Source organism: Clostridium psychrophilum, assembly GCF_018861705.1.
GTDB lineage: Bacteria > Bacillota > Clostridia > Clostridiales > Clostridiaceae > Clostridium_AD > Clostridium_AD psychrophilum.
On the sequence record NZ_JAHLEC010000002.1, the window covers coordinates 1 to 57,671 of the forward strand.

The 57,671-nt window shown below is 30.9% G+C and carries 42 protein-coding genes, 1 tRNA gene and 1 other annotated feature (1 of these 44 running past the window's edge); of the genes, 30 read left to right on the forward strand and 13 right to left on the reverse strand.

The annotated features are described in order from the left end of the window. On the reverse strand, positions 1 to 333 hold a 333-nt coding region (locus KPL38_RS00950), incomplete at its 3' end, for a helix-turn-helix domain-containing protein (RefSeq protein WP_216285679.1). A 474-nt stretch (positions 334 to 807) separates the two neighbouring features. On the opposite strand from KPL38_RS00950, the gene KPL38_RS00955 reads away from it, so the two are divergent. The 3 genes from KPL38_RS00955 to KPL38_RS00965 all read left to right on the forward strand — a co-directional run bounded on the left by KPL38_RS00955 (position 808) and on the right by KPL38_RS00965 (position 4,419). After that, positions 808 to 1,050 carry a helix-turn-helix domain-containing protein gene (locus KPL38_RS00955; RefSeq protein WP_216285681.1) on the forward strand — a complete coding sequence of 81 codons (243 nt, stop codon included), beginning with the start codon at positions 808 to 810 and terminating at the stop codon, positions 1,048 to 1,050. 521 nt (positions 1,051 to 1,571) lie between these two features. Continuing rightward, a complete protein-coding gene (locus tag KPL38_RS00960) occupies positions 1,572 to 3,251 on the forward strand; it encodes a ribonuclease J (RefSeq protein ID WP_246577751.1) in 1,680 nt (559 codons plus the stop codon). A gap of 232 nt (positions 3,252 to 3,483) precedes the next feature. After that, the gene (locus KPL38_RS00965; protein WP_312884130.1) at positions 3,484 to 4,419 is read left to right on the forward strand and encodes a metal ABC transporter substrate-binding protein; all 936 of its coding nucleotides are present in this window, start codon (positions 3,484 to 3,486) and stop codon (positions 4,417 to 4,419) included. 90 nt (positions 4,420 to 4,509) lie between these two features. On the opposite strand, the gene KPL38_RS00970 is transcribed toward KPL38_RS00965, so the two are convergent. The 4 genes from KPL38_RS00970 to KPL38_RS00985 form a co-directional block, all read right to left on the reverse strand. After that, positions 4,510 to 4,773, reverse strand: coding sequence for an HPr family phosphocarrier protein (locus tag KPL38_RS00970; RefSeq protein ID WP_216285683.1), 264 nt, complete (start codon positions 4,771 to 4,773; stop codon positions 4,510 to 4,512). A gap of 171 nt (positions 4,774 to 4,944) precedes the next feature. After that, positions 4,945 to 5,814, reverse strand: a complete 870-nt coding sequence (locus KPL38_RS00975; protein ID WP_216285685.1) for an SDR family oxidoreductase — start codon at positions 5,812 to 5,814, stop codon at positions 4,945 to 4,947. 245 nt (positions 5,815 to 6,059) lie between these two features. Next, the gene (locus tag KPL38_RS00980) at positions 6,060 to 6,881 is read right to left on the reverse strand and encodes a [formate-C-acetyltransferase]-activating enzyme (RefSeq protein WP_216285687.1); all 822 of its coding nucleotides are present in this window, start codon (positions 6,879 to 6,881) and stop codon (positions 6,060 to 6,062) included. Positions 6,882 to 6,892: 11 nt separating this feature from the next. Further along, complete coding sequence (locus tag KPL38_RS00985) at positions 6,893 to 9,193, reverse strand: formate C-acetyltransferase (protein ID WP_246577753.1); 2,301 nt, start codon at positions 9,191 to 9,193, stop codon at positions 6,893 to 6,895. Between the two features lie 277 nt (positions 9,194 to 9,470). Between KPL38_RS00985 and KPL38_RS00990 the strand changes: the two genes are divergently transcribed. The 4 genes from KPL38_RS00990 to KPL38_RS01005 all read left to right on the forward strand — a co-directional run bounded on the left by KPL38_RS00990 (position 9,471) and on the right by KPL38_RS01005 (position 13,687). Beyond that, positions 9,471 to 9,941 (forward strand): heme-degrading domain-containing protein, encoded by a 471-nt coding sequence (locus KPL38_RS00990; protein ID WP_216285689.1) that lies wholly within the window; start codon positions 9,471 to 9,473, stop codon positions 9,939 to 9,941. Positions 9,942 to 9,986: 45 nt separating this feature from the next. Beyond that, positions 9,987 to 10,748, forward strand: a complete 762-nt coding sequence (locus KPL38_RS00995) for a DeoR/GlpR family DNA-binding transcription regulator (RefSeq protein ID WP_216285691.1) — start codon at positions 9,987 to 9,989, stop codon at positions 10,746 to 10,748. Between the two features lie 64 nt (positions 10,749 to 10,812). After that, complete coding sequence (locus tag KPL38_RS01000) at positions 10,813 to 11,850, forward strand: Gfo/Idh/MocA family protein (RefSeq protein ID WP_216285693.1); 1,038 nt, start codon at positions 10,813 to 10,815, stop codon at positions 11,848 to 11,850. 175 nt (positions 11,851 to 12,025) lie between these two features. Next, positions 12,026 to 13,687: a glutamine--tRNA ligase/YqeY domain fusion protein gene (locus tag KPL38_RS01005; RefSeq protein WP_216285695.1), complete on the forward strand. Its 1,662-nt coding sequence runs from the start codon at positions 12,026 to 12,028 to the stop codon at positions 13,685 to 13,687. Positions 13,688 to 13,739: 52 nt separating this feature from the next. On the opposite strand, the gene thrS is transcribed toward KPL38_RS01005, so the two are convergent. After that, positions 13,740 to 15,677: a threonine--tRNA ligase gene (gene thrS / locus KPL38_RS01010; RefSeq protein ID WP_216285697.1), complete on the reverse strand. Its 1,938-nt coding sequence runs from the start codon at positions 15,675 to 15,677 to the stop codon at positions 13,740 to 13,742. A gap of 112 nt (positions 15,678 to 15,789) precedes the next feature. Then, positions 15,790 to 15,992: a binding site (T-box leader), on the reverse strand. A gap of 483 nt (positions 15,993 to 16,475) precedes the next feature. Here thrS and KPL38_RS01015 point away from each other — a divergent pair. Then, positions 16,476 to 18,590 carry a sensor domain-containing protein gene (locus tag KPL38_RS01015; RefSeq protein WP_216285699.1) on the forward strand — a complete coding sequence of 705 codons (2,115 nt, stop codon included), beginning with the start codon at positions 16,476 to 16,478 and terminating at the stop codon, positions 18,588 to 18,590. A 174-nt stretch (positions 18,591 to 18,764) separates the two neighbouring features. On the opposite strand, the gene KPL38_RS01020 is transcribed toward KPL38_RS01015, so the two are convergent. After that, positions 18,765 to 18,974 (reverse strand): DUF1450 domain-containing protein, encoded by a 210-nt coding sequence (locus KPL38_RS01020; protein WP_216285702.1) that lies wholly within the window; start codon positions 18,972 to 18,974, stop codon positions 18,765 to 18,767. A 180-nt stretch (positions 18,975 to 19,154) separates the two neighbouring features. Here KPL38_RS01020 and KPL38_RS01025 point away from each other — a divergent pair, with 180 nt between their 5' ends. From KPL38_RS01025 to KPL38_RS01060, 8 genes are all read left to right on the forward strand, one after another. Further along, positions 19,155 to 19,835 carry a response regulator transcription factor gene (locus KPL38_RS01025; RefSeq protein WP_216285704.1) on the forward strand — a complete coding sequence of 227 codons (681 nt, stop codon included), beginning with the start codon at positions 19,155 to 19,157 and terminating at the stop codon, positions 19,833 to 19,835. A 3-nt stretch (positions 19,836 to 19,838) separates the two neighbouring features. After that, positions 19,839 to 21,206, forward strand: a complete 1,368-nt coding sequence (locus KPL38_RS01030) for a sensor histidine kinase (RefSeq protein WP_216285706.1) — start codon at positions 19,839 to 19,841, stop codon at positions 21,204 to 21,206. A gap of 151 nt (positions 21,207 to 21,357) precedes the next feature. Next, the gene (locus KPL38_RS01035; RefSeq protein ID WP_216285707.1) at positions 21,358 to 22,041 is read left to right on the forward strand and encodes an MgtC/SapB family protein; all 684 of its coding nucleotides are present in this window, start codon (positions 21,358 to 21,360) and stop codon (positions 22,039 to 22,041) included. Between the two features lie 301 nt (positions 22,042 to 22,342). Beyond that, the gene (locus tag KPL38_RS01040; protein ID WP_216285709.1) at positions 22,343 to 22,813 is read left to right on the forward strand and encodes a hypothetical protein; all 471 of its coding nucleotides are present in this window, start codon (positions 22,343 to 22,345) and stop codon (positions 22,811 to 22,813) included. 604 nt (positions 22,814 to 23,417) lie between these two features. Then, positions 23,418 to 23,585: a hypothetical protein gene (locus KPL38_RS01045; protein WP_216285712.1), complete on the forward strand. Its 168-nt coding sequence runs from the start codon at positions 23,418 to 23,420 to the stop codon at positions 23,583 to 23,585. Between the two features lie 373 nt (positions 23,586 to 23,958). Further along, a complete protein-coding gene (locus KPL38_RS01050) occupies positions 23,959 to 24,150 on the forward strand; it encodes a hypothetical protein (RefSeq protein ID WP_216285714.1) in 192 nt (63 codons plus the stop codon). 257 nt (positions 24,151 to 24,407) lie between these two features. Beyond that, positions 24,408 to 25,157: a hypothetical protein gene (locus tag KPL38_RS01055; RefSeq protein ID WP_216285716.1), complete on the forward strand. Its 750-nt coding sequence runs from the start codon at positions 24,408 to 24,410 to the stop codon at positions 25,155 to 25,157. A 342-nt stretch (positions 25,158 to 25,499) separates the two neighbouring features. Beyond that, entirely contained in the window at positions 25,500 to 25,688 is a 189-nt protein-coding gene (locus tag KPL38_RS01060) for an alpha/beta-type small acid-soluble spore protein (protein ID WP_216285718.1), read from the forward strand. Positions 25,689 to 25,794: 106 nt separating this feature from the next. Here the strand turns inward: KPL38_RS01060 and KPL38_RS01065 are convergent, their stop codons facing one another. Further along, on the reverse strand, positions 25,795 to 27,081 hold the full coding sequence (locus KPL38_RS01065; protein WP_216285725.1) for an Ig-like domain-containing protein: 1,287 nt from the start codon (positions 27,079 to 27,081) through the stop codon (positions 25,795 to 25,797). A gap of 396 nt (positions 27,082 to 27,477) precedes the next feature. Between KPL38_RS01065 and KPL38_RS01070 the strand changes: the two genes are divergently transcribed. Next, positions 27,478 to 27,666: an alpha/beta-type small acid-soluble spore protein gene (locus KPL38_RS01070; RefSeq protein WP_216285718.1), complete on the forward strand. Its 189-nt coding sequence runs from the start codon at positions 27,478 to 27,480 to the stop codon at positions 27,664 to 27,666. Between the two features lie 80 nt (positions 27,667 to 27,746). On the opposite strand, the gene KPL38_RS01075 is transcribed toward KPL38_RS01070, so the two are convergent. Further along, complete coding sequence (locus KPL38_RS01075; protein ID WP_216285727.1) at positions 27,747 to 28,658, reverse strand: transposase; 912 nt, start codon at positions 28,656 to 28,658, stop codon at positions 27,747 to 27,749. Positions 28,659 to 29,015: 357 nt separating this feature from the next. Continuing rightward, on the reverse strand, positions 29,016 to 29,798 hold the full coding sequence (locus tag KPL38_RS01080) for an urease accessory protein UreH domain-containing protein (RefSeq protein WP_216285729.1): 783 nt from the start codon (positions 29,796 to 29,798) through the stop codon (positions 29,016 to 29,018). Between the two features lie 301 nt (positions 29,799 to 30,099). On the opposite strand from KPL38_RS01080, the gene KPL38_RS01085 reads away from it, so the two are divergent. Continuing rightward, positions 30,100 to 31,053, forward strand: coding sequence for a serine hydrolase (locus KPL38_RS01085; protein WP_216285731.1), 954 nt, complete (start codon positions 30,100 to 30,102; stop codon positions 31,051 to 31,053). 349 nt (positions 31,054 to 31,402) lie between these two features. Here KPL38_RS01085 and KPL38_RS01090 read toward each other — a convergent pair whose 3' ends face one another. Then, positions 31,403 to 33,010 (reverse strand): IS1182 family transposase, encoded by a 1,608-nt coding sequence (locus KPL38_RS01090; protein ID WP_216285733.1) that lies wholly within the window; start codon positions 33,008 to 33,010, stop codon positions 31,403 to 31,405. Positions 33,011 to 33,434: 424 nt separating this feature from the next. On the opposite strand from KPL38_RS01090, the gene KPL38_RS01095 reads away from it, so the two are divergent. The 8 genes from KPL38_RS01095 (at position 33,435) to KPL38_RS01130 (ending at position 42,385) form a co-directional block, all read left to right on the forward strand. Beyond that, positions 33,435 to 35,159: a phospho-sugar mutase gene (locus KPL38_RS01095; RefSeq protein WP_216285735.1), complete on the forward strand. Its 1,725-nt coding sequence runs from the start codon at positions 33,435 to 33,437 to the stop codon at positions 35,157 to 35,159. 259 nt (positions 35,160 to 35,418) lie between these two features. Beyond that, positions 35,419 to 35,509, forward strand: a tRNA-Leu gene (locus KPL38_RS01100). A gap of 560 nt (positions 35,510 to 36,069) precedes the next feature. Then, entirely contained in the window at positions 36,070 to 37,977 is a 1,908-nt protein-coding gene (locus KPL38_RS01105) for an acyl-CoA dehydrogenase family protein (RefSeq protein WP_216285737.1), read from the forward strand. Positions 37,978 to 38,031: 54 nt separating this feature from the next. After that, positions 38,032 to 39,231: an FprA family A-type flavoprotein gene (locus KPL38_RS01110; protein ID WP_216285745.1), complete on the forward strand. Its 1,200-nt coding sequence runs from the start codon at positions 38,032 to 38,034 to the stop codon at positions 39,229 to 39,231. A 431-nt stretch (positions 39,232 to 39,662) separates the two neighbouring features. Further along, positions 39,663 to 40,076, forward strand: a complete 414-nt coding sequence (locus KPL38_RS01115) for an RrF2 family transcriptional regulator (protein WP_216285747.1) — start codon at positions 39,663 to 39,665, stop codon at positions 40,074 to 40,076. A 271-nt stretch (positions 40,077 to 40,347) separates the two neighbouring features. Beyond that, positions 40,348 to 41,064 carry a CoA transferase subunit A gene (locus tag KPL38_RS01120; RefSeq protein ID WP_216285749.1) on the forward strand — a complete coding sequence of 239 codons (717 nt, stop codon included), beginning with the start codon at positions 40,348 to 40,350 and terminating at the stop codon, positions 41,062 to 41,064. A 19-nt stretch (positions 41,065 to 41,083) separates the two neighbouring features. Next, on the forward strand, positions 41,084 to 41,743 hold the full coding sequence (locus KPL38_RS01125; protein ID WP_216285751.1) for a 3-oxoacid CoA-transferase subunit B: 660 nt from the start codon (positions 41,084 to 41,086) through the stop codon (positions 41,741 to 41,743). 156 nt (positions 41,744 to 41,899) lie between these two features. Continuing rightward, entirely contained in the window at positions 41,900 to 42,385 is a 486-nt protein-coding gene (locus KPL38_RS01130) for an acyl-CoA thioesterase (RefSeq protein WP_216285753.1), read from the forward strand. Positions 42,386 to 42,468: 83 nt separating this feature from the next. On the opposite strand, the gene KPL38_RS01135 is transcribed toward KPL38_RS01130, so the two are convergent. Together KPL38_RS01135 and KPL38_RS01140 are read right to left on the reverse strand one after the other, a co-directional pair. Beyond that, positions 42,469 to 45,192 (reverse strand): UPF0182 family protein, encoded by a 2,724-nt coding sequence (locus tag KPL38_RS01135; RefSeq protein ID WP_216285755.1) that lies wholly within the window; start codon positions 45,190 to 45,192, stop codon positions 42,469 to 42,471. Positions 45,193 to 45,419: 227 nt separating this feature from the next. After that, the gene (locus KPL38_RS01140) at positions 45,420 to 45,689 is read right to left on the reverse strand and encodes a late competence development ComFB family protein (RefSeq protein WP_216285757.1); all 270 of its coding nucleotides are present in this window, start codon (positions 45,687 to 45,689) and stop codon (positions 45,420 to 45,422) included. 374 nt (positions 45,690 to 46,063) lie between these two features. On the opposite strand from KPL38_RS01140, the gene addB reads away from it, so the two are divergent. The 4 genes from addB to KPL38_RS01160 form a co-directional block, all read left to right on the forward strand. Beyond that, positions 46,064 to 49,822, forward strand: a complete 3,759-nt coding sequence (gene addB, locus KPL38_RS01145; protein ID WP_216285759.1) for a helicase-exonuclease AddAB subunit AddB — start codon at positions 46,064 to 46,066, stop codon at positions 49,820 to 49,822. After that, the gene (gene addA / locus KPL38_RS01150) at positions 49,819 to 53,949 is read left to right on the forward strand and encodes a helicase-exonuclease AddAB subunit AddA (protein WP_216285761.1); all 4,131 of its coding nucleotides are present in this window, start codon (positions 49,819 to 49,821) and stop codon (positions 53,947 to 53,949) included. Before addB ends, addA begins: the two co-directional genes overlap by 4 nt. Before the next feature lie 284 nt (positions 53,950 to 54,233). Beyond that, positions 54,234 to 55,493, forward strand: coding sequence for an exonuclease SbcCD subunit D (locus KPL38_RS01155; RefSeq protein WP_216285763.1), 1,260 nt, complete (start codon positions 54,234 to 54,236; stop codon positions 55,491 to 55,493). Further along, positions 55,474 to 57,671, forward strand: the 5' portion of a protein-coding gene (locus KPL38_RS01160; RefSeq protein WP_216285765.1) for an AAA family ATPase. Its footprint extends 1,402 nt past the window's final position; 2,198 of the gene's 3,600 nt are visible here — the first part of the coding sequence; it begins with the start codon at positions 55,474 to 55,476; its stop codon lies beyond the right edge, outside the window. The genes KPL38_RS01155 and KPL38_RS01160 overlap by 20 nt, the downstream gene beginning before the upstream one ends.

Consider the following 57,671-nt stretch of genomic DNA (forward strand, 5'->3'; position numbering starts at 1 on the left):
AACATAAGGTGGTTTTGATGTTAATGGGCATATATATTTTTTGTAATTAGAACAAATATCAGTGCATCTTGAGCAAAAGCGACAATAACGGTTTCGACAGCTTGGACTATCACAAATATAGGAGTATTTACAATCAAAACGATGAATACAGTTGTTAAATGTTTTGCCATAGGCGCCTGTCTTTTTTAAAGCAATATGATGTCTAATTTCTTTAGAAATAGAAGTACAGTCATGACAAAGTTCTTTAGCAATTGCTTTAAATGAAAAAGAATCCCTGATCATGTGTTCAATTACAAATCTTTCACTAAGATTAAAATGTTTGGATTTTGGCATAATGAACCCTCCCTATGATTAGGCAAGGATTGTTGTCCTGGTATATCTAATATTATTATAATAATTTGTAAAGGTAAAATCTACCTTTTAATTTGTAAGACTAACTTCCACTGTTTTATGTATTGGGGTGGAATTTACTTTTGCAATTGAGGTGAGAAATTATTTCTCAACCTTTTTTATAGTATAAATGAATATAATCAAATATAATATGGTATAATTATATTTGATTAGTATAAAACAAATCTTCCATATTGTATTTATTAGGAAATTATATAAAACTTGAACTATAAACAATATTATAAATAAGAATAAGGCACTGTACATATAGTAAACTTCAAAATTATAAGTTCATTAGGCACTAATTTAATAAGAAAATATATAATAAAATATATAATAAAAAAGAAAGTGATGTTTATTTTAAAGACAGCACTTTGAAATATAAGTTATCAAAAATATTAAAAGAAAGGAGAAGTCATGATTGAGGACAATAAGGAAAACGGCAAGATAGAAAATGTTGAAAAAATTGAAAATATTAATGATGATGAAATAATGACTATAGGTGAAATTGCGGCATATCTCAAAATAAGTGAGCAAATTATTATTAATTTAGTAAAAAATGGAGAGATAGCTTCCTTTAAAATCGGTGGGCATTATAGAGTTAAGAAGAGGGACATAGGTGATTTTATCGAATCATTGAGGCAAGGAAAACGAGTATAAAAGAGGTAGGTTAGCTGAGTTTCAATATAATTATCTTAACGAATTTTTAAAATCATTAAATTTATATAAATAACTAAACATGGGTAAAAAACTATTAATGAATAAAATTCAAAAGATATAATGAAATTATTAAGACGAACGACTCTCTCTAAAGAATTAAATGAAATAAAACAAAAATGTTATTAATCTAAAATAAAAAAATATAGAAGTAAAAAAATATAGAAACAAAAATATAAAAAAAAGGTAGGTGAAAATCCTGATTTATGGTTAGTTAATAGGAGAAAACACTTGGAATAGTAAGTTTATATTAAAGTTAGTAAAGCTTTATTTTTAATATAAACGAACTGTTAATGAAGCAGTACTATTATAATATAACAGAATGTTAGTATTATAAAACTGCGAGTATAACAGAACAAAACTGATCTAAGCAGTTGGACCTTGTAATACAACCATTATGTTTAGTCGACAGAACGAAAATATTGGATAGATAAAATGTCAAATATTTAGGAATCAGGGAGATATTGAATAATTACAAGAGTAAAGGTAAAAATAAAATTAGAGTTATTCCACTAGGTGGACTTGGAGAAATCGGAAAAAATATTACTGCAATAGAATACAAGGATGAAATAATAGTTATAGATTGTGGAATTAGTTTTCCAGATGAAGATATGTATGGTGTAGATTTAGTTATTCCCGATGTAACTTATCTTATAGAGAATAAAGATAAGGTAAAAGGAATTTTCTTAACTCATGGTCATGAAGATCATATAGGGGCATTGCCATATGTTTTGAAACAAATCAATATACCAGTTTATGGAACAATGTTGACACTTGGACTAGTAGAGAATAAATTGCAAGAACATGGAATATTAGCAGATTGTACTCTAAATGTAGTAAAAGCTGGAGACATTGTAAAGTTAGACAAAATCAGTGTAGAGTTTATAAGAGTTAGTCATAGTATAGCGGATTCTTGTGCACTTTGTATTCATACTCCTATTGGTAGAATTATACACACAGGAGATTTTAAAATAGATTATACTCCAATTGATGGAGAAGTTATTGATGTAGAAAGATTTGCAAAATTAGGTGGTCAAGGAGTATTACTACTAATGTGTGATAGTACTAACGTAGAGCGACCTGGGTTTAATATATCTGAGAAGAGGGTTGGACAAACCTTAAATAAACTATTTTTCCAAGTTCCAGGTAGAATTATAGTGGCTTCTTTTGCATCGAATATCCATAGATTACAACAAATTGCCAATGCAGCAATTTTAAATGGAAGAAAAGTAGCCTTCAGTGGAAGAAGTATGGAAAAAATATCTGAAATAGCAATTAAACTAGGATATTTGCATATACCAGAAGAAGATATAATTACTGTTGCTGATCTTCATAATTATCCTGATGATAAGGTGACAATAGTAACTACAGGGAGTCAAGGAGAGCCACTTGCTGCATTAACAAGAATGGCATCAGGTACTCATAGAAGCATTCAAATAGAAAAAGGTGATTTGATTATTTTATCTGCATCACCAATCCCAGGAAATGAAAAGGCAATATACAATGTTATTAATGAACTTTTCAAAAAGGGAGCTAATGTAATATATAATACTACAGATGAAATTCATGTTTCTGGTCATGCATGTCAAGAGGAATTAAAATTAATGCATACACTAGTTCGTCCTAAATATTTCATGCCAGTGCATGGTGAATTTAGACATCTTAAACAACATGCGTTACTTGCAGAAAAATTAGGAATGAGTCCTGATAATATTTTTATAGCAGAAACTGGACAGATATTAGAAGTATCACCAAGTGAATGTAGAATAGCAGGAAGAGTTCAAACAGGAGCTATAATGGTAGATGGTCTTGGTGTAGGAGATGTTGGAAACATTGTACTTCGTGATAGAAAGCATCTAGCTGAAGAAGGCATTCTTACGGTTGTAGTTACTATAGAAAGAGAAACTTTTAGCATAGCTGCAGGACCAGACATAATAACTAGAGGTTTTGTATATATGAAGGAATCTAATGAACTTATTAATGAAGCTAGGGACATTGTTAGAAAAGAGTTAGAAAAATGTTTAGATAATAAAATTAAAGAATGGGCTGTAATAAAGTCAAGCATTAGAAATGCTTTAGGTCAATTCTTATATATAAAAACTAAAAGAAGACCTATAATTATACCAATAATAATGGAAATTTAGTAAAAGATACTTTAATATAGATTTTATACTAAGAATGTTAAGGGGTTGCCTCTTTAGATGATTTGTTAATCATTTTGAGGTAGCTCCTTATTTTTGGATTACATATGAGGCTAAAGGATTTAATTATAGTAGCGAAGATAATAATAAATAGAGTATTGACAAGTTAATGATATATGAGTATATTATAATAGTAAATGCAAATGGTTTGCAACAATTATTGAGGAGTGAAAAAATATTGAAAAAAATTATTATTATCATGATTTCAACATGCATTATAGCTACACTAGTTGGATGTTCACAATCTACGAGTGGTGCAAAAGAGCAAGGAGTTAATAGCAAAACTCAAAATGATCAGTCGAAACTAAAAGTTGTAGTGTCTTTTAATCCATTAAAAGAATTTGCCGAGGCAATCGGGAAAGACAAAATACAAGTAACAACGGTTGTTCCAGAAGGTGTTGAACCGCATGATTTCGATTTAACAATAAAGGATATGAAAAACATAGGTAGTGCAGATTTATTTGTCTATTCTGGATTTGGAATGGAACCTTGGGTAGATAAGACTTTAACGTCTATAGATAATAAAGACTTAATGGTAGTCAATTCATCAAAGGGAATAACTCCATTAAAAAACTCAGCAGGAGAAGTTCAGCAGGAAGGGCAATATGATCCACATATATGGCTTAGTTTGAAAGATGCAAAGATACAAACTAAAAACATAAAAGATGCATTGGTTAAAGCAGACAAGAAAAATGAAAAATTTTATGAGAAAAATTATTTGGATTTTTCTACTCAACTTGATAATCTTTATAACGAATATAAGACGAAATTTAAGGGAGTACAAAACAAGAACTTTGTTACCGGGCATGCTGCATTCGGATATATGTGCAGAGATTTTGGATTAAAACAAAATAGTGTAGAAAGTGTATTTGGAGGAGGAGAGCCTACCCCTCAAACACTAAAACAATTAGTAGATTTATGTAAAAAAGATAAAATAAAGGTTATATTTATGGAACAACTTGCTAGTCCAAGAGTATCTGAAACTCTTGCGCAATCCGTAGGAGCTAAGGTTCAAAAGATATATACAATAGAAAGTAGCGAGGGAAACAAGACATATTTAGAGAGTATGAAAGAAAATCTTTCAAATATTTATAGTAGTTTAAACCAATAGACTAGTTAATTAATAAAACATAAAAATAAAGCAGTATATGATTTACGAATAAATCATATACTGCTTTATTTTTATGCTTTTAAATTATTCTTATTTTTCACCGAATTTGTTTTCTACAAGGACTGTTAAAGCATCCATAGCTTCACTTTCGTCAGTTCCTTCTGTAACAATTTTAATTTCTTCGCCTTTTTTTAAACCTAAACTCATTATGTTAATTATAGATTTTGCATTTGCAACGGCACTACCATGTACAATGCTAACATTAGATTTAAATTTGCTTGCAGTTTTTACGAAAATAGAAGCTGGTCTTGCGTGTAATCCCTGTTCATTTAATATTGTAACTGTCTTTTCCATTAATGTAACCTCCTAAAATTTAGCTGTTCACTTATTACTTATAATTTTCTGATAGTTTTAAAATATCTAGAAAATTTCTGCTTTCGTCAGAATTGATTGATAAATTTGTAAATGTTTTCTAAAAATCGTAAATTTACAGTGCAATACTATTATAACATATATATTCTTTTTTTATTGTAATTTTAAGTTGAATTCTTTAATACATTTTTTGATTCCATCTGATGATTCTGAAAAATTCAAACCATAATTTCTAATTTTATCAGTACATAACCTTATATCTCTAGTATGAATTTTATATTTTTCTAAATCTTTTTCTAATAATTCCTCTGTTTTATCTTCAAGGCCAATCTCTTTGATAATTAAAGAGCATATATTATAGCGGTTTAAGCTGTTATGACTTCCAATATGATATGTGCCATAAGGAATTTCGAATATCATTGGGAACTGGTCTATAACCTCATGTACATAAGTTAGACCTCTATATTCATTAGGAGTAGCCTTTATCTTTTTGCCTTTTAAAATATCGGTTAATGTACCCCAAAGTATATTAGGTGACATACCGCAATTGCGCTCAGGCATACCAAAGAGCCAAGTGAATCTTACAATCCAAAGTTCATCTAATATTTCTTTTAGTAATCCTTCAGCTTCAAGTTTGTTTTTACCATACACTGTATCTGGACAAGGAGTAATATCTTCTGTATATGGGCCACCGTTAGTATTACCATTAAATACTTGTTCAGAACTAATAAATATCATTTTAGAATGCATTTTTTTGCAAGCTTTAGCAACGTTTACGGCTCCTGTAACATTAATCTTATATGCAATTTCTGGATTCTCATTGCAAAAATCAGTACTTGCTTTAGCCGCAGCATGGATAACGTAGTCTGGATTAAAATTTTTGATAGTTTCATTTACTTGCGTTTCATTAGTAACGTCAAGCATGGAAGTATTAGCCGAGAGAATTTCATAAGTATTTTGATATCTTTGAGCAAATCTTGTACAAAAGAAGCCATTTCCACCTGTTAATAATATTTTTTCCATTTTAACACCCCACCTTAAATTTTATAAGACTCTAATTATGAAAATTAGCTTAATAACACTATATTAGTAATTTCAAGTTATTACAAGTTTATTGCAAGTTATAAATATTAAATTATCTCCTGGGTCGATGCAACATCTTCATAGAAAATGCGACAGCTTTGAAGAACAGCAACAGCGACCAAGAAGATGAACAGCTTCGAAGAAGAGCAACGGCGACCCAGAAGAACAGCTTCTATGAAGATGAATTATCCGTTAAGGATTACTTTTAAACCATTTTTTTTCATTTCACTCGCTATCTTTTCTATAACTTCTGGAGTCGAAATTTCAATATCTATAAGTTTATAATCCTTGTTTAATACTTTATATTTATTGCTTCCATATTGATGAAAAGGTAGCAGGTGAATTTCTGTAAGGTTTAAACTTTTAACAAAGATAATTATATCTTTTATATTACTAGCGTCCATAGTATAACCTGGTATTAAAGGCACTCTAGGTATAACTCTTTTATGCAAACTTACCAAGGTTTTAATATTATTTTTTATTAGATCAATATCTGCTCCAAGTATTAATTTAGACTTCGTTTTATCCATTATTTTAAGATCAAATAAGATTAAATCTAAGTAATCTGACATTTCAACAAGGTTTTGTGTATCTCCTTGGCCGCTAGTTTCGATTGCTGTATTTATACCTAAGCTTTTTAATTTCATAAGTAGTTCTTTTGCAAAAAGGCTTTGAGATAATACCTCTCCACCAGACAATGTTACTCCGCCACTTGATGTACGGTAGAAAACCATGTCCTTTTGAACAACGCGTACAACTTCTTCTACACTCATGTATTTACCGAATTCAGTAATTGCACCAGTTGGACATTCATCTACGTCAAAGGCGCAGTGATCACAATGGATACATTTACTAGCAATTTTCACCTTTTGAGGATCAAAGCTTATAGCTTCAGGGTTGCAGCACCATGGGCATTTCAGTGGGCAACCCTTAAAAAACACAATCGTTCGAATACCTGATCCATCATGCAAAGAATATCTTTGGATATTTAGTATTAATGCTAACACATAATCACTTCCTATAAATTATGTTCAGTTCGTCTTATGATATCATCTTGGATTTCGCGGCTTAGTTCTATAAAAAAGGCACTATAACCTACTACTCTTATAACTAGTCCCTTATAATCATTAGGTCTAGCTTGAGCACTTTTTAGAGTAGCTGCGGAAACCACGTTGAATTGTATATGTTGTATTTTTAACTTCATAAAAGCAAATAGAAAATCACATAGTTTATGAATTCCACCCTCACCCTCTAGAGTTTTAGGACTAAATTTAACATTTAATAGACTTCCATTTGTTGTTAAGTAGTTATCTAACTTACTTACGCTTTTAAGCACCGCTGTAGGACCAAGCATATCACGGCCAACCATAGGAGACAATCCCCCGTCTGCAAGCTGCTGGCCAGATTTTCTCCCGTCAGGAGTAGCACCGACTGATTTGCCAAGGGGAATATGAGCTGATACTGTATAAGACCCAGGGACAAAGGTTCTACCTCTAGGAGTTACATGCTTTTCAACGGATTTCGCGTAATATCTAAGAATATCTGAACTAAGGCTATCTACCTCATCATTATCATTTCCGTATTTATCATATTTATTAATTAAGCGAAGTCTAAGTTTTTCATTTTCAATACCTTCAAAGTTACATTTCAAAGCTTTTATTAGCTCATTAAAAGAAATCCTTTTTTCTTCAAATACAATCTTTTTTAGAGCATATAGGGAATCGCTTAGATTTGCTATACCAATACCTTGTACACCTGAAAAATTATACTTTGCACCACCATAGGTTATATCTTTTCCATTTTGCATGCAATTATCAATAAAACATGAAAGTAGTGGAACAGGCGCAAATTTTTTATGACCTATATCAACAATATTGCAGCCTTTTACCATTAGATTCACATATTTATCAATTTTATTTTTTATAGCATTGATTATTTCAATAAAGGTAATATTTTCTTTATATTGATTTTCTATAAGTGTGAGCTCCATTATTTTCAACAAATTAAAAAGTGCTATATCATGTAAACCATAAGTTTTTCCAGGTAGTGAAAGTTCAACGCAACCAACTACAGAATAGTTTCTTGCATCTTCTAAACTAACACCTCTGTTTAAAAATCCTGGAACTATTACTTCATCATTAAATATCTGAGGGATACCTGTACCAATCCTAATTGTTTCAACAGTTTTCTTTAAAAAATCTGGCTGTATAAGCTCATTTACACGTACACCCAAGTTTGGTTGGGGAAGACGTATGTCTTGATAGGCATCTAGTGCAACATAAGATAAAGGATTAACTGCAGATCTACCATTGCCAGTGAGCCCTCCAAGGGTTATAGTATAACCAGTTGGAAATCCGGCAAAGTATTTAGCACTATCACTACTTCTAACTAAAACCACATCATTGGTTTTAATCCATAAACAAGTTAGAATTTCTTTTAGATGATCACTTGTTACCCCTAAGGTTAAGTCATTTTGATAAAATGGATACATATATTTATCAAAACCACCTAAAGACAAGGAACTAGCATTTGATTCATACTGCAATATAACACATAAAAACCACAATAACTGGCATGCTTCGTAGAATGTTTTTGGTTTTTCACTAGAGATTTTTGTAGATATTTTAGAAATTTCTAAAAGCTCAGCCCTACGTTTTTTGTTTTGCTCTTTTTCTGCATTTAGCTTTGCCAGAGAGGCATATCTTAAAATATGTAACCTAGAAGCTTTAAGAACAATGGAGGAAGCTTTATAGAAATCATTATTAGGAGATTTTTCTGATAATTTTAATGTATCGCGAATTATCTTATCAAGACCGACATTTAATAGTTTCTCAAAATTTGGGATTATATGTCCTTGACCTTTATCAGTTTGATTAATTTTAAAAATATCTAAATCTATTGGAGCATGAACCTCAGGGGTAAGCCTTTTATTTATGAAATCTTTTAAAGATTTACCTGCCCAATAAGGATAAAGAACATCTTTATAGATTTTTTTATCTTCGTTAGATATAAAAAACTGGTCTTGTGGCCTGCTAGCGATTGTATCAAGTTCATCATTAATCCAGTAGGGATCCATTTCAGGAGAAATAATTCCACTTCTAGGTTTTATTGTTCTATTTCCGATTATAAGTTCTTCATCTCTTATAGATATTTGAACATTATTAAGTATGTGCGATGTTGCCTTTGCCCGCCTAATAATTGTGGAAGTACCTTCAGTTTCTTTATAGCTTTCTGTGTATAATAGGGCACGTTCAAGAGATATTTCTCTTTTGTTTTCAAAAAGCTCATCTTTAAGTGTTTGAATTCTATCGATAATCAAATTTAATACCCCCTCGTAAAAATAATGAATTATATATTTTATAAAACGGCGTAAACTATTTATAGTTTGTGTTTGAAATTTATTGTTTATTATTATTGTTTATTGTTTGTCCTTATTGTATAATTAAATTAAGAAAAATTCAATACTAATTATAGAAAATATTTAGAATATTATTAGTAATAAAATTTTTGAGGGTAAGGTTTATAACCTCTATGGATGTAGGGTAAATATATTATAGAAAAAAGAAACTTAAAATAATTGTGAAAGGAGAGATATTATGGAAGATTACGAAAAAATGCTTGAAGATATAAAAAAACAGGAGGAAATGATACAATTCACTGAATTTACAAATGAAACAGCACTGCAAATAGGAATGCTACTAATTGAAAAAGCAAAAAAAGAAAAATTATCAATGACTATTGATATTACAAGAAGTGGTCATCAATTATTTCATTATGCATTTGCTGGAACATCACCAGATAATGATCAATGGATTATAAGAAAAAACAGAGTGGTTAATAGATTCCATACCAGTTCTTTGTACATAGGTACAAAATTAAAACTTTCAAAAAATACAATTGAAGAAAAGTATCATATTTCATCCCAGGAGTATAGTCCCTATGGAGGTGCATTCCCAATAATCATTAAAAATGTTGGTGTGGTAGGCACTATTTCTTCTTCCGGATTAAAACAAATAACAGAACATAATTTAATTGTTGAGGTTTTAAAACAATTTTTAAACAAATAAGTGGCTTTATGAAAAAAATATAATGCACGGTAAGGTGGAGATACATTGTTTGTAGAGGAAAGAATAGAAAAAATAATTCAGCTGCTAAATGAAAATCAAAAGGTAGTTGTAAAGGAATTAAGCAAAAGGTTTGATGTGACGGAAGATTGTATAAGAAAAGATTTGAAAAATTTAGAAAGGCAAGGAATTATCAAAAGAACTTATGGAGGCGGAGTATTAAGTAGACAGTTCGCCCCACAAAATGATATTTTATATAGAAAAAAAATTGATGTAGAAGATAAAATCATAATTGCCGAGAAGGCTTATAAACTCATAAAAGAAAGCGAAACAATTTTTTTAGATATTTCATCCATAAATATATTGATTGCAGAGAAGATTGCAAAGGGCAATAAAAAGCTCACAGTTATAACTAATATGATTGATATTATTAGAACTTTTTCTAAATGTGACAATGTAGATGTGATAGGGACTGGTGGAGCGTTTAATAAAGATGTAAATGGGTTCGTAGGTTCTACTGCAATAGAGAGTATATTGAAGCACAAAGTAAATAGAGCCTTTGTAGGTAGCTGTGGAGTTAATATGTTTGATAAAAGTCTTACAACTTATAATGTGGAAGATGGAAATACGAAAAAAGCTATTATTAGTTCAGGAAAAAAAGTCTATCTAGTTATAGAAAATAAGAAATTTTATTATGATGCAACATATAAGTTTGCAGATATTTATGATATAGATGCAATTATTGTAGATAAAAAACCAGATGAGAAAATATGTGGGGAATTAGAAAAAGCGGATATAGAAATTATTTAAAATAATTACATTTAACTTTACAGGTAGGGTATAATATTCAATATGAAAAGTGAGGTATTAAATTATGAAAAAGATAAATTTTGCAATGATAGGATATGGTGCAATAGCGAAAACTCATGCACTAGCAGTTTATGATGCAAGTATTAGGTTTTCACTTCCATATGAGTTAAATTTAAAATATATTGTAACTAGAAAACCCATAAACATTCCTATAAATGGGGCTATAAATGTTACTGACATTGAAGAAGTTCTTAATGATAAAGATATTGATTTTGTAGATATATGCACTCCAAACGATGCGCATTTTGATATAGTAAAAAAAGCAGTTAAATATGGAAAAGCAATTTATTGTGAAAAACCATTATCATCAAGTTTGCAAGATGCAGTAGAAATGGCAAGGCTTGTTAAGGATAATAATGTAGTTAATTCTGTAGCTTTAGTTTATAGATTTATGCCATCACTTACGCTATTAAAAAGAGAACTTGAAAAGGGGACCATAGGAGAAATTATAGATTTTAAAGTGAGAACATATCACGACAGTTATTTAAATGAAAATAAAAAAGATACCTGGAGAACAGGAAAAAATTCTGGTGGCGGGGCACTACTTGATTTAGGTGTTCATTTGATTGACATGATACAATTCACTATGGGTGAAATAGAAAAAGTAGAGTCGAAAACTAGGATCTTCTTTAAGGAAAGAGCAAAAGTTGATGAAATAGCAAACTGTGATTTTACATTAAAGGATGGAACTCTTGGAAGCCTTGAGGTTTCAAGAATATTTACTGAAAGAAATCAAACAGATGATTATGTAGTTTATGGAAGTCATGGTAGTATAAAAATAGACTTTAATAATCCTTATGAGATTGAGATATATAAATATGAAAGCAATTCAACAGAAATTAAAAATGTAGCATCAGGAGACGATTTGTTAAAATATTACGCTGATAAAAGAAACTCATTAGGTTATTTCCAAAATTGTCACACAGCATCCTTTATAAATTTTGCTAATAAGATTTATAATAATGATTTTTGTGGTATAGATGCTAATTTTGATGAAGCATTAAAATGCCAGAAAATAATAGAAAAGGTGTATGTGAAATAAGTATTTATGGTAAAACTATCTATAGAATTTATGAAATATAATAAGATATTATGTACAATTATAGTTTAATAGCACGATACGTTGAAAACTCTAGGAAAAAATGTGTTTTTGTGATATATTTATTAGAATATAGGTTAAAATTACAAATAAGAAGATTAAAAGGAAGGTTACAATAATGGAAAATAAAACCACTTCATCAAATTTCATAAGAAACATTGTTTTAGAGGATATAGAGAGCGGAAAACACAAAACAATAATCACTCGGTTCCCACCAGAACCAAATGGATATTTACATATTGGTCATGCAAAATCAATTGTTCTAAATTTTGAATTAGCAGATCAATTTAATGGTAAGACAAACTTACGTTTTGATGATACTAATCCAGCAAAAGAAGATGCAGAATATGTTAATTCTATAAAAGAAGATGTAGAATGGCTTGGATATAAATGGGATAATCTATTCTTTGCTTCAAATTACTTTGATGAGATGTATAAGCGTGCTGTATTATTAATAAAAAAAGGCAAAGCTTATATTTGTGATTTAACAGCTGAAGAGATGAAGGAATACAGAGGTACTTTAAGAGAGCCAGGTAAAGATAGTCCATACATAAACAGAACTGTGGAAGAAAACTTAGATTTATTTGATCGTATGAGAAAAGGTGAATTTAAAGATGGATCAAAGGTTGCAAGGGCAAGAATAGATATGAGTTCTCCCAATATTAATATGAGAGATCCAATAATTTACCGTATATCTCATGCAATTCATCATAATACTGGAGATAAATGGTGCATATATCCTATGTATGATTTTGCTCATCCTATAGAAGATGCAATTGAGGGAATAACACATTCAATTTGCACATTAGAATTTGAAGATCATCGTCCACTATATAATTGGGTTATAGACAATTGTGAAATGGAAAACAAACCACAACAGATTGAATTTGCAAGACTTAACATTACAAACACAGTAATGAGCAAAAGAAATCTTAAGCAATTAGTGGATGAGAAGATAGTAGACGGTTGGGATGATCCAAGAATTCCAACTATAGCAGGACTTAGACGTCGTGGTTATACAGCAGAGTCTATACGTAATTTTTGTAGAGAAATCGGAGTTGCAAAGGTGAGCAGTACCGTAGATGGCAGGTTACTCGAACACTTTATAAGAGAAGATTTAAGTCTTAAAACACCTAGAACTATGGCAATTTTAAAACCATTAAAAGTAGTTATTACAAATTATCCAGAATCTCAAGTTGAAATGCTTACAATTGAGAACAATCAAGATGTTCCAGAAATGGGAACTCGTCAAGTGTCCTTCTCAAGAGAAATATATATAGAGCAAGAAGATTTTATGGAAAATCCAGTGAGAAAGTACTTTAGATTGTTTGTAGGTAACGAAGTAAGACTTAAGGGTGCATACTTCATAAAATGTAATGATATAGTTAAAGGTTCAGATGGAAATGTATGTGAATTGCATTGTACTTATGATCCAGAGACTAAGAGCGGTAGTGGATTTACAGGAAGAAAAGTTAAAGGGACAATTCATTTTGTAGATGCAGTAAATGCTCTGCCTGCGGAATTTAGATTATATGAACCTTTAATACTCGACGAGAAATCGGAGGATGGAAAAACATTCTTAGATCAGATAAATCCAGATTCAATGGAAATACTACAAGGGTTTGTAGAACCAAACATGAAAGGTTCAAAACCTGGTGATAGATTTCAATTCTTTAGACATGGGTATTTTAATGTAGATTCTAAATACACAACTGATGACAAAATGGTGTTTAATAGAATAGTATCTTTAAAAAGTTCTTTTAAAATACAGAAAAAATAACACAATAATAAAAATCCAGTACAAGGTTTTATCTTGTACTGGATTTTTATTATTATAATATTCTAGTTTCGACTTCTTCTTTAATTCTTGAAATAAAGGAGTCTAGTGAAGTAGCACCTTCATCTCCATTTTTACGGCTTCTGACAGAAACTTCATTTAAATCTGCCTCTTTCTCACCAACTATTAGTAGGAAAGGAACTCTTTCGTTACGACCTTCACGGATTTTATATCCAATTTTTTCAGCTCTAAAGTCCGCAGAAGTTCTAATTCTTAATTTCTTAAGTTTTGCTACTACTTTTTCTGCATAATCATGATACTTCTCAGAAATAGGTAACACTTTAACTTGTATTGGTGCAAGCCAAGTTGGGAAAGCACCAGCATATTTTTCAATAAGTAGTGCAAGTGTTCTCTCGTAACAACCGATAGATGTTCTATGGATAACATATGGACGTTTCTTAACACCATCTTTATCAATATAACTCATGTCAAATCTATCTGGTAGTTGGAAATCAATTTGCACTGTAATTATAGTATCTTCTTTTCCATAAACATTTTTAAATTGTAAATCAAGTTTAGGGCCGTAGAAAGCGGCTTCACCGATAACTTCTTTATAGTCTATTTTAAGATCATCTAGTATAACTTTCATCTTAGATTCAGTTAATGCCCAAGCTTCAGGGTTATCAATATATTTTTCTTTATTGTTTGGATCCCACTTTGAGAATCTATAAGTAACATCATTTTCAATTCCAAGTGTTTTCATCATATAATTAATTAAATCTACAACACCTTTAAATTCATCTTCTAATTGATCTGGTCTAACAACTAAATGACCCTCAGATATTGTAAATTGACGAACTCTAGTAAGTCCATGCATTTCACCGGAAGATTCATTTCTAAATAATGTTGAAGTTTCTGCATATCTAATTGGAAGATCACGATAACTTTTCTGATCTGCATTGTAAATTGTAAATTGGAATGGGCATGTCATAGGACGAAGTGCCATAACATCTTCACCTTTAGTTTCATCACCAAGAACAAACATTCCATCTTTATAATGATCCCAATGACCAGATACCTTATATAATTCGCTTTTAGCCATTAAAGGAGTTTTAGTTATAACATAACCTCTTTGTTCTTCTTCATCTTCAACAAAACGTTGTAGTAATTGGATTACTCTTGCACCATTAGGCATAAGTAGAGGTAAACCCTGTCCGATCATATCTGATGTAGTAAAGAATTTGAGCTCACGTCCAAGTTTGTTGTGATCTCTTTTTTTAGCATCTGCCATCTTTTCTAGATGTTCATCTAAATCAGATTTTTTTGTAAAGGCAGTACCATATATACGGCTAAGCATTTTATTCTTTTCATTACCTCTCCAATAAGCTCCAGCAACTTGTGTAAGTTTAAAAGCTTTTATATACTTTGTAGACATTAAGTGTGGGCCAGCACAAAGATCTGTAAATTCACCATGTTTGTAGAATGACAATTTTTCATCAATTGGTAGATCTTCTATTAATTGAACTTTAAAATTTTCATCTTTTCCTCCCATAAAAGCTATAGCTTCAGCTCTTGGAAGTTCGAATCGTTCAATTGGTAAATTTTCTTTAACAATTTTTTTCATTTCATCTTCAATTAAATTAATTTCCTCTGCAGAAAAAGAATTTTGTTTATCAAAATCATAGTAGAATCCACCATCTATAGCAGGTCCAATAGCAAGTTTTGTGCTTGGAAATAATCTTTTCACTGCTTGTGCCAATATATGAGTAGCTGTATGTCTAAAGGCTTTTTTACCTTCATCATCATTAAAAGTTAATATACTAACTTCACAGTCTTCATTTACAACAAAACGTAAATCTACAGTTTCACCATTTACTGTTCCTGCACAAGCAACTCTTGCAAGGCCCTCGCTGATATCTTTTGCAATTTCAATTACAGTTATTCCAGGTTCATATGATTTAATAGAACCATCTTTTAGTTTAATACTTATCATGTATATTACCCCTTTCTTATAGCTTGGGTGTATAAGGTAACCATAAAAATTTAATTTATAGTTACCTTATATTTTTAGAAACAAAAAAACCCCGTCCCAATTCTAACTATAGAATTGGGACGGGATTATAATTTCCCGCGGTTCCACCCAAATTGTTTAATAAATAAACCACTTAATAATGATAACGGAATTACCGGACTCGATTGAAGTCACTCAGAGGTAGTCTTCAGAGACGATCATTTAAGAATACTTCCAGCTAATGTATCCATTCTCTGTAAATGTGTCGTGGCTTACTTTTCTCTTCGTAGTATTGTATTATGTATTTATATTAATTATACCATTTGGAATAGAAATGTCAAGAGAGTAAACTGAATAATCTTGCAATAAAGAACAAATTAAAATATGTGGAATATAATAACAAATAAATAATATAATTATAAAATATTATAATTATAATGTTATTTAATCAGTAAAAGTGGCGATAATATATTGTAAATAACATTGTATTTTAGTAGGACTTTTTCTTATTTCTATGCATCTTTTATGCAGTTTTTATGAATATTAAAAATTAATTATAAAAATCTGCATTTTATTATAATAAAGTATTAATAATTAATAAAATTAACCGATAATATATAATGGCTCGATTATAAAAAATATTGCGATTATAAAACATAAGATAAGTTACTAAAAATTATTCCTTGAAATAAAGGATTAAATGCAAGAAAATATTATTGGATTGGATTGGATTGGATTGGATTGGATTACTTTGTGGGAGTAATAGGAGGACATAACTAAATGAATGTAGATGGTATAAGAAAGATTTCGCTTAATAAAGTAAAAAATAAAAATGATGGTTCTAATATTGAATTTTTATCTTATTATGAGAGGATTAAAACAATGCCAATAAAAATAACAATTGCATACTTCTTAATTGGTGGAATTTTGACTTTGTTTTTTAATAAGATTTTAGATAACTTTATAGAAAGTAATTTTTTAATGAATTATATACAATCTATTGAAGAATTGAGTTATATTATTATAACATCCATAGCAATATATTTTTTAATAAGTAAGTTTACCAAGAAAAGCAAGAATTCTTTTAATAAATTTAAAAATGATTATGAAAAAATTCAAGTAGATTTTGATAAACTATTAGATGCTAAAGATGAGTTAAGGATGCAATATGAAGAATTAACTAAAAAGCAATTAACAACTCAAACGAGTGAGGAAAGATATAAGCTAGCGATAGAATGTACAAATGATACTATATGGGAAATAGATCTTGGAACAAATGAGTTTTTTTCTACAGACAAATTTAACGATATCACGGGTTATGATAAAAACATTATAAAAACACTTGCTGATTTAATTAAGTATATTGCGCCTGAGGATAGAGAGGTTGCAGAAGATGAGTTTATGAACCATATTATGGGCAAAAGTTTGTATTACCGAAGTACAGTTAAGCTTAAGTACAATGGGATAGCGGACAAATGGATTTTAATTAGAGGAAAATGTTTAAGAGATAGTAAGGGTATTGCAACTAAAATTTCAGGATCTATGACAGATGTATCCAATCAAAAAAATTCTGAAGAAACAATAAACAAATTACAATACTATGATATGTTAACAGATTTACCTAATAGAAAGCTATTTATGAACACATTAGAGAATGAAATTAATAAGGCAATGGATAATAAATTTAAACTTGCAGTATTATTTATAGATATAGATAATTTTAAAGAGATTAATGATACTTCAGGGCATGATTATGGGGATAAATTGTTAAAGAAAGTAGCAACGTTATTTAATAAATTTATTAAAGAGGGTAATTTTGTATCAAGAGTAGGTGGAGATGAATTTTTTGTTCTAATGAGTAATATTGAGGATTATGAACAGATAAGTATTCTTTGTGATAGGTTACAAAGTTTATTAAACTGTGAAATAAATATGGATGATACACATGTATATACTTCAGCAAGTATTGGAATCACTGTATTTCCTGATGACGGGGATAAAACAAATATACTACTAAAAAATGCAGATACTGCAATGTATAGTGCAAAATATAATGGCAAGTGTAAATATTCATTTTTTAATAGGACGATGAGTGATGTAGTAGTAAGACATGTTGAGATAGAAAAAGGGTTAAGAAATGCTATAAAAAACAATGAACTTGAAATATATTATCAGCCTCAAATTGATATAATAAATAATAAAATAAAGGGGTTCGAAGCACTATTAAGATGGAATAGTGCAGAGCTTGGAAGAATAGGTCCAGATGAATTCATACCGGTTGCCGAGCAAAGTGGATTATTAATTCCTATGGGTGATTGGATTATAGAAACAGTGTGCATTCAAAATAATATTTGGAAAAACAAAGGATATCTATATGATACTATTGCAATAAACTTATCTTCAATTCAATTAGAAAATCATAAATTTGAAAAAACATTAAAAAAACTTATAGTGGAGACAAAGATTAATCCTAAATACGTGGAACTTGAAATTACAGAAAGCATTTTGATGAAGGATTTTGATAATAATATTAAATTGCTTACAGATATTAGAGATTTAGGAGTAAACATTGCGTTAGATGATTTTGGAACAGGATATTCTTCTCTTAGTTATTTAAAACAGTTGCCTATAAATACATTAAAAATAGACAAGTCGTTTATTGACAACATTGTTACAAATGATAGAGAGAAAGCAATTGTCGATGGGATAATACAACTTGCACAAAAAATTGATTTAGAGGTAATTGCAGAAGGTGCAGAAAGCAAAGAGCAAATAAGGTTGCTGCATCAAATGGGATGTAATCAAATACAAGGTTATTATTTTAGCAAACCCCTTCCAGCAAACGAAATTGAAGAAAAGTTCTTAAAAACTAATTGGATCGAGTCATATAATTAGAAAGTCATTATGCATCTCTTTCAGAGTTGTTACAGTTACCCAGGAGATGATTTAATAAAAAAAGCACACCATATAATGGATTTATCAACTAGTCTCAGTTGTATTCATTAATTGGTGTGCTATTTTTAAATGAAAAATCTTCACAAGAACTACATAAGTTTTTGATATATTTTATTATAATTTATTAATTATTATATTATATAAATCTTTTTCATTATTGCCAACTAATATTTCTTTATCGATCTTTGCTATAGGCTGATCTTTACATTTATGGCATTTGCCAATACACTTTTTTATTGATATATTTATATCTGGGTGAGTTTCGGTTATCATAGTACTGACGACTTCTGTCCATTTATTTTTTTTGCACAATTTAACTTTCATATTATCAGCTCCTTTATATATCTGTATATTATACTCAATAATTATAGAATATAACATGGAGCAGTGTTTAAATAGAAAAAAATCAAAATAAGGTGGGGACGGTTAAGAACTTTTAAGCTTATGCACAATAAGCGGGGGACGGTTAAGAACTATTGAGATTAAAAATGAGGAGGTTTAAACGTGGATAATATATTAATTATTGAGGATGAAGAAAAAGTCTCGGAGATTCAAAAAGCATATCTTCAAAAGGCAGGTTATAGTGTTAATTGCACTACAAAAGGATTGGATGGGATAAGATTGTTTGAGAAAATTAATTTTAGCCTAGTGATATTAGATCTAATGTTGCCTGATATATCTGGTGAAGAGGTTTGCAGTGTGTTAAGAAAAATTTCAGAGGTGCATATATTCATGCTTACAGCAAAAAGTAGTTTAGAAGATAGGATAGAAGGATTAAATCTTGGTGCAGATGAATACTTGGTGAAACCATTTAGTCCACGGGAACTGACTGCAAGAGTAAATGCATTATTTAGAAGAATCAATGTAAATAAGTCTGAAACAAAAGTTTACAATAACGGAGACTTGGAAATTAATTATGACAAAAGGATAGTTAAGGTAAAAGGTTTAGAAATATATCTTACGCCAAATGAATTTGACATATTGCATGTACTCTCATCCAATTCAGGGAAGGTATTTACAAGGGAGCAACTCATTGAAAGAATTATGGGAATTGATTTTGAGGGGTTTGATAGAACAATAGATGTGCATATTAAAAACATACGTAAAAAGATAGAAGAAGATAGCAGAAATCCTAAATATATAGTAACCGTAACTAGAATGGGTTATAAATTTGGTGGTGAGTAAAAGATGCAAAGCATAAGAAAAAGATTAAGCATTATTTTAATATGTACATCTATATTGGCTCTTTTCTTGTCTACACTTTTTGTGAACATAGCGGTATCAAGAACATTTGACAAATATCTAGTTGAAATACAAAATAAAAGAGACACTAAAATAGTAAGTTATTTAGAAAATGTATATGAGAAAAATGGCAAGTGGTCAAAGACATCAGGAATTGAAATTATGCATGAAGCATATATGAGTAATTATTGTCTTACTCTTAAGGATAAAAATAAAAAGGTTGTTTGGGGAATGAATTCAAAGGATATAGTTAACAATACTAATATTCATATGCAGGGGAGTAATAAAGGGGTATATACTACAACCACGCTTGTAATAAAATCTAAAAATAAAATTGTAGGGTATATAGATATAGGTCAATATGGTCCAGTATTATTAACTAATGAAGATATAAATTTCAAAACATCAATAAATGAAAGCATTATTTTGAGTATAGTATTATCAATTTTAATAACAATATTGGTTAGTTTATTTATTTCAAAGCAATTTTCTAATCCTCTTACAAAAGTATCAAAGATTTCAGTCCATCTTTCCAATGGTAATTATCATGAAAGGTCTAAGGATAAGAGTAGTATTATAGAACTTGAAAATTTAAGGGTTAGTATAAATACACTTGGAGAAAAACTTCAGCATCAAGAGGAACTTAGAAAAAGGTTGATATCAGATATATCACATGAAGTTAGAACACCATTAAATATTCTTCAAAATAATTTTGAAGCCATGATTGATGGTATTTTCCCGGTAGATAATGAAAGGTTGACGTTTCTTAATGAAGAAGTTATTAGATTTGGAAAGCTTATAGATAATTTGAATGCTTTAAAAGAGATTGAAGGTGAAAAAATAGTATTAAATATTGAAGAAATTTCTTTAAAGAATAATGTTCGCTTAGTTGCAAAGGAGTTTGAATTAATCTCTAAAAATAAGAGCATTAATATGACATTAGAGTGTACTAGTTCTAAGAACTATAATATTTTAGGAGACAAAGACAAAATAAAACAGGTAATCATTAATTTGCTTTCAAATGCAGTCAAATTTACACCTGCTGGAGGAAAAATCAATATTAATCTGAAAGAATCTGCGGATAAAGTAATATTAACAGTGCAAGATACGGGAATTGGAATTAAGGAAGAAGATTTACCTTATATTTTTGAAAGACTTTATAGAGGAGATAAAAGCAGGCATGAAATAGAGGGCTCAGGAATAGGCCTAACTATTGTACGAAATATATTAACCATACATAAGGCGGATATAAAAGTAGAAAGTAAAGACAACGAGGGGTGCCTTGTAACTGTGACATTTAACAGAGCTCCGTAATTGTATTTAAAAAACTTACCTTAACTAAATGGTTTAGGTAGGTTTTTCTGTTTAATAATTTTAAAAAGCAATTATTATTAATTAAAATTATGTGTTGCCATATTGTAATAATTATTCTAAAATATTAATAACGAACTAAGGAGATGGAGTTATGTTTAGCAATTATGGTATGCAACAATCAGAGCTTTTATTGCGTCTTTTGATTGCTGCAATATTGGGAATAGCTATTGGTTATGAGAGAGAAAATAGGATGAAAGAAGCCGGTATTCGTACACATTTTATTGTGGCTACTGGTGCATCACTTATGATGATTGTTTCAAAATATGGTTTTCAAGATCAAATTGGATGGGCTAATATGAGTCTTGATCCATCACGTATAGCAGCACAGGTTGTAACAGGTGTTGGGTTTCTTGGAGCTGGTATAATTTTCACACAGAGAAAATCTATAATAGGGCTTACAACAGCCGCAGGAATTTGGGCTACGGCAGGGATAGGACTAGCTATAGGAGCGGGTCTTTATCTTGTTGGGTTTGCAGCTACAATTACCATTATACTTGGCCAAATCATATTACATAGTAAAATAAAAGTGTTAGCTTCACCCAAAACGGAAATTCTAACTCTAAAAATTTTGGATGAACCAGGGGCAATACATACTATAGAAAAAATATTTGAAGAGAGAGATATTAATATTCTTAATTTTAAGACAGAAAGTAGTAAAGAGCTAGTACCAGTAATTGATATGAAAATTTCAATAAGAGTATCTGAATCATTTAGTACTACTAAATTACTTTGCATATTACAAGATAATCCAATAGTAGTGTCTGTAGAATTTTAAAATCAAACATTATAAGAAAGTTTTGGTATTACATTTAACAAATTTAAATTTTAGATGCTATAAATAGGTGTTGCTGGAGAAGTTTTTATATTTGTATGGTTTTGAGAACCATTATTAATATTTTCAATATAATAGTAATGTAGAGCGGTTTTAAGAAATGACTATAGATGAACATGAATTTTTTAAGGTTTATGTAGATAATCATTTATTAGTTTATAATGTTACATGACAGAATTTAATTAAAACCATCACTATAGATATTTTTATATGATAACTTATATAATTTTAAGGAGGATATCTTATGTTTATAGCTCATCCAGGTAATTTCAATCAAAATTTAATACGTAATGCTGTTCCAAAGTATTCTAATTATCCAATTATGCCTATTATGCCAAGTCTTGAAATGGACGAGGTTCCAAAACAAAAGCCCATGGACAAAACTAGTGATTCTACTAAACCATTAAAATCTACTGTTAAGCCACTAGATACAACCATTAAAAACAATCAGAATCCTGAAATGGCAGCTGGTTCACCTATAGTAGACAATAAGTTATATAATCAAGGCTGGTTAACGACGCAAATAGGTAAATATATAAGTATAGATTTTTTATTGGGTAGCATGTACATTGATCGCCAAGGCATTTTACAAGAAGTTGGGATTAGTTACATCATAATTAAAGAAAGTGGCACAAATGACCTAGTGATGTGTGACATATACTCTATTAAATTTGTAACAGTTTTTGGGGATCAATCCAGTAAATGTAGAGCATAATAAGGCATATTTTTTATACCTATATTTATTTAAAAAATTGTTCCCAATGTTAACATAACCAAAGAGAATAAATGGAAAATTTAATAAATATTCATTTATGATTTTTATAAAATAATTTTAAGCTTATTTGAAGATTGGTAATGGAAATATCTATGTAGTGATAAAAGATGTCTTACATTTAAGTTGTATAAGTAGTATGATATAAAGAGCATAGGCGTAATACTTTGATAATAAGCTTATTGCTGAGTTTATTGGTAATATTAATAAAATATATTCATTTTACTTAATTAGTACATTATATAGTTTATGAAAAAATAACACTACTAAATTTTCAACTATATTATATATAAAATGGGTAAACTATATAATATGCTGAATACAATATAAATACAGTTTAATTTATATTGTAAATACTTTTGATATATTACTTTATTTACTTACAATTTATAAAAAGTAGTAATAAAGCTTTAAAAACTTGACTATTCACGAAAAAAATGTTATTTTGATAAATTAAGAGGACAATTAGATCGTGATGAAGATTAAGAAAGTTAGCAAACTAAAGTGGAGTAAAATGTCTTAAAACAATAGAGGAGAATAGTTAAGTATGAGTAATGACAAAAACGAGCTTTCACCGGAAGCATTGGAGAAAATGGCCAAAGATGAAAAATTTGAGAAAAATCAGGCACTAAAAAAAGCAATACAGGAGACACATGATAAAGAATATAAAGAAGCCGAAGCGTTACGTAATGAAAAGGCACTTAAAAAAGAATAAGACAATGGACACCATTAAAACTAGCATTTGATAGTGGCTTTTATTATGAAATATATTAAGAATAAAGTTGATAACAGTAGTTAATTCTACTGTTTTTTTTAGCTCATAAAATGCAGCAAAATTTGTATTAGATAAAAAACAATTAAGTATACAAAGCTATATTCGCTTTAAAAACTTTATTAAAGAAGGAATGAACTTTTTTTAAAGATCATATAAATAAAAATGATATAGGTTAAATCTTAGGTAATAAGTTAGAAAAAACGAAGCAGGGTAGTGCTAACTAGTATTGCTATCAATCGTTACTGAATAATACATAATCAAAGAGTATAATATAACTATAGTAAAAAAATTAGAAATTAAAGGGTGGTATATTATGGAGTCTCAAACACTTTTAGATAAAAAAGGAAAAGATGAAATAAGTAGTTTGTTTAAGTGGATAAAGAAATCAAATAAGAATATTAAACCATCTAAGCTTACACAACATGGTCATTGTAACAATTACGCTACTCAATGCTGTTTAAACTGTGACAAGTGCTGGGGAGGAAGATATAAGAACCTAGAATAGAATAAAAGTATTTTAGGCAATAATTTAAAAATGGAAGATAAATGTTAGGTTTTTAATATTAACGACATTTCAAAAGGAAAGTCTCCCATTTCTATAGGTGGGAGGATAACAATTGAGAATTGTTATCTACTCCAGAGGTCTACAAAGAGGTAAATTTCCTTCTGAAGTCGTCGCAGCTCAATAGAGGAAATGATTCATCTTCTATGAAGAGGTTACAGCTCCGTAGGAGATGATTTAATAGAAAGAGGGTAATAAACATGAAACAGTTTCTTATTACTATTCCAGCAGGTAAAAGACTTATTGCAAGAGCGGTGGTAGCCTTAGGGCAAATTAAAGAGGCATTGAAAAGTCACACGATTGTAATTGTTTCTGGAACTACAAATGGTTATATCGCTGAGGAATTACTTGCTATGATCAGTCAAACTGACGATTTTTCGAAAGAAATGTTTTTTAGAGGAATAAATGTAGGCCTAGGTATAATGCCACAAAAGGGCAAATATTCAGGCACAGATGTAGTAATTGAAAAAGGAAAATGGATTAAAGAAAAAACAATATTTAATGTAGCACAAAGTCTTGGGAAAGGAGATATTATCTTAAAAGGCGCGAATGCCATTGATTCTGAAAGAAAGGTTGCTGGTATACAGATTGCTAATCCAACTATTGGTACCAGTGGACCAATTCTTCAAGCTGTTATTGGAAGGAGAGCCCAGCTTATAATTCCTGTGGGACTTGAAAAGCGAGTATTTGCTAGTATAAGTGAAATTGCAGCAAAGCTTAACGAACCATCTAGTACAGGATTAAGAATGTTACCAGTAAGTGGGACTATTATAACAGAGTTAGAAGCTATTAAAATACTTACAGGGTCATCAGCAGAACTTGTGGCAGCTGGAGGTGTATGTGGAGCAGAAGGAAGTTACTGGATTTCAGTAACCGGGAAACAAGAACAGGTTGACTCAGCATCAGAAATTATCAACTCCATTGCGAATGAACCACCATTTTCAGGCTAAATATTATTTGTAAGGTTATAGACACATGCATTGTTGCTTATGATTAAATTAAATTCAACAAAAACTTATTAAGAATGTAATTAAAATTAATTAGTATTAGGTTAAATGGACAAGTTGATGAGGATATTTTTGAATAGCTAAAATTTGGAAATAACATGTTGTAAATGAAAAAATAGTGATAGTAAGAGTCTTGTAGATGGTTTTCTGCAGGGCTTTTACTAATTCATACCATTTTTATTTAATTATATTAATAAGGCCACTAATTACTAGGAGTATTGTTTATAATAATGCACATCATAATATTAGAAATGAAAATCATTATCAAATAAGGAGGTGAATTATATGTCAAGAAATAGAGTATTGGTTCCTGAGGCTAAGGCTGGGTTAAATAAATTTAAAATGGAAGCTGCTAAAGAAGTAGGAGTAAATCTTACAGAAGGTTACAATGGAGATTTGACTTCAAGAGAGAATGGTTCAGTAGGCGGACAAATGGTAAAGAAAATGGTCGAGTCTTACGAAAAGAACTTGTAAAAATTAATATTAGTTAAAATACTCTCATTAAAGTAGTCAGTTATCTACTTTAGGGGAGTGTATTTGTGCATAGAAAAACTAAATATACAGCAGAAAAACATGAAATTTATTTATATTCATAAATTCTATTTGTTGCAACATATCCAATGATAAAATGATGTACATTGTTATCTAAAACCATTGTTATTCCTTCACTTTCACCTTTTTCATAAATGTATTGAGTATCAATTTTTATTCCGTTATAATCGAATGTCGTAATTTTATTGTTTGTGTATAGATAAATGTGATTACCATCAGATTCAAGACCTTGTGGCACTCCTTGATTGGGCTCAGTAAATGTTTTTACAACTTGCATGTTAGCTAGATTTATAATAGTAAATCTGGGATTTCCCAAATCGCTACCATCTAAAACAGTATGTAATATCAAATAATCATGAATATTATCGATTGCAAGTAAGGCTGATGTGCCCAAACTTTCATAGTTTAGGTTGTTTAATATTTTGCTGCTATTGTAATTAATAACATAAACGTGCGTCTTTGAATTACCTCCACCATTAGCCATATATATATTATTAGTTTTAACTCTATATCCAAGGTCAGCGGAATGACCTACTGCAATAGGATATGTGTGTGATATTTTCTTACCCGTCATACTATATTTAGATATTTCCCCTTTTCCGTCACCAATATCAAAACCACAATATAAATATTGATTAAAATATGTTATTGATTGAAAATTATTGGCATCATTTAGATAAAATAACAAATTCAGATTATGTATATTAACTATTGATTTAACAGTTATTTTACAAGCAATTCTTAATGATTTATCAACCGTCACTCCTGTAATGGTTGAAGTCCCTACCTTTAGAGATGTTACTTTACCCCAAACATCAACCTTTGCTATTGAATTATTTGAAGATGTCCATTTCACAGCTCTATTTGTTGCATTAGTTGGTGTAAATGTAGCCTTTATAATATCGGTTTTTCCTACTGTTAAAGTATCTGTAGTTTTAATTATAATTACCTTATTTACACGAATTACTGGTTTTGGTTTAACAGTTAATTTACAAGCAACCCTTAATGATTTATCAGCAGTTACTCCTGTAATGGTTGAAGTCCCTACCTTTAGAGATGTTACTTTACCCCAAATATCAACCTTTGCTATTGAACTATTTGAAGATGTCCATTTTACAGCTCTATTTGTTGCATTAGTTGGTGTAAATGTGGCCTTTATAATATCGGTTTGCCCTACTGTTAAAGTATCTGTAGTTTTATTTATGCGTACCTTACTTACATGAACTAAAGTACCTGCGAATACCTGTACATTTATGGATAATAATAAAAAAGTAAGAATAAAACATATAATATGATTAGATTGTCTTTTCCTCATTGAGGTTCCCCCTAATATAGTGTAATGATTATGTATAATTATACTATATTACCATAATATGTTTTAAAATACTATTAATCTTGAAAACACTAGAATACAAATATATTTTCGCTAGAAAAATATAAAAATAGTTGTTAATTGTTGTTTGTTGTTTGTTGTTAACCGTCCCCAATTAATTGATCAATTAATTGTGAGAAAAAGAATTTGAACTAGCTTAAATGAAAAAATAGTGATAATAATAATTTTGCAGGTAGTTTTCTGCAAGAATATTACTAACTTATCCCATTTATATTTAATTCTATTAATAAGGCCATTAATTACTAGGAGTATTGTTTATAATAATGCACATCATAATAGTAGGAATGAAAATCATTATCAAACAAGGAGGTGGATTATATGTCAAGAAATAGAGTATTGGTTCCTGAGGCTAAGGCTGGGTTAAATAAATTTAAAATGGAAGCTGCTAAAGAAGTAGGAGTAAATCTTACAGAAGGTTACAATGGAGATTTGACTTCAAGAGAGAATGGTTCAGTAGGCGGACAAATGGTAAAGAAAATGGTTGAGTCTTACGAAAAGAATTTGTAATAAAATAAAAAAGTAAAACATTATAACCTAGCTTAATTGCTAGGTTATTTTTCAATATATAATTTTTTGAAAATTTATTACTAAGAGTAACATTTAATAAAATCCCCAATAAGATTTTCATATTTTTCATCTTGCCCAATTAACTCTATACCAATAGTGCTAAGCTTTGATACTCTTGACTGTGTAATGTTACCAAGCGTGTTTGATATATCAACTGATTTAAAATTGCATAGACTTCTCATTAGAACAACGGCTAATGCTTTTGCATTAACGAGTTTTCTACTGTATTTCATATAAAGATGAATTCTTGAAATATTCATTTTTGTTGCTATAAAATCAATTATATCTTTTGGTTTAAAGTTTCTTACTAGTATTTTTCTTTCACAGTTATATTCTGCTTTTTCATCTTGAAATTCAATTTCTTGTTTTAACTTTTCTTCATTGCATCTAAAAACAAGGTTATAGTAATTTTCTCTCGCATTTTTAAGGGTATTGCCAAAGAAACTAATTATAAATCTGTAATCAACTAATTTTAGATAATCACGTTTCTTTCCTAAAAATATAGCCAAACTAGAAAAGGCATAGTTTTCAGGACAATTCTTATATCCCACTATATCAGTAGGATTGTTGTGCATATATAATGATAATGTCCTTAAATATCTATCATTAGTAACTACTATACTCTTAAAACGATCTCTAAAAAGATGACCTTCCCTTTTATGTCTTTTGTTATAATACATTGCGTAGGAAAAATTGATTCCATGCATTACTTTTGATATATCTGCTCCATTAGAATCAATTATTAAATGCAGATGGTTATCCATTAGACAATAACCGTACAGCTTAAAATTGTAGAGAACTTTATATTTCTTAATAAGAGATAAATACTTCCTTTTATCTTCTGCATCCTTAAATAGAATTACCTCAGTGATACTTTTGCACATAATATGATATATAGACTCATCACTTTTTATTCTGAATGTCCTTGCCATAATAAATCACCCTTCATCATAAGTATTTTCTAAATTATTGCCTATGAATCAAGATGATATTCACGCTTTTAATTGTATTGTCTTTGTTTCAATAATTGTTAACCGTCCCCGTTATTTAATCAGCCAACTAAAGGTTAACTGTCCCCGATTAATTGACAAATCAATTAACGAGGGTCAGCCTCTTGCCAATGTTTATTATTAATTAGTTGTTAACTGTCCCTGCTATTTATTTAATCAACTAGATGTTAACCGTCCCCTGATAATTGATAAATCATTGTGGAGAGCAGCAACTTGCACCAGTAACTGGAGCAACAGTACTTGGATTTTTTGTAGTATCTATAGTTTTAACATCGTCAACTACTTTAATTTTTTTTCTATATTTACAGAGGGAAGAACAATAGTATTATTACAGGAAGTTAGCTGTTCACCATTTATTTCCAACTTAACAGGCACATTCTTTTGTACATAAAGTACACTAGGAGTGTATCCATTAGTATTTGCAATCATATTTATTACTTGAACTCCGTTTTTAACAGTAGCTTTCGTAATATTTTTAGAAGAATTAGTTTGTTTAGATGTATTACTAGTGAAAGCGATAGGAGATATATTTATGCCGGAGAGAGCAAGACCACGATTACCCATAATAAGCCCAAGCACAGTGTAGGATATCACACGTCCAAGATTGTAAAGTATATCAGGTTTAAGAGACTCGAACTTGTTCTTACTTATTGAGGACATACTTTGAGATAACATTATGCCACCACACATACCTACGCAGTGCAGAGAAGTGAAAATGCCCACAATGAATAAAACTAAGTAGGAGGCATTAGTAAGCTTAGAATTCATATCAAAGCTATTTCCAATCCTGCTTAAAAGATAGATTGCAAGAATAATTATTAGCATACCAATTAGTCTAAAACTAGAAGAATTATCGGTATTATACCCAAGTTTAGAAATGGTTTTTTTTATTAGTTCAATAGTACACAAATCATCATCAAATTTTAAAAATATACTCTCATTTTTGTAATCAGCCAATACCATAATAACTCCAGGAACATTCATCAATGCTTTTTCTATTCTAGATTCACAGGAGCTGCAGGTCATGTTGTATACTTTAATTTTCTGCTTTTTATTACTCATGTTACACCTTCTCTTATAATTTATATTCTATAATATAAATTATAAGTATGCAGCATGAAGATTTTATGAAGAAGAAAGTAAATATTTGATTTATTAGTATATTTAGAATTGTAAGAAAATATAATGGTTGACGAATCATAGGACATAATGTATTATTATAGATAAATTTATAAAAAATTCGCACAATTATATTCTTATTTTAAATAACTTTAAAAAATTATTTTGTAATAATAATAAAAAACAACTGAAAACATCTGTAATTATTAGCTCTCGCAGATTATAAACAAGGGGGAACTGTTAGATGAAAAAGAGAAATATTGTCGTTGTGATAGCAATAATCGCATTTTTGGTAGTGATTAATATAAGCAAACACCAGGTAGTAGCTAGCGGAGGTGTTCCAACGGCCAACAATGTAATCACAAGTAATAAAATTATTAACAATATTGTACCTAAAAATATATCGGAAACTAAGGAAGCATTAAAGCGCAAGCAAGATAAAACAAATGAAAATATTAAAAACCAAGCCAAATTGGATACTTTAGAAAAGCGGATTAGAAAACTTGTAGGTACAAACAACATAAATAAATTTGGAATGGTTTATTATGATATAAAATCTAAAAAAACGATTACAATAAATGAGGACAAGCAGTTTGTTGCGGCAAGTACTGTGAAAATACCTATAAACATGCTTGTATATGATATGATTCAAGATAAAAAAATCAATATAAATGGAAAAATTAAATATGATAAAAATGATTTTGAAGAGGGTGCAGGAATACTTCAAAAAGAGGATTTACGTGAACCTATTGCCATAAAAAGATTAAGCGACCTTTCTATAATATATTCAGATAATATAGCTGTAAACATGCTACTAAGAAAAGTAGGCAGTGAAAACAGGTATAAATATATTGAAAAAATTGTAGGACATTCTATAGTGCATGATGGTAACAATATTACAGCAATGGATTCTTCTAAAATTTTAGAACGATTGTATTTAAATCCTGATAATAATAAATATTATGCTACAATGATCAAAACTATGAAAAAAACAATCTACCATGATAGGATAGACAAATATATACCAAGAGAAATTGTAGCTCATAAAATCGGAGATCTTGCACCTTACGTAGATGATACAGCAATTGTATGTAAAGATAATCCTTATATTCTTGTTGTGTTTACAAAGGGCATATCAAATGCTGACGAGCTCATTGGGCAAGTATCTAAGATGATATATGACGAACAAAAAAGATAAAGGTAAGGGACGGTTAACAATTAATTGATTAAAACATACATCAAAACAAAGGGACAGTTAAGAACAAATTAGCAATTAGTCAAAAACTACTTAACCGTCCCCAAACAAAGTCCCAACAGACCCCAAATAAAACCAAACAAAAATCGCCCAATAAAACAAGAAAGGGGCTGTCTCAAAATGGTTAAAAAATCATTTGAAGAGATAGCCTCTTTTCATTATTAATTTTAATAAAATCACTAAAAAGTTACTCTTTTAATGATTTTTTTTAGTACTCTTTTATTTTTTTACAACACAAAAAGAAGATCTTTAAATCCTCTAATTTAAAAATGTTATTTTACAATTTTGAATTTTAAGATGCTTTTATTTCATGCAACAAAATTTCACACCTATCTTCTTGGATTTTGTTATGAAATTTATTTATGTTATACCCAAAACACAAAAGAGTAAATTCTGTTTTTACATTGTTTTTACCTCTTGTTAAAAATCGTTTAAAACTGTGATCTTCTTTTAAAACTCCAAATGCACCCTCAACTTGAATCGACCTATTAGTTCTTAGCATAATGCCCTCTGGACTTGTCATATTTTTTAATGATTTTAATCTTTTTTTCACAAATTTCTTTGATACATAAAGCTTTTTATTTCCTTTAGCTTTTGTACATTTTGATTTGTATTGGCAGTCACCGCAATCTTCACATTCATAAATCGTTACATCTGACTCATATCCAGACTTTGACTTCTTTGTCTTTTTAGCAATAACCTTTAATATTTTATTATTATGGCAAGTATATTGGTCACTTATGTCATCATAATTCATGTTCTCTCGTTTACTTATATTATTTTTAAAGCTTCTTTTTTTCATACTTTCATACGTTTGAGGTTTTATAAACGTGTTTTGTTTGTTTTTTTCTAGGTACTCATAATTTTCTTCACTTTCATATCCAGCGTCAGCTACAATATTTTCAACTCTTTCTGATATGTTCTTGCTTAATTTTTCTAAAAATGGAATAAACGTTAATTGATCGGATCTTTCGCTAGAAATATCTACCCCAACAATATACTCGCCTTCTACCCCAATTTGCATGTTATATCCTGGCTTTAGTTGAGAATTTCTCATATGGTCTTCTTTCATATGCATGAAGGTTGCATCTTTATCAGTTTTCGAAAAGCTATTTCTTCCATCGAAAATTCTGCTATAATTATCATACTTATTTAATCTTTCTATAGCCTCTGAAATGGTTTCTATAAACTTTTGAAGTTTAGTTTTTCTTTTTCCTTTTCCATGAACAAATTTCATATGAGTAGATTCCTTATTTTCATTTAAAAATTCTAAAATATTATGAAGATAGATTACTTCAGCCTTCGGCTCTGGGATTATGTATTCTGTCTCAAACTCTAAATTTATTTCTTCGACAATCTTCTTTATTTTTTCATGAAGCTTCGCTTTAAATTTTTCTGTAGACTTTTTCCACACGAAAGTGTACTTATTAGCATTTGCTTCTATTTTTGTTCCATCAATAAATATATTTTTAAATTCTACTTCACCATAGGTTTTTAGCTTCTTAACAAATTGATTGAATAAACCATCTACACAGTCAACAAGTCTATCACTTCTAAAGCGTGCTATTGTACTATGATCAGGGACCTTCCGGCCTTGTAATAGCCACATGAAATTGATATCTCTTTTACAAGCTCTTTCTATTTTTCTACTTGAATAAATGTCATTCATATAAGCATAAACTAATATTTTAAAAAGAATCTTCGGTTCAACTACTGGATTTCTTCCTTGAGAAGAGTATGCTTTATTTAGGTTTGTGTAATTTAATTCCTCCATTATTTGGCTAAGTAGTCTTACTGAATCATCTTCAGGTATCAAAATTCCTGTTTCCATAGGAAATACTAATTGATAAACCTCGCAATTATTGGTATAATTCCTTTGTGTAATTTTTTTATTAATCATGCTTAAATTATACACCTAAGTGGATTCCTCGGAATCCACTTTTGTATTTTCAAGATAACAAAAAAACCATCTCAAGATAGAAATCACTTTCTATTTTGAGACAGCCCCTTTTTAGGAAGAATTGCGTCAATATCATTATTAATAAGTTCTCAAAGGGGTCTATTAATGACTTCAGAAGGACACATAATCATGATTAGCAACCATTTACTAGGAATAATCACAAATACAATTTTAACCAGGAGGAATTTCCTTCTGAAGTATCATTAATATATCTTACTATATTATATGTTGAAAGTGAAAAATTGTTACAAGTATTAGCTTAAGATGTAAAAATTATCCTAAAGTTACTATAAAGCATATAAAACATGGAAGAAGTAATGTATAATGTTATTGATAGTAATTATTTAGGAAGGTGTGATTAAAGATGACTTATATAAAAAAATATGAAGAATGGTTGAATAACGAATTCTTTGATAAAGAGACCCGAGAAGAATTAAAGTCAATAGGAAAAGATACAAAAGAAATTGAAGATAGATTTTATAAGGATTTAGAGTTTGGAACTGCAGGGTTAAGAGGTAAATTAGGTGCAGGACTTAACAGAATGAACATATACATAATCTCAAGAGCAACTCAAGGTCTTGCAGATTATATTAAAGGTTATGGCAAAGAATATATGGATAGAGGAGTTGCAATAGCTTATGATTGCAGACATTACTCCGCAGAGTTCGCAGCTAGAGCAGCACAAGTATTAGCTGCAAACGGAATTAAGGCTTATTTATTTGAAGGCTTAAGACCTACTCCAGAGCTATCTTATGCGGTAAGAACGCTACATACTGCATCGGGAATAGTTGTAACTGCTAGTCATAATCCTCGTGAATATAATGGATACAAAGTATATTGGGAAGATGGTGCTCAAATATTATCATCTATTGCAGAGGGAATAACAAAGAAGATTCAAAGCATAACTGATTTTAGTACTATAAAAGTTATGGACATGGGTGAAGCAAGAGAAAAAGGATTAATAGTAATAATTGGAAAAGCTATGGATGATGAATATACCGAAAAGGTAAAAGGCCTAGCTATAAGAGAAGATATAGATAAGGATATAAAAATTGTTTATACGCCATTAAATGGGACAGGCAATGTACCTGTTAGAAGAGTATTAAAGGAGAGAGGTTTTAAAAATATAATAGTAGTTCCAGAACAAGAAAACCCAGATCCAGATTTTACAACCGTTGGATATCCAAATCCAGAGGATACAAAAGCATTTAAGTATGCACAGAATCTTGGCAAGAAAGAGGACGCAGAGTTATTAATAGCAACTGATCCAGATTGTGATAGACTTGCTATAATGGTTAGAGACAAGTTAGGTGAATACGTTGCCTTTAATGGTAATCAAACAGGAGCAATACTCATAAAATATGTTATTGAAGGATTAAAAGAAAAGGGAACACTTCCTACTAATGCAGCAATAGTAAAATCGTTAGTAACAGGTGATTTAGGTAGGGCAATAGCTAATAAGTATGGTGTAAAAACTTTCGAAGTACTAACAGGATTTAAAAATATTTGTGAAAAGATTAATGATTTTAAAAGAGATAATAGTTATGAATTTATTTTCGGATATGAGGAAAGCATTGGTTATGTTGCTGGAACTTTCGTTCGTGATAAGGATGCAGTAATAGCTTCTATGCTTTTATGTGAAGCAGCGGCTTACTATAAATCAAAAGGAAAAACTCTTATAAATATAATGGATGAAATATATGAGGAGTTTGGATATTATAGAGAAGATCTAGTATCTTTAGTTCTAGAAGGAATAGAAGGACAAGAAAGAATTTCTAGAATGATGAAAGAATACAGAAAAGATAATTTGAAAACAATAGGAAGTTCAAAGCTTGTTAAATTTATAGATTACGAGAAAGAGACATCTTATGACGTAATTAATAAAACAGAAGAACCTAGTGGAATAGAAAAATCTAATGTACTTAAATTCTATTTTGACGATGAGAGTTGGTACGCTGTAAGACCTTCAGGTACTGAACCAAAAATTAAGATATACATGTATTCAAAAGGAAAAACATTAAAGGCAGCAAGAGAAAAACTAGTAGAAATGAAGGATGTAATTATAACGAAACTTCAAACCACAAAATAGAAATGTAAGACCAAAGTGTTAATATGTTCTAAGTATCAGGAAATTCTAGCTAAATTGCTAGAACTTCCTGATTTTCAATAAAACTATATCAATATTGTTATCAATATGTATATTAAATATGAAAAAAACCATTATTTACAAAATAATGTTACATTTATATGATATAATTAGATAGTTATCATTAAATAGGTACATTGGTATTTTATAGAGATAAAAGAGAGTATATTATATATGTACTTTTATAGAATAACAATAATATGTCAGCGTGGCGGAATTGGCAGACGCAAGAGGCTCAGAACTTCTCGATATGCAATACGATCATGGGAGTTCGAATCTCCTCACTGACACCATACATTAAAATAAAACACTAAGTTATACAGATAGGGCTACGCTCCTTTAAATTATATTAAAAGGGGTGTAGTCCTTTATGTTGAATGATATGAGGAATAAAAATGCAAACTTAACGATTTGGTTTTAAATTAATAATTTGACATTACATATGGAGAAGCTTAGAAACTTTTTAAAAAAGAGTCCAAGTTAAGCTTGAAATGTACACCCAATAGGTATACAATAAACGTATACGGTTTAGGTATACATTTAAAAATAAGATTTCCAAGTATGGTTGATAAAGTAAAACATATTGGATAAATATATTCCAAAGGTAAAAAAGAATTGGATGAGTAACCTGAGTTTTACTTGGGGCAGTTCAACAACATTTTGGAAGCTTCAAGTCTGACATCTTCTATAAGTGGCAGTTGTTTAGCATAGGAAAATTGCTTTGGTGGCAGTCTAAATCTGCTTCCAAAGTTGTTAATATTGCAGCTCCGCAGGAGATGATTCAATGGTGTGGTTTTTCGAATTTCACTTAGCGACATTTACGAAACCGTATTAATTTAAAGGAGGTATATGTATGTTTTTTAAGATGAGTCAGCAACATGAAAATTTGAGGTCAAAAATTAGAGAGTTTGCGCAGGAGGAAGTTAAACCTATCGCATTTATGTTAGATCAAGAAAGTAAATTTCCTACGGAAGTAATTAATAAATTAGCTGATATGGGGATGATGGGAATCCCATATCCCAAAGAGTACGGCGGAGCAGGACTAGACGTATTAAGTTATGCAATTGCTGTTGAGGAATTATCAAGAGTGGACGGTGGTACAGGCGTAATTCTTTCTGCTCATACATCACTAGGTACATACCCAATTGCAACTTTCGCAACAGAGGAGCAGAAACAAAAATTTTTGGTGCCACTAGCAAAGGGAGAGAAACTTGGCGCATTCGGTCTTACCGAGGAAAATGCTGGTAGTGATGCTGGCGGTACAGAGGCCACTGCAGTACTTGAAGGCGATTCTTACATTTTGAATGGTGAAAAAATATTTATCACAAATGCAGGTGAAGCTGATATTTACGTTGTATTTGCAGTCACTACTCCTGATATAGGTATTCATGGCATAAGTGCATTTATTGTGGAGAAAGGTACACAAGGATTTAGTTTCGGTGAGCATTACGACAAGATGGGTATTAGATCATCAGCTACTGCAGCGCTAATATTTAACAACGTGAAAATTCCTAAGGAAAATCTATTAGGTGTTGAGGGTGGTGGTTTCAAGATTGCTATGGCAACTTTGGATGGCGGTCGTATTGGGGTTGCAGCTCAGGCTTTGGGCATTGCACAAGGTGCTTATGAGAATGCTCTGGAATACTCGAAAGAAAGGATTCAATTTGGAAAACCTATTTGTCAGCAGCAGATTATTGCTTTTAAGTTAGCTGATATGGCGACAAAACTTCGCGCAGCTAGATTACTTATTTACAGTGCGGCAGAACTTAAACAAAATCATGAGAATTACGGCATGGAATCTGCTATGGCGAAACAATATGCATCTGACGTTTGCCTTGAGATTGTAAATGATGCACTTCAAATATTTGGTGGAAGTGGTTACCTAAAAGGTATGGAAGTTGAAAGGTCTTACAGGGATGCTAAGATTTGTACAATATATGAAGGAACTAATGAAATCCAACGTGTGGTTATTGCCGCTCACATCATAGGCAGAATGCCGAAAAACGAGAACACAGGCAAAGATACTAAACGTGGACCTGCAACAGGTTATCGTAAGAAAGTAATCTTTAGCGATGGAACTGCGAGTGAAAAAGTAAATGCACTTGTGGATGCCCTTAAGGCAGATAAATACGATTTTACAGTTGGGATTCCAATGGACACTCCTATTACTAAGGCTGAAAGAGTTGTCAGCGTAGGATTAGGCATAGGGGAAAAGAAAAACATGAAACTTATAGAAGATTTGGCAGTTCAAGTAGGAGCAGCTATAGGGTCTTCGCGTCCAGTAGCTGAAACACTTAAATATTTACCGCTTAATCGTTATGTTGGTATGTCTGGCCAAAAATTCAAGGGAAATCTTTATATTGCATGTGGTATTTCGGGCGCAGGTCAGCATTTGAAAGGTATAAAGGATGCTAGTACTATTGTTGCTATAAATATCGATCCTAATGCGAAAATTTTTAAGAACTCAGATTACGGTATAGTTGGAGATATAATGGAAATAGTGCCAATGCTTACGGCTGCTTTAGATAATGGAGAAGCTAAGAAAGATGCTCCACCAATGGTGAAGATGAAGTCGAAAGCTCCGAGTAAAATTGTTCCAACTTGGAAACATTATGTATGTAATGGATGCGGTTATGAATACGATCCTGGCATGGGTGATGCAGAAGGTGAAGTAGCTCCAGGTACTCTATTTGAAAATATACCACAGGAGTGGACATGCCCAGATTGTGGTGAAGAAAAAGATATGTTTATAGAAGTATAATTACTATAATAATTAAATATAATAATGTGATTTTAGTGTAAAGGAGGATTATATATGTATTGTGTTAGGAAAATAACTGAGGATCTTTATTGGGTTGGTGGAAGTGATCGTCGACTTGCTCTATTTGAAAACATTCATCCTATTCCAAGAGGGGTTTCATATAACTCTTATTTGTTAATGGATGAGAAGACAGTACTTTTTGATACAGTGGATTGGTCAATTTGCCGTCAGTTTATCGAGAATATTAAATCGGTTTTAAAAGGTAAAACTTTAGATTATTTGGTTATTAACCACATGGAGCCAGATCATGCAGCGTGCATCGAAGAGATTATTCTTCGATATCCGGATGTAAAGATTATATGCACAAAAAAAGCTTCTATGTTAATGCACCAGTTCGAATTCAATGTTGAAGGTGAGGTAATAGAAGTAAAAGAGGGCGATAATATGTCGTTTGGAAAACATAATCTTACATTTGTGGCTGCTCCAATGGTACATTGGCCAGAAGCTATGGTTACATTTGATACTACAAATGGAGTACTATTTTCCGCTGATGCTTTTGGTTCTTTTGGTTCTTTGGATGGTCAGCTTTTTAATGATGAGGTTAACTTTGATCGTGATTGGATTGATGAAGCCAGAAGGTATTATACAAACATTGTAGGTAAGTATGGCCCTCATGTTCAAAATCTTTTAAAGAAGGCTGGAACTCTCGATATTAAGATTATCTGCCCACTACATGGTCCAGTATGGCATAGTGATTTGGGATACTTGCTTGATAAGTACGACAAGTGGAGTAGATACGAACCTGAGGAAAAAGGTGTAATGATTGTTTATGGAACAATGTACGGAAATACGGAGGCCGCTGCAAACGACTTGGCAACAAGGCTTGTGGAAAAGGGAATGAAGAATGTTGTTATGTATGACGTTTCTAAAACTCATGTCTCATATTTGATTTCTGAGACATTTAAATATAGTAATGTTGTTCTTGCATCTGTAACATATAACTTGAAGATTTATCCACCGATGCTTAATTATATAAATGATATGAAGGCATTAAATCTTCAAAAACGAACGTTTACTCTTATAGAAAATGGTTCATGGGCTCCTCAATCCGGCAAATTAATGCGTGAGCTTTTGGGTGAGATGAAAGAAATGACTATTTTAGACAATGAGATATCCTTGAACTCCAGTATGAAAGAAGACGATGTTGATTTAATGGATGACATTGCTGAAAGCATTATCGGTTCAATGAAGTAATTTTAGAAAAACACAAATTTGAGACCTGCTCATGGATAAAATTTGCGAGCAGGTCATTTTTAATACACATACTAATGTTTTTATATATTTCATTTATATATTGAAAATGGTTACAGAAAATTTGAATGTAAAAATTTTAAAACATTATTGACAAAATAGGGTGAAAGTCTTAGACTGAAACTATATCAAATGAGTATACTTTAATGACATTTCAGAAGGCAAGTCTCACTCTTATACAAGTGGGAGTTAACTACCTTAGCAGAAATAAAATTTCAGTGGGAATATAAATCTCCTTCTGAAGTCGTAGCAGCTCCATAGAGGAGATGATTCATCTTCTTCGAAGCTGTTGTAGCGACCCAGGAGATGATTTAACAGCTTAGTAGAAGAGAATCTAACAACTTCGCAGAAGATAATTTAAGGAGAAATATAACATGAAAATAACACAAGAAGCAGACTACGGACTTAGAGTAGTACTTTACTTATGTAAATTAGGCTACGGTGAAAAGGTAGAATCAAAAGTGATTTCAGAAGAAGAGGGTATACCACAAAGATTTCTTTTAAAACTATTAAGAAAGCTTATACAAGCAGATATTATAAGATCTTATAGGGGAGTAAGCGGAGGATATGCTATAAATAAATTGCCAAATCAAATAACGTTAAAAGATGTTATAGAAGCAATAGACGGACCAGTATGTGTTAATAGATGTGTAATTGATCCAAGCTTTTGCAATAGGAATAAAATTGGTGTATGCATTGTGCATAAGGCTATGACAAAAATACAAAAGAATTTGAATGCAGAATTAGAAAGTATGAATTTTGAAAAATTAGTAAACGGAGAAGTTTAGATATGTTATAAAGATTAGTTATGCATATCTAATCTTAGCCATTAAACTATACCAAAAAGGTATACTAAAAAAATAACATTTTGTATGTTAAAAAATTTAATTTTATAAAATTAACGACATTTCAGAAGTAGCCGCAGCTCTATAGAGGAGATGATTCATCTTCTTCGAAGCTGTTGCAGCACCGCAGGTGATGATTACAGCACCATAGGTGATGATTAATCGAGAAGTTATAAGTTTATATAACAATCTATTAGTGAAAGGGGATAATTTCATGAATAAAGTTATGGATTTGGACGAAGTAATGGAAAAGGTTCATGATGGAGCGACAATTATGTTTGGTGGGTTTCTAGGGGTTGGAGCACCAATTAAAACAATTGATAAACTGGTAGAGAAAGGTGTTAAGGATTTAACTATAATATCAGTAGTTAATTCTTATCCTGGTCAAGATTTTGATATTGCACGATTGTACAAAAATAAGCAAGTTAAAAAATTAATTACCGCTCATTCGGGTACATGTAAGCTTGCGCTAGAACAATTTAAAAATGGTGATATTGAAATTGAATACTTCCCAATGGGTAGTCTTGTTGAGAAAATTAGGGCAGCAGGTTCTGGCTTAGGGGGAGTCCTTACTCCTACAGGCATAGGAACATTAGTTGAAAAAGGTAAACAAAAAATTCTAGTAGATAGCAAAATGTATTTAATTGAATTGCCACTCAAAGCTGATTTCGCATTTATCAAAGGTTACAAAGGCGATAGGTTAGGGAATATACAATATCGTGGGTTAGCAATTAATACCAACCCGATCATGGCTATGGGTGCCCAGTATACAGTAGCTGAGGTTAATGAGATAGTTGAGGTGGGAGGAATTGAACCTGAATCTGTAGGTACACCTAGTGTATTTGTTAATGCAGTTGTTAAAGGATATACATTTGATGAACATAAAAAAGTATATACAGATTTGTGGGTTAATTCTAATCAATTGAAATAATCAAAGGAGGTAATTAAGTATGGATGCAAGAGAAATAATTGCTCGCAGGGCAGCGAAAGAATTAAGTAATGATCAAGTGGTTAATTTAGGGTTTGGAATGCCTACAGCAGTTGCAAATTATTTAGATGATGGTGTGGAAGTAATGTTGCAATCTGAGAATGGTTGTTTAATGTTTGGACCTACACCAAAACTAGGAAATGAAGATCCTGATGTTGCAAACTCTGGTGGACAACCGATTAGCTTATTACCAGGATCCGCAGTTTTTGATTTGGCTACATCATTTTCTATTATTCGTGGAGGTCATGTTGATGCCACAGTGCTTGGAGCACTTGAGGTAGATCAAGAAGGCAGTATTGCCAATTGGGCTATGCCACTTGCACCAGGAAAATTTGCACCAGGTATGGGTGGGGCAATGGATTTAGTAAATGGAGCTCGCAAAGTTATTGCTACATTAAAGCATTCTAGCAAGAGTGGATCTAAGATATTAAAAAAATGTATTCTTCCAATTACAGGCAAGGGAGTAGTTGATGTTATTATTACAGAAAAAGCAGTATTCGACGTAACACCTACTGGGCTGGTACTTATTGAAATGTTTGAAGGCCTAACTGTTGATGACATTCGTAGCATTACGGAGGCTGATTTTACAGTTTCTAATAAGGTAGACATATATAGGCTGTAGAGGTATGCTTTCAAATCTGTTATTCTTATAACGTCTAAGAATTATGAAATATTGGCAAAACAAAATTTAAAAAAATAATTACTAAAGATTATATGTCATTGTGAGACTAAAATATAAAAATGGTATTTCAATGATTATAAAAAAGGAGATAATAATATGGATGAACTTATATCAGAATCAAGATTAGTTATTAGTCAAGTAATGTTACCTAATCAAGCTAATGTTGCAGGAAACGTACATGGTGGAGAAATTATGAAGTTAATGGATTTAGCAGCATATGCAGTAGGTAGAAGATTTGCTCATACAAATGTTGTTACAGCTCGAGTTGATGAGCTAGAATTTCATTTACCTATATTTATTGGTGATTTAGTTATTTGTACTGCGCAGGTTGCTTATGCAGGCAAATCATCTATGGAAATAGTTGTAACTGTTGAAGTAGAAGATTTAGAGTGCTCTGATCGAAAAAAAGCATTATCTTCATTTTTTACAATGGTAGCTCTAGATAAAAAAGGGAAAACTAGTTTAGTACCGAAACTTATTTTAAATAGCCCTGAAGAAATAGCAGCATTTGATGAGGGTAAAAAAAGGTATGAACTGTATAAAGAAAAAAGAAAGCAAAGAGCAGATAATATGACGGACTAGTAAGTTAACCACTAATTTGTTCGATTTTAAGAATATAGAGTAAAATAAAAAACAGATGCAATTTTGCATCTGTTTTTTATTTTTTATTTTAATTGGTTTAGTATAGTTCCAAGTTGCTTAATATAATCTCCATATTTTGCCCAATCTAAATTTTTCTGAGCATCAAGTGCTTTTGTATATAAAGCATTTGCCTGCGTAATTAGTTTGGTTTTAGCTGGAGTTAATGCAGCAGTACCCTTTGTACTTGGAGTACCTGTTGTACCTGATGTTACAGTATTTGGTGCTTGATAATTGAATATTTGTTTTAATCCACTTTCAATATTATCAACCATCAATAGCTTATTGTCGTATGAAATTATTATCTTTTTCATTTCAGGAATACTATTTGCTCCACTTGCTCTTAAATAAAGAGGCTCAATATAAAGCAGCGAATTCTTTATTGGTAAAATTACAGTGTCTCCATATTGTACTTGAGATCCACCTGTATTCCATAAAGAAAGTTGTGCTGAAATTGTAGTGTCCTGACTTATTCTTTGTTTAAAGAGGTATGGACTGTAAACCGTTGTTTCAGCAGGAAATTTATTTAAAAACAGCTTGCCGTAGTTTCCTGGGTCCATTCTAGCACCTAAAATCGCGGTCATGTTATATTTACCTTTTACATTGAAATATTGTTGTAGTACCATTTCTTCACTGTTTGTGCCTGGTAATTTTTCTACGATATATGGTGGAATAGTTGTTTTTACTTCGCCACCTACAGCGTTTGCATTTTTGGAAACATCCCAAATATCTTCTCCATTATAAAATACTCCAGGATCAGTTACATGGTATTTGCCCAGGGTTGCGGCTTGAATATTAAATATATCTGATGGATACCTAAAATGTGCTTTTAAGTCAGCAGGAACCGCTGATAAATTCTTGAAAAGCTTAGGGAAAATTTTCGCATAGCTTTTAACTATTGGATCAGTTGGGTCTACCATATAAAAGTTTGCTGTACCATCATAAGCATCAATTACAACCTTAACGGAATTTCTAATATAGTTTACTCCATTTTGAGGTTGAGAGTATGGATATTTAGATGATGAAGTGTAAGCATCAAGTATATAGTATAATTTTCCTCCGCTTATAACAGTGTACGGATCTTTATCATAAGTTAAAAATGGAGCTATAGCTTTTGCCCTTTCAACTATATTTCTATTAATTAGGATTTTGCTTGTCTTCTTAATATCTCTAGATAGAAGGAAATTTACATCTCCATTATTTATTGCAAACAAAAGTTTATTTCCTAAATTCATTTTGATACCGGCTTTTCCAGAATAATTTGTTATTTTGTTTACTCCACCATTAGGATAATCAAATTCGCTTACGTTAGTATTTACTAATGCAAACTGATTTGTTTGTTCACCAAAATAAATTCTTGGATTAGCTAATTTAATGTTTGTATTGTTGGCAAGTGGCATATCTTTAATTACAAAATCAGGCTGACCTTCAGATGTAACAGCATTTACCTTGCTCATTACAACGCCATAACCGTGGGTATAAATCATGTGAGTATTCTGCCAAGTGGCTGGAGATAATGATTTTGAGTCTATTTCTCTTGCTGCAAGAAATACTTGGCTATATTTATTGTTTATCATATATCTGTCTACATCTATATCACTAAAATTATAGTAATATCTAATTATTTGAACTTGATTATAAAATTCACGTGCTTGAGTTGATGAATTTATTCTAACGTTATCAATAGTTTTTTGATTACTTGAAATATCCGATTGTTTTAAATCGTTTTTTACATTAAAAGCTGTTGAAGTTATATTTTCTATATTAAACGCTTTCCTTGTAAAATTGATATTATTTTGAATATAAGGTTTTTCAAGTTCTTTTTGATTAGGTTTTACAACAGTGCTTTGAACTACGGTTGTAGATATTACTCCTATAAAGCTTAGTACAACTATACTTGCAATTGAAATCATTATAGGTTTTATCTTCGATTTTATTACGCTCAAAAATATTACTACTGCAGCAATAATACATACAACAATTAATATTTTATAAAATAGAAGCGTTACATGAATATCTGCATAGCTTGCTCCATATGCAACTCCATTAGGGCTATACACTAAATTAAATGAATTTATTAAAAATCCAAGTGAAAGAAAAAGTGCTATAAGTGATGATAGTATTGCAACTTGTCTTCCTCCAAATACAATAAGTTCCTTCCCAAGTTTTTTTAGGTCGTTAAAGGGATTTGAAACTCGTGATGCATTAAAACTATCTTTTGCTTTTAATGCAAAGAAAACTAACACTTTAATAATAATTAAGAATACTAATAGGGTCATTACAAATCCATATAAGGATTCCATTAAAGGAAGTTTAAAAACATAAAAAGATACATCAATATTGAAAATAGGGTCTTTTACCTTGAAACTAACTGCATTTATTGATTGTAAAAGCATATACCAATATTTAGATGCAAAAGAGAAAGAAAATAAAAATGATACAATTAAATTACCAGCTATAAAAATTTTATTCTCCATAGCTCTTTTCTCAGTATTTACTTCGACTACTTTTTTTAAGTGTACAATACTCTTTTTTATGCTCTTATAGTAAAACCATATACCAACATAACTGAGAATAAAAACTGGTATTATTAGTTTACACATAGTAAGTATCCTTGTTAAGTATACTGAAAGGTAACCCATTGAATTAAACCATTCAATATTAATAACAAAACCAACTATGTTACGTAGAAATAATAAGCATAGAATAAGAACTATAATTACAGAAGATATAACGATCTTTTTTTTCATAAAACACCTCTTATTTATTTTTGTGATCTACAAGTGCTTTGTATTTTGATTCACTAGCATATTAATACTACAATGCATTGTAACTTCATACACTATACTACCATAATATGTTACGCTTTAGTATGTTTTTTAACCCCCGTTATCATTAATTTGTATTAAGTAGAGATTTTTGAACAAACGGTTACAGATATAAAATAATTAATTGTAAAATAAACACATAAAACTACCTAATGTTTAGGATTAGCAGATACTATTTCTATAGCTTTTGTAATAGCCGTAGTAACATCAATTGTTTGCTGCTTGTTAACTTCAGATAATGCTGATGTATATAGTTCTCCTTGCTCAGAAACGGTATATTTTGTTGACAAAGAGTTAAGTGCTAAAGCTTTAATGTCTAATTTACACTTTTCACATTTGCAAATATCATCATATCTCATTAATATCGTATCTAACAATTTAGTCACTTCATCCTCAGAATAATTTTTTAAATGGTACATAATAATACCTCCCCCTGGTAATTTTCTTTAAAGACAATATAATATAAGAATTATATCATACATGTTAATATTTTACACGGGATCTAATATGTTTTTACCAGTTTTTACCTGATTTTGCCTAAATAACATTCATTGTAAAGCTTGGACTTAATTAATATAATGTAACGTTTCAATGTTATTGTTCTAATATGGGTTACAAAATTGTTCAATCTATATAATTAACCAAATAATTACATCTATAAGACTTCATTATCTTCAATGTAAAAGCATACATGGTATAATATATATAAAAGGTTACATTCAAATGCATAACAAGTTTATATGTTAGTATAAGTTTAAATGTATCTAAATTAAAAGAGAAAGGACGTGTTTTTGTGAGTTTGAGATTTATCTATGGAGGAGCTGGAAAAGGAAAGAGTACTTTCTGTTTAAAGGATATAGAATCTAGAAGTAAAATCGTGATTGAAAAACCTCTAGTACTTTTAGTCCCAGAACAATTTTCTTTTCAAGCTGAGAAAAATCTTATTAAAGTAGTTGGATCTACAGGAATAAAAAACGTCCAAGTGCTTAGTTTTAATAGATTAGCGTATAAAGTATTTAGTGAGGTTGGAGGCATAACCTTTAATCATATGGATACATCAGGAAAAGCAATGCTTATTCACAGTATACTTCAAAAAAATGTGGATAAATTTAAGGTATTTAAAGGCGCATCCAAGCAAAAAGGATTTGTAGATAATGTTGCAAGTGCAATCACAGAGTTTAAGAAATATAGTATCTCTGTGGAAGATTTAAATTTAGTAAGACAGAATTTAGAAAATAGTAATTTACCAAAAACTGAGAACTCCTTAGTAGAAGGAGAGAACTCCTTAGTAGAAGGAGAGAACTCCTTAGTAGAAGGCAAGAACGCCTTAGCAGAAGGCAAGAACGCCTTAGTAGATGTAGAAGGGGAAGCCCCCTTACTAAAAGGTGATAATACTTTTGAAAAAGGAAATAATACCTTAGGAAAAGGAGAAAATCCTTTATTAATAGATAAGATAACAGACTTATCCTTAATATATAGTGAATTCAATAATATTTTAAATGTAAACTATGTGGATCCTGATGACGATTTGACTAGGTTATATAGTGCACTTGATGAGTGTAGTATATTTGATGGAGCAGAGTTTTGGTTTGATGAGTTTACTGGATTTACACCACAGCAGTATGCAATACTCGAAAAATTATACAGTAAGGCTAAAAGGATAAATATAACGCTTCCCTTAAAAAGCCCAGAGCACTCAAAGTTAATGGAAGAATCTGATGCTTTTTATTCTATAAAGTTTACAGAAGATAAGCTTTTAAATTTAGCCCAGGAGTGTGGGACAAGTATCGATGAACCTATAAGGCTACAAGATAATAAAGAATATAAATTTAAAGATAATTTGGAGTTATCTTTTCTTGAGAGAAATTATTTTGCTTTCCCATATGAAACATTAAATAAAAAGTGTGAAAACATAAAGATGTTTAAGGCTCTTAATGGTTACTCTGAAGTTGAGCATGTGGCTAAAGATATATTAAGATTATGCCGGGATGAACATATACGGTTTAATAAAATAGCAGTAGTCACTAGAGATTTGCCAACCTATGAGAAGTTAATTAAAACTATTTTTACGGAATATAATATTCCTTTATTTATAGATAAGAAAAAAGACATAACAAGTAACCCATTAATAGTGTTAATAACAGGTGTTGTTGAAATATTTAATAAGAACTTTAGTTATGAGTCAATGTTTAGGTATCTTAAAACAGGGCTTTTAGATATAGAAAAGAAAAACATAGACATACTAGAAAATTTCGTTATTGCTACAGGTATAAAAGGCAAAAGGAAATGGACAGAGCCTGATTTGTGGCAGGAAAAAATAAAGTATTATTTTAGAGATTACTATAATAATGATAAGGCCACAGATGATGAAACGAAAAGAGTAGATGCGGCTATCAAAATATTAAATGATACTAGGGAAACTATAATAACGCCACTTTTACAATTTAAAGAAAAGTTAAAAGGTAAAGGGAATGTTACTAGAATTTGTACAACCCTATTCGAATTCCTAGAAACTATTAATGTATATAAAACACTAGAGAAGTGGATAGAAATTTTTAAAAGTGAAGGTAAACAGGAACTAGTTACTGAGTACAGTAAAATATGGAATTTAGTTATGGAGTTATTAGACCAGATGGTTGAGGTAATTGGAAATGAAACCTTATCTCTTGAGGAGTTTGTGAAGGTCCTATCAATGGGATTTAGTAAACATCAAATGGGACTTATACCGCCAGCCCTTGATGGAGTAACCATAAGTAGCGTTGAGCGTATAAAAAGTCATGACATAAAAGCGTTATATATCGTTGGCGTAAATGATGGTATATTTCCAAAGGCAAGCAAGGAAGAGGGAATATTCACAGATAATGATAGAATAATACTTAAGGAAAACCAAGTAGAACTAGCAAATGACACTAAAACTGAGGTATTTAATGAGCAGTATTTAATTTATGCTACCATTACTATTCCAAGTAAATACCTGAATATAAGTTATCCTATAGCAGATTATGAGGGGAAAACATTAAGGCCTTCCATTATAATATCAAGATTTGTTGCATTATTTAAAGGCTTAAAAGAAGAAAGTAATATTTCTCAATATAATGATGAGCTTGATGATGTTAATGGCTCTTATGAGATGGCACAGGTTTGTGCAAAAGTCCCAACCTTTAATGATTTGATTTTTGCTTTAAGAGGATATCTAGAGGAAGGACATATATCCCCCCTATGGATTGCGGTTTACACATGGTATCAAAAGAATCCATTCTGGAGAGATAAGAGCAATACTATGTTTGAGGGCTTCGATTATAAAAATGAAGTTAAAATGCTTCAAAAAGAGAAAGTTAAACTTCTTTATGGAGAGAAAAATTATTTTAGTGTATCTAGAATAGAAAAATATGAAGAGTGTCCCTTTGCTTATTTCGTTCAATATGGCTTAAAAGCAAAGGAGAGAAAAACTTTTACATTCTCATCACCGGATTTAGGCAGTTTTATGCACAGCGTACTTGATAATTTTTCGAAACTTGTGGATAAAAATGAGATGAAATGGGCGAGTCTTGATAAAGTATGGTGTGAGCAAAACATAGCAAGCATTGTAGAAAAAGAAGCATCGGCTGGGTTAAGTGGTTATATATTAAACAGCACACCAAGGTATAAGTACTTTACAGAGAGATTGAAAAGAGTTTTAAAGAAAACTATATACGTTATTGTTGAGCAAATGAAGAATAGCGGTTTTGAACCTTTTGGTTACGAAGTATCATTTGGGTTCGAAGAGGGAGATTATCCACCGATAAGAATAAAACTATCCACAGGTGAAATTGTAAACCTAGTTGGTAGAATAGATAGAGTAGATAAGTTAATAAATGAGGGAGAAGAATTTTATCGAATTATAGATTATAAATCAGGAAATAAAGATTTTAAACTATCCGACGTATATTATGGACTTCAAATACAACTGCTTACCTATTTAGACGCCATGCTTAGGAATGAAAGCGCGGTTTCCGAGGAGCCAATTTTCCCAGCAGGTATATTGTATTTTAAAATAGATGACCCAGTTATAAAAGCTAAAAACAATTTAGATGAAGAAGAACTGGAAAAAGCAATAATGAAAGCTTTGAAAATGAAGGGGCTACTTCTAGCAGATACTAAGATAATAAGAGAAATGGATAGAAATATAGAAGGTGCATCTTTAGTTGTTCCAGCATCTATTAAGAAAAATGGAGACTTAGGATCAAGATCATCAGTAGCAACTAAGGAGCAGTTTGATATGCTACTTAATCATGTAAAAGAGAATCTTATAAAAACATGTGAGGAAATGCTAAGTGGGGAAATAGACATAAAACCATATAAGAAAAAGGATGCTACTCCATGCGCTTATTGTGAATACACAGCTATTTGCCAATTTGATCCTACATTAAAGGAAAACACATATAAGGTAATAAAAGATAAAAGAGACAAGGAAATATGGGAGCTCTTATCTAAGGAAACTAATGAATCTAATGAACCAAGTGAAATAGAAAACAATGATATAAGGGAAAGCGGGGTGGAGAAGGAGTTATGATAAAAGGCGATAATGAAATTAAACAACAAGGCCCAAAGGTGAACTGGACAGAAGATCAACAAAAGGCTATTTTAACTCGTGACTGCAATATTCTAGTAGCCGCAGCTGCAGGTTCGGGTAAAACTGCAGTACTTGTTGAAAGAATAATAAAGATAGTAACAGACGAGGAGCGCCCTACAGATATAGACAAGCTTTTGGTAGTTACGTTTACGAATGCTGCTGCATCTGAGATGAGGGAGAGAATAGCGGCTGCAATATCCAGGGAGCTTCATAATAATCCACAAAGTAAGTTACTTCAAAGGCAATTAACCTTGCTTAATAAATCCAGCATTACAACTATCCACTCCTTCTGCCTTGAGGTTATTCGTAGTAATTATCATATTGTAGACTTAGATCCCAATTTTCGAATAGCAGATACAACAGAAGCAGTACTTTTAAAACAAGAAGCCCTAGAAGAACTTTTTGAGGATAGGTATGTTGCTATTAACGATAAAAGGAAAAGTAAAGATGAAATCAGTTCTTCAGAAGTAGACGAGGATTCCGGTCCGATGCATTTAGAGGTAACCCCTAAATCATTAAATATAGAGGGCAGCTCTATAGATGAATTAGAGGAGCCTGATGTTTTAGCACCAGTTGAAGAAGGTAATTCTTTTAATCTAGGAGAATCTAGCTTTTTAGATTTAGTTGAAGCTTATAGTAATAATAAAGAGGATTTAGGCCTCCAAGGAATAGTTTTAAGTCTTTATAATTTTGCTATGAGTTCTACAACTCCAACAAAGTGGCTAATAGACGCAGCAGAGGCTTTTAATATTAAAGACGGATACAGTTTTAGTGATACCCCTTGGGCAAAGGTTCTAATGGCAGACACTAAAATAGAGCTATCGGGAATTGAAAAGGTAATGATAAAGGCACTAAAAATTATAGAAAATAATGAAGCTATAATATTATATAATGAAGTGTTCAAAGATGATTTAGCATTAATAGCAGATTTAATAAGTGCATCAAATAATTCCTTCGAAAGTTTAGAAACTACTTTTGAAGTTCTAAGTTTCGCAAAGCTTACAACTATAAAAGCATGTAAAGATAAGGGTAAACAAAAGGTAGTACAAGACATAAGAAACAAAGTAAAAAAACAATTACAAGAATTACAAAAGCAAATAATTGATGCAAGCTCTGAAAGTTCATTAACAGATATAAAAACATTATATCCACAAATGAGGGAGCTATCACAACTTGTTATAGATCTTGGTCAAAAATATAGAGAAAAGAAAAAGGAACGCTCTATTATAGATTTTAATGACTTCGAGCATTATTGCCTTGATATTTTGATGAGAAAAAATGAAGAGGGAGAAGTGGTTATGTGCGATGATGGAAAACCAGAACCATCAGATGTAGCCATTTCATTAAGAAATAAATACGAAGAAATCTTGATAGATGAATATCAAGACAGCAATATGGTACAAGAAACGTTACTTAACATAATCTCAAGAGAAAAAATAGGATCTCCCAATGTATTCATGGTAGGAGATGTAAAACAGAGTATATATAGATTTAGGCAAGCAAGACCAGAACTTTTTTTAGCAAAATATAATAGCTATTCAAAAGATGATGGAGCAAAAACTAGAAAAATCACTTTATATAAAAACTTTAGAAGTAGAGATTGTGTTATAAATGCAGTAAACTATATCTTCAAACAAATAATGTGCAAAAATATCGGAGATCTTGACTATACGGATGAAGAAGCATTAAATTTAGGAGCTCATTTTGACGATCTTGAAGGTCCAGGAACAGTAGGGGGTCCAGTAGAATTACATCTTATCGAAAAAGAAGTTAAAGACGCAGAAAATGATGAAGAAAGTCACGAAAGTCAGGGACAGGGCAACACTAATGAGAGCGAAGGTGAACATGAAAATCAGGGACAGGGCAACACTAATGAAGATGAAACGCCTACGAATATTGAGCTCGAAGCTAAAATTGTGGCTAAAAGAATAAAAGAATTAATGTTACATAACGATGAAAATGCCTTTAAAGTTTATGATAAAAACATTAAGGACTATAGATTTGTAGACTATAAGGATATCGTAATATTACTTCGGGCAACCTCAGCTTGGGCACCTTCATTTTTAGAACAATTAAAGCTTGAGAATATACCAGTCTATGCAGATACAGGCACGGGATATTTTAGCACAATAGAAATACAAATAATCATGAGTCTTTTGCAAATTATTGATAACCCAAGACAGGATATACCAATGCTCGCAGTGCTTCGTTCTCCAATAGGGGGTTTTACATCAGAAGAGCTAGTGGACATAAGGGTTGGCCAAAGAGAAATATGCTTTTATGAGGCAATGGTTAACTTTTCAGGTAATAGAGAAACAGAGTCTGATAATCAAGAAACAGAGATTGAGAATAAAGAAGTCAATGCGGGGGATAAGAAAGCTGATTCTATTAGCGAAGATGAAGAATCTAGTAATAAAAAATCAATAGTAGATAAGCTTAGAAAATTCCTAGTAAAATTGGATCACTTTAGAGAAATCTGCACGTACATGCCTATTGATGAATTTATATGGTATTTGTATACAGACACTGGGTATTACGGGTATATAGGAGCCATGCCAGGAGGATCACAAAGACAAGCAAATTTAAAAGTTCTGTTCCAAAGGGCAAGACAATATGAGGAAACTAGCTACAAGGGATTGTTTAATTTTATAAACTTCATAAATAAGCTAAAAGTAAGTAGTGGAGACATGGGTAGCGCTAAAACATTAGGTGAAAATGAAAATGTAGTTAGGATAATGAGCATTCATAAAAGTAAGGGGTTAGAGTTCCCCATAGTATTTCTAAGCGGAATGGGGAAAAATTTCAATCTAATGGATATGAATAAGAGCATATTATTTCACCATGATTTAGGATACGGTCCAGATTTTGTTGATCCTATAAGGAGAATTTCATATCCTACAGTACTTAAACAAGCACTAAGAAAGACTATAAAGATAGAAAGTTTAGCCGAGGAAATGAGAGTTCTATATGTAGCATTAACTAGAGCTAAAGAAAAGTTAATTATAACTGGGTCAATGAGAAATATAGAGAAAAATTTAACTAGAATGAGTTCTAGTTTAGAAGAAAATAGTGAGAAATTAGGAGAATATGAAATCCTAAAAGGTAGAAGTTATTTAGAGTGGATAATACCAGCAATTATTAGACATATTGATGGGAAACCATTAAGGGAGCGTATAGAAATAGATGATACTAGTATTCATTTACTAGACCATCCCGCAAGTTTTTTAGTGCGTTTTTGGAATAGAGATGATGTATTGAGTAATGATATATGTGAAGAAGAAACCCCTATTAGTACTACAGAAAAGTTAGCATCACTTAAGGAAAAACCAATAGATGAGAAATGTATGGACGAGATTGGAAAAAGACTAGGATTTATTTATAAATATGATATGTCTACAAAGATGCCTACAGTACTTACCGTAACGGAGCTTAAAAGAAAATTCAATGTGGAGCTTACAGAGGAAGACTCTAGCAATATGTTTGCGCCAAGACTTATAAGTAAACCCAAGTTTCTTGAAGAAGTTAAGGGCTTATCTCCAGCAGAAAAAGGAACAGCAATGCATTCAGTACTTCAAAAATTGGACTTAAATAAAGTTACAACATTAAATGAAATAAAAGTACAAGTAGAAACTCTTGTAGAAAAATTATTGATTTCAGAAGAAGAGGGCAAAAGCATTCGCATTGATAAATTAGTGAAATTATTTAAAACAAGTCTTGGTCGAAGAATGATAAAGGCTTATGATTTAAATATGTTGCAAAGAGAAGCTCCATTTCATATGGAAATTAGAAGTACAGATATATACAAAAACCTTCCTGTCGAAACATATGGAGAGGAAAAAATAATGCTTCAAGGGATAATTGACTGCTATTTTGAGGAAAATGGTGGAATAATTCTTGTAGATTATAAAACAGACATTGTAAAAAAGGGAGATACAAATTCATTAATAGAAAAATATAAGTCTCAACTTGATTATTATGCTAAGGCACTTGAGGTTACTCTTGAGAAAGATATTAAAGAGAGATACCTATATTCATTTAGTACAGATGAGGCAGTAGAAGTAAAATAAAACGGTAGATAGTTGTTAACTGTCCCCAAGAAAAGGGAACAAGAAAACAATAGATAGTTGTTAACTGTCCCCAAGAAAAGGAAACAAGAAAACAATAGATAGTTGTTAACTGTCCCTAAGAAAAGGGAACAAGAAAACAATAGATAGTTGTTAACTGTCCCCAAGAAAAGGGAACAAGAAAACAATAAATAGTTGTTAACTGTCCCTAAGAAAAGGGAACAAGAAAACAGCAAATAGTTGTTAACCGTCCCCAAGAAAGAAGCATAAGAAAGGAGCAAACAATTATGAGAATACTTCATACCTCAGATTGGCATTTGGGAAAGAGCCTAGAGCAGTATAGCAGGCTTGAGGAACAAGAAGAATTTTTAGAAGAGTTTATTGGAATAGTTAGAGATAATGATATAGATTTAGTACTTATAGCTGGAGATATCTATGATAATGGAAATCCACCAGCAAAAGCGGAAAAAATGTTTTATAGCACCCTTAAGGATATTACTAGTGGTGGGAAAACTGCAGTATTAGTTATAGCAGGTAACCATGATAACCCAGAGAGATTAGTAGCTGCAAGTCCTCTTGCATATGAGCATGGAGTAATTCTATTAGGTGAACCTAAAAGCATAGCAAGGCAAGGGGTATTTGGAGAATTTAACACTGAGCATAAGTACGATTTTGAAGTAGTAGAAAGCGGCGAAGGGTATGTAGAACTTAGTGTGCGAGGTGAAAAGGCAGTTATAATAACACTTCCATATCCAAGTGAAAAAAGATTAAATGAAGTTTTATCAGTTGAATTAAATGATGAAGACAGACAAAAAAGTTATTCAGACAGAATAGGTGAGTTATTTGACAAATTAGCACTTAAATATAGAGATGATACTATAAATTTAGTAGTGTCTCACCTTTATGTTATGGGGGGAGAGGAAAGTGGATCAGAGAGAAGTATTCAACTGGGGGGAAGTCTTTCAGTTGCTCCATCAAAATTCCCAGCAAAAGCGCAGTATTGCGCTCTAGGTCATCTTCATAGACCACAAAAGGTTCCGGGCACAAAAGGCAAGATAAGATATTCTGGCTCTCCAATTCAATATAGTAAAAGTGAAATAAACTATAGTAAGGGAGCGTATATCGTAGATGTAAAAGCTGGCGAAGAGGCTAATATATCAGATATAAAATTCAGAAACTACAAGCCTATAGAAGTATGGAAATGTGATAGCGTGGAAGATGCCTTAGAAAAATGCAAACTTGAAGGCGAAAAGAATATTTGGGTATACCTTGAAATAAAGACAAAGGAAATAATAAGTACAGAGAATATAAAGGAAATGAAAAGACTAAGAGTTGACATAGTTTCTATTCAGCCAATAATTGAAGAAATTGAAGATGCTAACGAATTAAAAGAAAGCCTAAGGGAAAAATCAATGGAAGAATTATTTAGAGAATATTTTACACGTGCTAAAGGAGGACTAGAGCCATCCGGCGAGTTAATGGAGTTATTCTTAAGCATAGCATTAGACGAGGAGGGAGAACCGAAAAATGAAACCAGTAAATCTTAAAATAAAAGGATTGAATTCATTTGTACAGCAGCAAACTATAGAATTTTCAAAGCTTACGGAAAAGGGACTTTTCGGGATTTTCGGCCCAACAGCTAGTGGTAAATCAACCATATTAGATGGAATAACGATAGCTCTTTATGGAAAAGTATCTAGAGACACTAAGGAATTCGTAAATACAGAGACCAATGTGGTAGAAATAAGTTTTGATTTTGAGATAGGGCTTGGAAAATTACGAAAAATGTATAGAGCGGAAAGAAGTATAAAGAGATTAAAAACTGGATATTTTAAAACTGCTTATGCAAGGCTTATAGAAGTAAATAAAGAAAACCCTGATGAAAATAATGTTCTAGCAGAAGGGCCAAAAGACGTTGAAGAAAACATAATAAATATTATAGGATTAAAAGTTGAGGATTTTACAAGGTCTGTAGTATTACCTCAAGGTAAGTTCAATGAATTTTTAAAGCTTACTGGAAAAGAAAGAAGAAATATGCTCGAGAGAATATTTGCTCTAGAAAAATACGGAACAAAGCTTTACGATAAAATAAAATCAGTTAGAAACAAAAACTTAAATACTAAAACTATGCTTGAGGGAGAAATGAAGGGCTACGAGAATGTAGGGGAAGAAGCTCGCACTGAGATAAAAACCGTACTGGATACTTTAAAGGAAGAAGAAAAAAAGATTAAAATTCAGAAAAATTTTTTAGATAAAGAGTATGAGGAATATAAAACCATATGGGAGCTGCAACAAGAAAAAAAGCAGTATGTGCAAAAGGAAGTTTTGTTAAAACTCCAACAAGATGAAATAAAAGATAAGAAAGAGAAATTTACTAAAGGGAGTTTAGCCTTAAATGTAAAACCATATATGGATAATGTAACTAGTGCGAGTAAAAGCCTTTTTATTAACAAAGAAACACTTCATAAATTAAATAGTGCATTTGAAGTTATATGTAAAAAGCTGAATATTACAAAAACTTCATATGATGTTGCCTTTAAAACTAAAAATGATAAATTACCTAGTTTGATTGAGAAAGAAGTAAGTCTAAAACAAGCTACTTATATTGAAGAGAAAATAATTAATCTAGCAAAAGAAAAGGATATCCTTCTAAAAAAACATAAAGAAATCACCTTTTTGATAAATGAAAAAAGTTTAAATGCAGACTTAATTAATACCAGTAGAGAAAAAATAGAAAAGGATTTACAAGTATCTGAGGTAAAATTAAGTGAAATAGAAATATTACCCGAATATAGGGAAAAACTTTATAACACAAGAAGTAGTGAGCTAGAAGTAACAACTGCAGAAAAAAATGTAGAGCAGCTTAAGGGTAAAGCTCAAGCCTTACAGAAAGATGTATCTAACACAAAGCTAAAACATAATGAAGCCTTAATACTAAAGGAAAAAAAGCAGAAAAAATTAGCCCTTTTAGAAGAAAAAGGCGCAGAAATAGCGAATAATTTCCCGGGAGATAATAATTTGTTGCTAAAAAAGCAGGAAGAGTATAGCACATCACGAGACCTGCTAGAAAAAGCTGTAGAAAACAATAAAATAAGGGTAGAACTTGAAGAAAAGTACAGTACTGTTCATGGTGAAAGTTCAAAGGTTAAGATAATACTAAAAAATACTAAAGAAAATATAGAAAATAAGAAAGTATTAATTAAGACTATAGAAGCTAATATAAAAGAAATAGAGATAAGTCGTATGGCAGGAATTTTATCTTCTGATTTAGAAGAAGGAAACCTTTGCCCTGTATGTGGCTCATTGCACCATCCACAAGTCGCAAATCTAGTACAAGATGTTACCTTTGACGATGCTAAGAATTCAAAGCAAAAAGAAGAGGATGATTTAGATGATGTATTTAGAAACTTTCAACGAGATCAAATAAAATTTGCAGAGCTTTTGAGAGATGAAGAAAATATAATTAATCAACTAGATTTAGTTACGGATAAGCTTAAGGATGTTAAGATTGAAGAACTGCAAGAGGCTAAAAAAACAAGTGAATTAGTAGTACTCCAGTTTAAAGAAAAAAGTGAAGTTTACAATAAACAAAAGACTGAACTGGATTTATCATTACTTAAATTGAGAGATGAAAAAAGCAAAGCAGATATAGATGAGGGCAAACTTGGAGAAGGTTTAAGAAAAGAAAGTGAAACACTAATAGGATTACAAGAAGAATTGTCTAT

Bases quoted from the DNA above. Each gene is read 5' to 3' on its own strand.
- addA (WP_216285761.1), top strand. From the start codon at position 49,819: ATGATAAAAGGCGATAATGAAATTAAACAACAAGGCCCAAAGGTGAAC.
- KPL38_RS01135 (WP_216285755.1), bottom strand. From the start codon at position 45,192: ATGAAAAAAAAGATCGTTATATCTTCTGTAATTATAGTTCTTATTCTA.
- KPL38_RS01155 (WP_216285763.1), top strand. From the start codon at position 54,234: ATGAGAATACTTCATACCTCAGATTGGCATTTGGGAAAGAGCCTAGAG.
- KPL38_RS01075 (WP_216285727.1), bottom strand. From the start codon at position 28,658: ATGGCAAGGACATTCAGAATAAAAAGTGATGAGTCTATATATCATATT.
- KPL38_RS01105 (WP_216285737.1), top strand. From the start codon at position 36,070: ATGTTTTTTAAGATGAGTCAGCAACATGAAAATTTGAGGTCAAAAATT.
- KPL38_RS01080 (WP_216285729.1), bottom strand. From the start codon at position 29,798: ATGAGTAATAAAAAGCAGAAAATTAAAGTATACAACATGACCTGCAGC.
- KPL38_RS01060 (WP_216285718.1), top strand. From the start codon at position 25,500: ATGTCAAGAAATAGAGTATTGGTTCCTGAGGCTAAGGCTGGGTTAAAT.
- KPL38_RS01050 (WP_216285714.1), top strand. From the start codon at position 23,959: ATGGAGTCTCAAACACTTTTAGATAAAAAAGGAAAAGATGAAATAAGT.
- KPL38_RS00955 (WP_216285681.1), top strand. From the start codon at position 808: ATGATTGAGGACAATAAGGAAAACGGCAAGATAGAAAATGTTGAAAAA.
- KPL38_RS01110 (WP_216285745.1), top strand. From the start codon at position 38,032: ATGTATTGTGTTAGGAAAATAACTGAGGATCTTTATTGGGTTGGTGGA.
- KPL38_RS01040 (WP_216285709.1), top strand. From the start codon at position 22,343: ATGTTTATAGCTCATCCAGGTAATTTCAATCAAAATTTAATACGTAAT.
- KPL38_RS01125 (WP_216285751.1), top strand. From the start codon at position 41,084: ATGGATGCAAGAGAAATAATTGCTCGCAGGGCAGCGAAAGAATTAAGT.
- KPL38_RS01115 (WP_216285747.1), top strand. From the start codon at position 39,663: ATGAAAATAACACAAGAAGCAGACTACGGACTTAGAGTAGTACTTTAC.
- KPL38_RS01085 (WP_216285731.1), top strand. From the start codon at position 30,100: ATGAAAAAGAGAAATATTGTCGTTGTGATAGCAATAATCGCATTTTTG.
- thrS (WP_216285697.1), bottom strand. From the start codon at position 15,677: ATGATAAGTATTAAACTAAAAGATGGTTCTATTAAATCATATGAACCT.
- KPL38_RS01030 (WP_216285706.1), top strand. From the start codon at position 19,839: ATGCAAAGCATAAGAAAAAGATTAAGCATTATTTTAATATGTACATCT.
- KPL38_RS01005 (WP_216285695.1), top strand. From the start codon at position 12,026: ATGGAAAATAAAACCACTTCATCAAATTTCATAAGAAACATTGTTTTA.
- KPL38_RS01020 (WP_216285702.1), bottom strand. From the start codon at position 18,974: ATGAAAGTTAAATTGTGCAAAAAAAATAAATGGACAGAAGTCGTCAGT.
- KPL38_RS00990 (WP_216285689.1), top strand. From the start codon at position 9,471: ATGGAAGATTACGAAAAAATGCTTGAAGATATAAAAAAACAGGAGGAA.
- KPL38_RS01070 (WP_216285718.1), top strand. From the start codon at position 27,478: ATGTCAAGAAATAGAGTATTGGTTCCTGAGGCTAAGGCTGGGTTAAAT.
- KPL38_RS01015 (WP_216285699.1), top strand. From the start codon at position 16,476: ATGAATGTAGATGGTATAAGAAAGATTTCGCTTAATAAAGTAAAAAAT.
- KPL38_RS01120 (WP_216285749.1), top strand. From the start codon at position 40,348: ATGAATAAAGTTATGGATTTGGACGAAGTAATGGAAAAGGTTCATGAT.
- KPL38_RS00970 (WP_216285683.1), bottom strand. From the start codon at position 4,773: ATGGAAAAGACAGTTACAATATTAAATGAACAGGGATTACACGCAAGA.
- KPL38_RS01065 (WP_216285725.1), bottom strand. From the start codon at position 27,081: ATGAGGAAAAGACAATCTAATCATATTATATGTTTTATTCTTACTTTT.
- KPL38_RS01045 (WP_216285712.1), top strand. From the start codon at position 23,418: ATGAGTAATGACAAAAACGAGCTTTCACCGGAAGCATTGGAGAAAATG.
- KPL38_RS01000 (WP_216285693.1), top strand. From the start codon at position 10,813: ATGAAAAAGATAAATTTTGCAATGATAGGATATGGTGCAATAGCGAAA.
- KPL38_RS01055 (WP_216285716.1), top strand. From the start codon at position 24,408: ATGAAACAGTTTCTTATTACTATTCCAGCAGGTAAAAGACTTATTGCA.
- KPL38_RS01035 (WP_216285707.1), top strand. From the start codon at position 21,358: ATGTTTAGCAATTATGGTATGCAACAATCAGAGCTTTTATTGCGTCTT.
- KPL38_RS01140 (WP_216285757.1), bottom strand. From the start codon at position 45,689: ATGTACCATTTAAAAAATTATTCTGAGGATGAAGTGACTAAATTGTTA.
- KPL38_RS01095 (WP_216285735.1), top strand. From the start codon at position 33,435: ATGACTTATATAAAAAAATATGAAGAATGGTTGAATAACGAATTCTTT.
- KPL38_RS00975 (WP_216285685.1), bottom strand. From the start codon at position 5,814: ATGGAAAAAATATTATTAACAGGTGGAAATGGCTTCTTTTGTACAAGA.
- KPL38_RS01130 (WP_216285753.1), top strand. From the start codon at position 41,900: ATGGATGAACTTATATCAGAATCAAGATTAGTTATTAGTCAAGTAATG.
- KPL38_RS01090 (WP_216285733.1), bottom strand. From the start codon at position 33,010: ATGATTAATAAAAAAATTACACAAAGGAATTATACCAATAATTGCGAG.